Consider the following 42,178-nt stretch of genomic DNA (forward strand, 5'->3'; position numbering starts at 1 on the left):
TGTGTCATCGATTGCACACAAACGGAACACGATTCCACGGAAATCCTTGCACTACCAAACACCGTTGGAAGTATTTTTGAGTTACTTAGATGAAGCTGTTTTGTCTAGCTTAATTTGACAAATCAAAATATTAAACAATTGCTGCAAAGAGTTTTTCAGCTTCTAAATAGCCCATGTCAATGGCTTGTTGACGTAATTCATCTCTAAATTTCGGATGTGCAATTTTAATTAATGCTTCAGTGCGTTCGAAGACAGTTTTTCCTTTTAATTGAGCTGCTCCGTATTCAGTGACGATTGTATCAATATCATTTTTCGTTGTTGATACAGGCGATCCTGCGTGAAGAACTGGCACAATCGTTGAGATTGAATCATTCTTCGCTGTTGAGTAAAGGCAAATAATTCCTTTACCTGCTTGAGATAGGCGAACTCCTTTTGTAAAGTCCGCTTGTCCGCCGGTCGATGAATAGTAAGTATCTTGAACACGTTCAGAGTTACATTGTCCTAAGAAATCAACTTGAACTGTTGAATTAATCGCAACGAGATTGTCAATTTCACTAATTGTTGTAAAGCTATTCGTAACGTCACATGGTTGCATGTAAATATCTGGGTTATAGTTCATAAAGTCATATAGACGTTTTGATCCAATCGCAAATGTTGAAACTGTCTTCCCTTTTAACTGTGGTTTGTGTTGGTTACTGATGACGTTATTTTTATATAGGTCGACGGCTTTGTCAGGTAACATTTCTGTATGTAAACCTAAGTCTTTTTTCGTCATTAAATATTTCATAACGGCGTTTGGCATTGAACCAAAACCAATTTGTAAGGTTGCTTTATCTGGAACCATGTCGGCAATTATTTCACCGATGGCTAAGTCTTTGTCACTTAATTTTGGTTCAGGCAAGGTTGTTAAGTCACAATTATTTTCAATCAAGGCATCGACATCACTCACGTGAATGTGGTTTGAATCGCCATATGTGTAAGGCATGTTTTCATTTACTTCTAGAATGATTTTCTTCGCGTGTTTTAATAAAGGTCCAACATAAGAAACACTTGTCCCTAATGAGAAGTAACCCTCTTTATCCATCGGTGATACTGTTGCCATAATCACTGGCGCAGAGTCACGTTGTAATAGTAGTGATGGAATATCTGAGAAGTGATTTGGTAATAAATCTACTTTGTGTGTATTAAAATCTTTACGGTCAGCACCTGATAAGAAGATTGATACTTGTTTCAATTGCTCTTTCGGAAAAGCTAACGTCGGTGTACTTGGTAACATACGGTATAATGTGTTGTTTTCCAGTGTTGTTAATGAGCTTAAAGCTTCATGTAAGGCAGCCGGTTCACCGGGTGTAATTGGGTAAACAAGTGAATCATTGGCTTCGATTAATTTTACTGCTTCAAGAGCTGTCGTTAGCTTCTCGTTATATAGCGCTGTCATTTTATCAATCATTTAGTTAAACTCCTTCTCTCAGTATATTATTGTCCTTTAAATTTACTTGAGCGTTTCTCGATGAAGGCAGACATTCCTTCAGTTTGATCTTCTGTGGCAAAGCAGAGACCAAATACGTCTGCTTCTAAAGTCAAAGCGTGGTCTAATGGCATTTCTAAGCCTTTATCAATCACAACTTTAGCTTGTTGAACGGCAAAGGGGGCATTTTTTAAGATAGCTTGTGCCAGTGTTTCAGCTTCTGTAAGCAAGGCTTCGGGAGCAACGACTTTATTTACTAAGCCGATTTTTTCTGCTTCGTCTGCTTTAATGTTTTTACCAGTGAAGATTAATTCTTTCGCTTTAGCAACACCGACTAAGCGGCTTAATCTTTGTGTTCCACCAAAACCTGGAATAATTCCTAATGAAACTTCTGGTTGACCAATCTTCATTGTTTCTGAAACGATACGCATATCACAAGCTAAAGCGAGTTCACTCCCGCCACCTAAGGCGAAGCCGTTAACTGCCGCAATCGTTGGTTGCGGTAATTTGCTAAGTTTAGCAAAGACCGCATTCCCTAATTCTGAGAATTCTTTTCCTTCGATTGGATTTTTTTGGCTCATTTCTTTAATGTTAGCCCCTGCAACAAAGGCTTTTTCTCCAGCCCCTGTGACAATCAATACTTGGATAGCTTCATTCGATTCAATTTCAGTTAATGCTGTATTTAATTCTTGCAACACTTCACTGTCCAAGGCATTTAATGCTTTTGGTTGGTTAATCGTTAAATATCCGATACGGTCTTTTACTTCAATCATTAATTTGTTGTATGAATTCATTTAGACGCTCCTTTTATTTACTGTAGTCGTAGAAACCTTTACCTGTTTTACGGCCGAGTAAGCCTGCTTCAACGTGTTTAACTAATAGAGGTGCTGGGCGGTATTTAGAATCTTTAAAGCCTTCATATAACACTTCCATAATTGATAATGTCACATCTAAACCGATTAAATCTGCTAAGGCTAATGGGCCAATCAGGTGATTTGCGCCAGCTTTCATTGCATTATCAATCTCTTGGGCAGTTGAGATACCTTCACTTAATACAAAAATCGCTTCATTGATCATTGGGATTAAGATACGGTTTACGACAAAGCCTGGTGAGTCTTTTACTTCAACAATCGTTTTATTTAAGCTTTCACCTACAGCTTTAATCGCGTCAACTGTATCTGCATCCGTTGTTAGACCGATGTTGATTTCTAATAATTTCATTACGGGTACTGGATTGAAGAAGTGCATTCCCACGACTTTATTCGGGCGTTTTGTCACTGCCGCAATCTCTGTAATTGATAATGATGACGTGTTCGTTGCTAAAATAGTCTCTTCAGGGGCAATGTCATCTAATTGTCTGAAAATATTTAATTTCAATTCACGGTTCTCTGTCGCTGCTTCAACAACTAATTCAACTTCTTTAGCCTGTGCATAATCTGTTGATGGAATAATGTTAGCCATTGTATCATCAAGTTCTGCTTGAGTTAGACGTTCTTTGTCAACTTGGCGTTGTAATTGCGTTTGAATTTTCTCAATACCTCGAGTGACAAATTCTTCTTTAATATCATTTAAAAATACTTTATACCCAGCTTGAGCGAGTACTTGGGCAATTCCGCTTCCCATTTGTCCTGATCCGATGACCATTACTTGTTTAATTTTTTGCATCTTATCATTCTCCTATTTTTCTTTTGATAACCATGGTTGGGCAATTATTTTCTTTTGTGAGTCGGATGAGCCACCATAAATTCCAGTTATCTTTGCATCCCTAACATAGCGTTCGATGTCGTTATTTCTCATATATCCGTAACCACCAGTGATTTGTATCACGGTATCTGTTGTTTCTATCGCAACGTTTGATGACATTAATTTTGCCATAGCTACTTTGCTTGTATTATTTGCATTTGTTTCAACGACTTGTTTAATAAAGGCTTCTGTCGCTTGGATTAATGTTTCTAATTCTGCTAAACGGAACTGATTCATCTGTAAATCAATCAGTCGTTTACCAAATTGACGTTCATAACCTGTGAAAAGTAAGCCTTTCTCCATTGATCCTTGGGCAATTCCTAAAGCTTGGGCAGAGACCGCGAGTTTCATCTTATTCATTAGATTCTCGTTTTGCTCATTTCCAGCTAAAATACCACCTAAGACTTGGTCTTTTTCAATGTGAACGTCCGTCAATGTTAGCGTTGAAACCGGTAAAGCTTTCATTCCCATCTTCTCTATTGGTTCACTAATTTCAATCCCCGGTGTTTGGGCATTGACGATAAATAAACCATGACAGGTTTCGCCATTTTGTTTCATTGCTTTTGCTGCAATGATCAATGTTGAAGCAACACTTGCATTGGATACATTGGCTTTTACGCCGTTCAATGTCCAGCCACTTTCAGTCTCGATCGCTTCTGTCATCATTAATTCCGGATTACTTCCTTCAATTTCAGAGTATGCATACGCAATTAAATTTTCTCCAGAAAGTGCGGGATTTAAATGCTGCTTTTTCTGAGCTGAAGTACCAAACCGATGAATCGGCCAGACGCCGTAAGTTCCTTGAGTTAATAAAATACTTGCCAGTGCCGGAAATTGTTTAGAGACAATTTGAATTATTTTTATAAAGGTGTAAAAATCTTCTGTTTCCGAATCTTCAGAAAGTAATAGTCGAAAGATGTCACGCTTGAAGAAGTAATCTACATACTCTGTGGGATATTCTTCCGTCGCATCATAATGTTTCGTCACTTGGGTTAACTCATCATTCGTGTATTGGATAATTTCTTCAAATAAAGCATGAACCTCTTTCGACATAATACATTCTCCTTTTTCTATGGGCGTTTAACGATTAAAGCAATCCCTTGTCCACCACCAATACATAACGTAGCTAGACCTGTTTTAGAGTCACGTTTAACCATTTCGTTTAATAACGTTACCGTAATACGGGCACCACTTGCGCCAATTGGGTGTCCTAAAGCGATTGATCCACCATTGACGTTGACGATGTCTGTATCTAATTCTAATTCTTTAATCACACTTAAAGCTTGAGCTGCGAAAGCTTCGTTCGCTTCAATTAATTCAATTTCATCTAAGTTCATGTCTGCTTTAGCTAACACACGCCGCATTGCTGGAATTGGACCTGTCCCCATAATTTTTGGATCTACGCCGCCACTTGCGTAAGCGACGATTGAAGCTATTGGTGTTAAACCTAATGCTTCTGCTTTTTCTTTTGACATCAAAATAAGTATCGCTGCTCCGTCATTGATTCCAGATGAGTTACCTGCTGTAACAGATCCGTCTTTTGCGAAGGCTGGGCGTAATTTTCCTAATGAATCCATCGTTGAACCAAAGCGTGGGAATTCATCAGTATCAACCATCACTGGGTCACCTTTACGTTGTGGAACGGCAATTGGAACGATTTCTTCTTTGAAACGTCCAGCTTTGATTGCTGCTTCTGCACGGTTTTGACTTGATACGGCTAACTCGTCTTCCATTTCACGAGTTAATCCGAATTTTTCTGCGACATTCTCAGCTGTCACACCCATATGGATATCATCAAAAGCGTCTATTAAACCATCTTTTAAGATAGTATCAACGATTTGTCCGTCTCCCATACGTTTACCCCAACGTTGGTCATTTAATACGTATGGGGCTTGACTCATACTTTCTGTTCCACCCGCAATAACAACTTCATTGTCTCCGGCTAGGATTGATTGTGCTGCTAAGGCAACAGTTTTAAGTCCAGATCCACACACTTTGTTCACTGTAAATGCAGGAACTTCTTTTGGAATACCTGATTTAATAGCGATTTGGCGCGCAACGTTTTGTCCTAATCCTCCACTAAGTACATTTCCTAAGATGACTTCGTTAATCTCTTGAGGGTCTAAGTTGATGTCTTTAATACTTTCTTTCACTACTTGTGTTGCTAAATCAACAGCTGAAACATTTTTGAATACTCCCCCAAAGCTTCCGATTGGCGAACGACGTGCTGATACAATTACTACTTCTGTCAATTTACTTCCTCCATTTTATATGTGTCTTGGTTACATTTGTTAAGCGTTTACAAATATTATTCTATAGCTTGAGTCGGAAAATTTCTAACACTATAAAATTATCAACTCTATAAGCTGAACTTATATATCGTTTGGATGGTTGATTCATGACCATTTTGGGTGATGGAAATTGTTGAGATATTGTAGTTTTCATAAAATTTTTGTATAGAAAATGTGGGATGGAGGTCTGTAGTTTGAGGTCATATAGTGTCACTTTTCGAGGATGTTCAATCACAAAAAAATAGCATCAGCAAGATCATCTCACCAACACTATCTTAAAATTAATTATTGTTCGTTTAACTCCATCTCATTAATCGACTGGTTGATAGAAGAAGTCGAGCATATTTTCAAGCAGGATTTTTTCAACGTCGCTATAAGTTTTTTTCTTATATCGACATAATAAAACGTTAAATGGTACGAAATCATGGAAATGCTTCACCGCAAATTCATCGCTACTCAAGAAGCGATCTACTGGCTTTGGTAGGATGGTTACGATTTCATTATTACGCGTCGCTTCGATTAAATAATCCCATGAAGCAGACGTAAATATGACATCATTTGGCACACCCGCTTCAGTTAATTTATTTTTAATTAGAAAATACGTTGTAAACGTATCATTAAACGTCGCTAAACTATAAGGCTTCAATTGAGACCAGTTCAACAAATCATCAGAAGCTAAAGGATGGTTCACATCCATAAAGGCTGTCATTTCATTAATGTCAATCACATGTTGTTCGAAACCTTTCAGGTCTAAGTTCGTCGGTTCAATTAAAAATGCGAAATCAAGATCGTTATTAATCAACATATGTCTTAGGTCATTACAGCCACCTTCGGTAACTTCAATGCGGATGTCTGGATGTTCTAACACAAAGTTTGGTAAATACGTTGATAAGTAAACTCGTAATATTAAAGATGGAACGCCTAGTCGAATGGTTCCTTTTTGTTTAGAAGCCTCTCTTCTCACTAGCTCTTCCATCTCTATACTTTTTTGCGTAATATCTTGAGCATAGCGATATATCTTTTCTCCACTTTCAGTGAGTTCATCTAATCGTCCATTTTTTCTTTTAAATAGTTCGACTTCTTCTTTTTCAAAATTTGTAATGAATTGGCTCAAAGCTGATTGACTAATGTGAATTTTCTTTGCAGCTAATGATAAATTGCAACCACATTCGACAATATTTATGAAATAATTCATTTGATTTATATCCATTCTCATAAAATTTCAAACTCCTTTTTGCTTACATAATATAGGTTACTTCTTTTTTAATCGCTTGTAAACGCTTATTTTTTAATAAGTCATAAGTTGGGCTAATACGATGTTTAATTATTAGTAATTAGTAATTCTCGCAAAATGGTTATACTATAGTCTTGTAAGCGTTTATATACAAATTAATTTAACCAAAAAAGGAGCAATTTTTATGACAACAAAAGCAGATATCGTAAAGGAATTATATCCAGAAGATTTATATGGATATGCAGAGAAATTAACTGATGGCGAAATTGAAGTATTACAAGAAGTTCGTGAAGCTTTAGAAACTCACGTGCGTCCAGTCATCGCTGAGTACTGGGAGAAAGCTGATTTTCCATTTGAAGCATTTAAAAAAGTTAGTGATGTTGGAATTATAAATAATCCTAAGTTATATGTTGACCGTGAAGGAAAACGTAAACCAAGCGAATTATATACAGCTTTCTTATACTTAGAATTAGCCCGTTTCGATGCATCCATCGCTACTTTCTACACTGTTCACGGTGGATTATGCTACAACACGATTTTAATTGGTGGAGATGACCGTCAAATCGAAGAATTCGCACCAAAATTAGCTTCATTTGAATGGCAAGGATGCTTTGGCTTAACTGAACCAGATCACGGTTCTGATATTGCAGGTGGCTTGGCTACAACGGCTCGTCGTGAGGGAGACAACTGGATTCTTAACGGAGAAAAACGTTGGATTGGTGGCGCGGATACTGCGGATGTTATTCCTATTTTCGCTCGTGACGTTGAAGATAACCGCATCAAATGTTTCATCGTTCGTAAAGGTGCCGAAGGTTATGATGCTAACCCAATTCCACATAAAGGGTCTTTACGCGCTATCCGTAACGCACACATTAAATTAGAAGACGTTGTTGTGCCTGAAACAGACCGCTTAGCTAACATTAACGGCTTTGGTGATGTTGCGAAAATCTTAGTCTTCACTCGTGCAGATGTGTCTCATATCGCGATGGGTGTGACAGCAGGTGCTTTCATTTCAGCATTAAAATACGTCAAAGAACGCGACCAATTCGGAAGAAAATTAGGTGGTTTCCAATTAGTTCAAGAAAAATTAGCCCGTATGCAAGCAAACGTTGTAGCAAACATTGGCTACTCAGTGCGCTTAGCTGAATTACAAGAAACAGAACGTCCATTAATGTTAAATTCGTCTCTAGCAAAAATGCACAACTCACTGACAATGCGTGAAACTGTCGCAATGGCTCGTGAAGTTTGTGGTGGTAATGGTATTACCTTAGAATCTGAAGTGATGCGTTTCTTCACAGATGCAGAAGCTATCTACACTTACGAAGGAACTCATGAAGTGAATGCTTTAATCGTTGGCCGTGAGTTAACAGGTTTAGGTGCATTTACATAAAATTAAAAAAATCTGGGGTAAATATGAATAATAAAATATTCCGTTTAGAAGATTTAAAGATTGGAGACAAAATAGATTGTGGCTCTTATCAAATAAGTCGAGAGGAAATCATTGATTTTGCACAAAAATATGATCCTCAGTTTTATCACATTAATGAAGATAAAGCGAAGAAATACCAGTTTAAAGATTTAATTACAAGTGGTTGGCACACAGCATCTATTGCTATGGGGCTAGTAGTTCGATCATTTAACATCGAGCACGGTATGATTGGTGCGATGGTCAACCTATCTTGGCCAAATCCAACTCGACCAGATGATATTCTATACGTTAAAACTGAGATTCTGGATATCAAACCGTCTAAATCAAAACCATATCAAGCAGTCGTAGAAGTAAACTGGATTGTAAAAAATCAAAAAGATGACATTCTTCTTAAAACAAATTCGACAATACTTATGTTCTATGAAAACCCCACAAACCATTCGAAAAATCCTTAAGCAAAAAGTCCTAGAAGAGATCACTCTTTTCTAGGACTTTTTCTTTAGTTAATAATTTGGTAGGCGTTTGTATAAAGCATATTTGGTCAGACCACGTCTTGGATAATCGGTCATTGAACCTGATAATGTGTAACCTAATTTCTGATAGAAATCTAAGGCTTGGTAACTCAAGGTTGATAAGGAAACGGTATGTACTCCAATGGATTCAGCATACTGCTCCATTTCCTTTAATAAACCTGATCCAATTTGTTGGCCACGATACGCTTTCTCTACTGCTAATGCATTCACATGTGCTGTCTCAAATTGCTTCGTAAAGGCGATGCCTCCAGCAAAGCCAAATTTATTTTCGGCTTCAATCGCATACAATTTAGTTTCTAAATCCTCAAATTCTGGATAAGTTTCTAATGTATGTGCGTCGATTAAGGCATCTATTTTCACAAGAGAAACCTCAGGTATTTGCGCTTGAGTGTATCTCATCGTCATTGTTTAATTCACGCTCCAGTTAAAGTGTGCTCGTCGTTCAATTATTTGCCTTCAGCGTATTTTGTAATGAGTTCAATATAAATATCCACAAAGTTAAAATAAGCTTCCTTACTCACGTATTCATCGAGTTGATGGGCAGAACTTGTCTGACCTGGTCCAAAGACAACAAAGTGGAAGTCTTCGCCTTTATCAATCAGTAAATTCGACGCGTCTGTGACACCAGTCGTTGGTCCAACCAGTAGGTCTGTACCTAGTTTATCTTCCCCAATTTCTTTTGATAATGTCGCTAAAAGATTATCACCTGTCGTAATAATTGGTGGTAAATCTAGTAACATCTCAAGAGAAAGTTCTGCTCCTGTCCCTTCATACTCTGCCAATACTTGATTGAAAATATCTCGCATTTGTTCGTTATCAAATTCTGTCACCGTTCTCGCATTGAAGTAAGCTTCGGCTTTGTCCGGTACTGAGTTAATTTGTGAGCCACCGTTGAACAATGTATTAGTTAAGACCGCTCTTTTTAGAAGATCTGCTAAATCTTTATTTCCTTCGGTGTCATCTTTAGACCCACCAAAATTTTCAATGACGGGAGTAAAATCAAAGCTTGAGAAATCAGTCTCTTGATTCACACTCTCAAATGTTCCAATGACGTGTTCAACAAAGCCCATTAATGGTTCAATCGCATTCTTACCAACTTTTGGCATGGAACTGTGAGCCGATTTCCCGCGAGAAGTTACTTTAAAGTTCATTGATCCTTTGTTGGCAATGTTTATGACATCACCTGTTGGTTCAGCAATAATCATTGCTTCAACGTCATCCATGTAGCCATTTTCACGTAAATATTTTGACCCGAGTTGCGTACTTTCCTCACCCGCAGTCACTAATAAGCGAAGCGTTCCTTGAGGTAAGGCTTCGGCTTCTTTGATTTCAATCATCGCAATGACAAGTGCTGCTAATCCTGCTTTCATATCCGCAGTCCCGCGTCCATATAGTTTATCGTCTTCTTCAGTTAAGACAAAGGGATCATATTTCCAATCAGCAGCGTCCCCTTCTGACACTACATCCATATGACCTGAAATTCCAATCAGGGGGCTACTGCTTCCGAATTCAGCCACTAAATTGGCGCGTCCTTCATCGACTTCAATCACTTCTGCTTCAATCTGATGTTTATTTAAGACGTCTTTTAAATAAGTTGCAACTTCGATTTCATTTCCATTAACTGATTTAATCGCAACTAAATCTTTTAATAGTGATATCTTATCTTCATTTGAAAAAATACTCATACATTCCACTCCTTAATATTTTCCTTAATTAGCGTACTGTGCGCGAGGTCCCCCAATGAATTTTGGTCGAGTTCTTAAAGCTGTGACATGGGCTGAGCCTAATCCCTTAATGCTTGGGCGCACGGGTACTTGGACATGTTTAACATGCATCCCAATTGCCGTATCTCCAATATCTAAACCAGCTTGTGCAACAATATGTTCAACGACAACTGGATCCGTAAAGTATTTAAAGGCTGCCACCGAGGCTGCACCTCCAGCATTTAAAGCTGGTACAACAAACACTTCGTCTAAGTCAGCTTGCTTTGCAAAGGCGCGTTCAACAACAAGCGCTCTGTTCAAATGCTCGCATCCTTGAACGGCTAAATTAATTTGATGCTGGTCTAAATACTCTTTCAGTGTTGAGACAATGAGTTCGCCGACTTCTTGACTGGAATTTTTCCCAATCATGCCTCCAACAACTTCACTTGTACTACACCCTAAAACAAAAGTATTCCCTGCTTGTAATTGGGCTGCCTCTAGTACATCTTCTACAATTTGAATTAAATCATTCGTTAACTTATCAGTGTTCATTTAATTACCTTCTTTTGCTGGATTAAAACTTGTTTTCTTAAGACCTTTTAACATGGCGATCGTGACTAAACTTCCAAAAACTGTCTGAACAAGATTCCCTGGAATTGACGCCATCGCTGCTGGCCAAGTATATAGTAACATGGTTGCTAAGAAGTAGCCGACAATCATGCTCGCACTTCCAAGTACTAAGCTCATACTTAGTTTAAAGGAACTTGTTAATTTTTGATATAAATATCCAACTAACAATCCTTGAATACCATGGATGATGATTGAGAATAAAGCCCATTGAGGTGCACCAGTTAATATATCAATAAGTCCACCACTCAATGCCCCAACCCAAAAGCCACCTGCGGGACCAAGTAAGACTGCACTTAAATATATACCCGCCTCACATAATGTAACAAATCCGTTCATTGCTGGAACCGGAATAATCACTAATAGGGAAATAGCAGTCGTTAAAGCAGTTAACAACGCGATTTTAACTAAATTATTTGTTTTAAACATTCCCATTCACCTCACTTTGTATTCTATTATTATAATACAAATTTGACCCTTTTTATACGCTTATTAGAAATTAATTAGAAACAGTCGCTTTCATTGTTCGACTGATTGTATTATTTTGTTTTGATATTTTGGAGTGGTAAAATAAAGAAAACATTAGGAGTGTATATTGTGAAAAACATTATCCCATCATTATGGTTCTCAGATAACAATTGTGAAGAAGCGCTTAATTATTATGTTTCTATTTTTCCTAATTCAGAAGTCACGTCCATCGAATATTATCCGGATGAGTCTTTAAATGAACATTTTAAAGGCATGGCTGGCAAAGTTATTAATGCTGAATTTGTATTGAATGGCCAGAAATTTATTGGTCTAGATGGCGGTCCGTATTTCCGATTTAACGAAGCAATTTCATTTACGATTGCTTGCGAAGATCAGGAGGAGATTGACTACTACTGGTCAAAAATATCTCACGTTCCAGAAAGTGAGCAATGTGGTTGGGTTAAGGATGCGTACGGTCTTTCTTGGCAAATTATCCCGAGTCACTTAAATGAATTGCAACAAACTGACGCTCAAATTTAAACCTAGATGAATACGAAGAAAATTATTATAAGCAACTTGGAAGCAGCAGTTTTGGAAAACTAAATTTTATCACTGGAGGTAACTATGCAACATCATTTAACTATTCAAGAAGCTATTTTTACTTTATCAAATTTTAATAAACAAATTGACCAACTTACTTACCGTTTCCGCTCAAATTTCTTTGGACCGGTGAAAGTGGACGGTAAGCCAATTGCCCATGATGATAAAGCTAAATCGAATGAAGAAGAATTGGTAAAATACAAACAAATGATTACCGACATAAGCGCTTTGCGTCACGCCATTGCACAGGCAAATAATGAACTTATTGTAGAAAATCATAGTGTCACTTATCAGCTCGAATGGGTTCGTCAAACGCGTTTACTATTGACGCAACTTGAGAATTTAATTCAGCGCCAAGAAACACGCGTTGAGACGGGTGTTGGCGTGGTCGAATATAGTGCTTATAATGAGTCATCGATTCGCGAAGACATTGACCGACTTACGAAAGAAGTTAATAAAATTTCTTCTTTAATCGATCAATCGAATGCAAACTCTATGATTTCAATTGATTTACTCACTGAGATTTAACACTTTTGGTAGAGTCTTTGTGTACTTAAAACTAGATTGAACGGTTGCGACTGACGATTAATTTAATATTACGATTAAAGTTTAACGATTAAAAACCACTGCAGCTGATAAATATAAAGACTCGATGGATTGTTTACGCAATCAAAAACTTTTTGCCGGCAGAAGTTTTGCCTTTACACGCTGGTTTATTTCTATTTTTTCAAAAGTAAAGAGGTGAAACGATGAAAAAAGTCATATTTCATGCTCACGAATTAGAGGATTGGTCAAAAGTTATTGCTAGTGCTAGAAATGCCTTAGCTGATTTAGTTAACGTTGATATAGTTATTCTTGGAAACGGACCTGCCGTTCAAATTGTTAGTCACCCTGATATTGCTTCGAAAGCTGAGCCTTTGTTAGAAAAAGGTGTTACTTTCGAGTTATGCGGACATGCTTTGGCTGCACAAGAATTAACACAAGAACAAGCAGAAGCTATTCACTTTACATACGTCCCAAGTGGCGTGGTTGAACTGATTGCCCGCCAAGAAGACGGCTATGCATATATACGCGCATAAATAACAGCCCACCCTATTCAGTATTGATACTGAGTGAGGTGGGCTGGTTTTTTGGGATTGGTTGTTGGATTCGTGTCCCTGAGATTTTTTCAGGGACACGAATTCACCCACTTTACAAATTATAAAACCTAACCTCTCCTAAATATATGAAACGAACTTAATAAAACGTTTAGTACTGGGATTCCGTACTCTAAAATATAACTCATGATACGGTAAAATCGAGTATAAATTTTCATTAGCATTTTTCATTATAAACGGACACTGCATACAAAATATACAATGGTAAATTGAATAAGACTAAGTTATATAATACAAGCATAACTAAAGCCACTGTCCATTGATTATCAGCTGAAATTAAGATCGTTAAATAGCCAATGTATGGCAAAGCGCTTGTGAGCTCTGCCAAACAAGACATTACGCCAACTTCAAATAATTGAACGGCTGACAAATTCTTTGGCGTAGGTTCTACTTCCCCATCTTTAATCTCTGCTTTTTTATTTCTCTCTGAAAAATAGTGGTAAACACAGTAAATAATTAACATCACACCTATGATAATCAGTGTGAGCGGGAATAGAAACGGGTAATTTGTCTGCACCGATTCAAAAACATTTCGGATAATTTGCGCCAGACCGAAGTAAAATAACAGCCCAAAAATAAAGTTAGTTAAACCAATTCCAAAAATATAAGTCAAGATTGAATGCTTACTTTTCGCGGTAGATTGTAATACAAACTGTTGTGAAATAGCAATTGGATTTAAACTTTCAACCAATCCAGCACCAATCGTAACACCTAATAATGATAAAAACATATTCCTTCCTCCTTAAAAATAAAAAAAGATAGACATCCAATTTTGTACACGTTGGCCTACGTACAAAAATGAATGTCTATCCGGCGATATTTTTATATTATTTTATTTCACTCTACTTTAGCACATCAATTCCTTAAGTCAAATATTTTTCGTCTTCAACGCTACTATAATCATGATTGATGACCATATTTCCATTTAGATTCTGGCACAACGGTTCGCATAAAATTGATTATAGCTACGCCAGAAGTCTACAAATTTACTTAATTCGACTTCATTAATTCATCCACATACGCAACCACATCTGGTTGTTTTGTTTCAATCTCTTTAATTTTTTCAGCAAATTGTGGTAAATGTTCCTTGTGCGCGTAAAGTAATTCATCCAACACACGTTTGGCCGTATTTCCAGCTGGTACTAAAGGATTGATCGTAAAGGCATGTAAAGCCGCACCGTAGTTTCCTTCAACAGCTGCACGAATGACTGTCTCTTCCATTCCTTTCATCAGCTGTAACATCCCTCTAGCTGCTGGCATAGAGCTTCCCCAGTTGTAAGGCATAGCTCCGTGAGATGTAATTTCCGCCGACACTTCAATAATTGAATTATATGGTAAATCAGCAATCGCACCTTTGTTCTGCGTTGAAACAACCATTTGAGTGCGTTTATCATTGTAGATTGAGGCGATCACTTCACAAGCCGCGTCACTATAATATGTTCCCCCACGTTGCGTTAACTCATCCGGTTTGTAATCTAGTTTAGGATTTTTATACAGTTCGAACAAGCTTCTTTCTGTTTCTTTCACTACTTGCGCACGCGTTTCCCCATTTTTAAATTCTTCAATCGAGTGCTCTAACATAATATCTTCAGAATAGTAGTAATGGTGATAACCGCAAGGTAGTAGTCCCAAGTCTTGAATTTGATCGACATTATAACCTGCGTCGTGAATATTTTTTAGTGCGCTATCAGGTGCGTCCTCATCCTCTTTGTATAACAAATCGATGACTTCTTTTGTGCGCTCATTCCCAGCTTTATCCCAAACCCGGTGCCAATGAAAATGATTAATCCCAGCAAATTGAAAATTTAATTCTGCTTGTTCCACATTTAATTTCTCAGAAACATCCATACAGTGAGTAATCGGGACATTACATAAACCAATCGTGCGTTCCCAACCGAATTCATTGATCGCTGCTTCCGTTACCATCCCAGCTGGATTGGTGAAGTTGATTAACCAAGCATTTGGGCATTGTTGTCGCATATCTTCAATAATTGAACCAATCACAGGAATTGTACGCATCGCCTTAAGCATCCCACCGGCTCCATTTGTTTCTTGTCCTAAAATACCGTGTGACAATGGAATCCGTTCATCTTTCACACGCGCATCCAGTAGCCCTACACGAAATTGTGTCGTCACAAAGTCTGCATCTTTTAAGGCATTGAAACGGTCTAAAGTTAATGTCACTTTCCAGTCTAATCCGGCCGCTTTAATCATTCGCTTAGCCATTTCGCCAACGATATTCAGTTTTTCCTGCCCCGCCTCGATATCCTCCAGTACGATTTCTTCGATTGGCAATTCATCTTTTCGTTTAATATAACCTTCAATGAGTTCAGGCGTATAGCTTGATCCGCCACCGATTGTTACAATTTTAATCCCTTTAGCCATAAAAAATATAGCCTCCTCTATTTGTTTGTAAGGTTAGCTTAACCCTGCAAGTAAACCTTTACAACAGCGTGAGGTCAAGTAGTATGCCTCGTCACAAATCAATGGTCTTTTCACATTTTCCTTGTGTAAGGCTGACACAAAATATACTAAATGTTGTGAAAATCACTCAATTCCTATATGATTAAATAAAATGAAGTTAGGAGACTATCATGCTAATTATCGAACAAATGAAGTCTGAACATTTTTCTGATGCCGAACAAACCTTAGTCGACTACATGACCGAAAACCCACAGTCACTGGAAAATATGACCACTACTGCCCTAGCTCAAATAACTCATACAAATCCAACGAGCCTAATTCGAGTAGCGAAAAAGCTCGGCTTTAAAGGTTGGACTGATCTAAAAGAAGCTTTTTTAAAGGAATGGCACTATTTAAATAGTAATTATAATTCCATTGATGCAAACCTCCCATTTGAAAAGCAAGATAACTTACTTTCTATAGCCAATAAGCTAGCCTCCCTTGAGCACAATACGATTCAAGATACGCTGTCCTTATTAGATTATCAGAATTTAATGCAGGCTCAAGAAAAATTATTCAAAGCCAAAGAAATTAAGATTTTCGGAAGTCATACAAATGCGATGATTTCTCAGGATTTTGTCACTAAAATGCGCCGAATTAATCGGAATGTTTCAATTGCTTCTACATTTCATTACATTGATTACGAAGCCTATCATTCAACAGAAGACACGTGCGCCATCGTCATTTCCTATACGGGCGAGAATGATGTCATGTTAAAATGCATTGACATGTTGCGTGAACGCGGCTCATCCATTATTAGTCTGACAAGTATTGGTGACAATACGATTTCTAAACTGAGTGACGTTACCTTGCATATTACAACACGGGAAAAGCTCTATTCAAAGATAGCGAATTTCACTTCTAATACGTCAATTATTTACTTATTAAATTTACTCTATGCGGTAGTGTTTACTCACGATTATGACGCCAATTTAGAACATATTATTGAAGTCGGACAAATTTTTGATTCGCGTCGCATTAGTTCTGACATTATGCGCGAAAATAAAACTCAGTAACTGATCCGAATTTGTCGGTCGTTACTGAGCTTTTTTAATTTAATATTTTCTGAGCTAATAAAAGACAGCCGGTAATTCCAGCATTATCTTCTAAGCCAGGTGTTTGAACGTACTCGGCCATCGGTGGTAAAGCTAAGTAGCCGGCCATTAATTCTTCTAATTTTGCTTGAATCATAGGTAGTAGATGGGCTTGCTTCATTACGCCACCACCTAAGATAATTCGCTCCGGTGATAAGACTAGTGAATAATTCATCAAGGCTTGAGCTAAATAATAAGCCGTGAACTCCCATGCTTTATGGTCTTTAGGTAAATCAATCCCTTTTTTACCAAATCGCTTCTCGATAGCAGATCCACTTGCGAGTCCCTCTAAACAATCACCGTGATAAGGACATGAGCCTTCTCCAGTATCTTCTGGATGTCTTTGAACTTTGATGTGCCCCATTTCCGGATGAGAATACCCATTGAAGATGTCGCCATTAATGACCGCGCCCCCTCCAACTCCTGTTCCAATCGTTAAATACAAACTGTTTGGAATATCTCTGCTAGCTCCTAATTTGTACTCGCCATAAGCTGCCGCATTCACATCGGTCGTCCAGTAAATGGGTTTACCAAACGCTTTTTTCAAATAGCCTACAAAATCAAATTGGTTCCAACCTGGTTTAGGTGTAGACGTAATGTAACCATATGTTTCTGAATCTGGATTGACGTCAATCGGACCAAAAGACCCAATCCCAAAGCTGTCGACGTCGTATTTTCCAAAAAAATCTACTACGGCTTCCATGGTTTCTTCCGGAACCGTTGTGGGAATCGACACTCGTTCAATAATATTTAATGCGTTATCTGAAACAGCGCAGACAAATTTAGTGCCACCTGCTTCAATTGCTCCTAGTAATGTCATATTTAATCACTCCTATTTGAATTAATAAACTGGGTTTGATGCGATTAAGGTTAAGTTATTCCCTTTTATTTGGATTTCGGTTGCTGAAGCTGGCGTTACAAAAGAATCGCCTTTAGTTAGTGGGTAGGTTTTTCCATTCACAATGAGTTCCCCACTTCCTTCAATCACCGTTGCTAAATAAACAGCGTTAGAGACAGGAATTTCTAAGTCGCCTGTCGCATCCCATTTAAAGACTTTAAAGTAATCATTCGTTAGAAAATGCGTAATAGCGCCACCCTCTTGTTGGCTCACATCTGCCACTTGTTCAGGGTCTTGATGAGGAATCAGCGACACATCAATAGATTGTTGGATATGTAAATTACGTTGCTTCCCTTGATTGTCAGTACGATCGTAGTCATACACGCGGTAAGTGGTGTCTGAACTTTGTTGCGTTTCTAATATCATGACACCCCCACCAATGGCGTGAATCGTTCCATGTGGCACATAATAAAATTCGCCCGGCGTCACTGGCACTCGGCGCAGTAACTCGTCCCAGCGCCCTTCTTCAACCAATTGCTGGAACTCTTCTTTGGACTCCGCATTATGTCCATAAACGATTTGCGCACCAGGCTCAGCATCGATAATATACCAACACTCCGTCTTACCTAATTCACCTTCGTGCTCTTTTCCGTAAATATCATCTGGATGCACTTGAACAGATAAGTCTTCTTTCGCGTCAAGTATCTTTACTAATAATGGAAAGACATCATCATTTAATTCGCCAAAGAACTCACGGTGCTCTTCGTAAAATTGATCAAAGGCCATACCTTTAAATTCATCCGGCGATTCAATGGTCGAAACGCCATTTGGATGCGCACTAATTGACCAGGCTTCACCAATACGGTCGCTTGGTAAATCGAAGTTAAACTCGCTTTCTAACTTATTGCCACCCCAAATTTTCTCTTGTAAAACTGGTTTTAAAAAAATTGGCTCCACTAAAACAGCTCCATTCTCATTAATTATATTTGGATTTCGAACACGCTCTCATCTGCTAATATTATCATAATAGTTGTTGAGTTGAAAATATTTACTGGATAAGATGATTAATTAATTTCCGCTTTGCTGGCGGAAGCAGGTCTTGGGATTTAGGTCTGGCTCAAGTCAAATAGCAATTTCATTTAGCTTGAGTTCGGGCAACTAAAGACAAACCGCAACTTCATTTGGCTTGAGTTCGGCTATCTAAAGACAAACCACTACTTCATTTGGCTTGAGTTCGGGCAACTAAAGACAAACCGCAACTTCATTTGGCTTGAGTTCCGCTATCTAAAGACAAACCACTACTTCATTTGGCTTGAGTTCACACAACTCAGGACAAACCGCAACTCCATTTGGCTTGAGTTCGGCTATCTAAAGACAAACCACTACTCCATTTGGCTTGAGTTCGGGCAACTAAAGACAAACCACTACTCCATTTGGCTTGAGTTCGGCTATCTAAAGACAAACCACAACTTCATTTGGCTTGAGTTCAGCTATCTAAAGACAAACCGCAACTCCATTTGGCTTGAGTTGCATTTTCAAAAAAAGAGAGCCATAATTTTCTCAAATTACGGTTCTCTATGTAATCTCTAATTCATCTCTACAATTGTTCGACCAACGTGTGAGCCTTCTTTTAAGGCGATAATTGTTTCAGAAACGTCATCTAGTTTAATTGTTTTCGTGTTTAAATTATCAACAACATTCCATGAATCCGCCAAGTTGTTCCAGATTGTTTCGCGTTCTTCTTGAGAAGCGTTGACTGAGTTGATCCCTAGTAAGTTAATGCCTCTGAGAATTAATGGCAAGACAGTTGTTTCTAATTTTACTCCCGCTGCATTTCCGCATAAACTCATGCTTCCCTTTTCTTGAATTTGCGAGATGAGAGTTGCGGCAACATCGCCTCCGACGGTGTCTAAGACGTAGTCGTATTTTTGAGAAGCAAGGGCTTTTTTCTCGCCAATATCATCTGCCCATAAGATTTGATGCGCGCCAATATCTTTAACAACTTTTTCCTGATAGTCTTTACGGATCATTGCTGTAACGTTTTGGTAGCCGGCTTTGACTAGGATGGCTAAGGCTATACTCCCTACGCCACCGGAAGCACCAGTGACTAAAATTCGTTGATCCAATTTCGGATCCATACCATGCTGTTCAAGTGCTCGAACAGATTGGGCTGCTGTGAAACCAGCTGTCCCATAAGTCATAGCATCTTTTAAAGTTAGATTTTCTGGCACCGGAATGATCCATTCAGAAGGCACTTGAGCGTATTGGGCTAGGCCACCCGTGTGATTCACACCTAAATCGTATCCTGTAATGAGTACTTCTTGTCCAACTTCAAATGATTCATCTGTCGTTTTAACAATTTCTCCACTTAAGTCAATCCCTGGAATCATTGGGTAGCGACGAATCACGCCACCCTTTGCTTGAGTAGCTAACATATCTTTATAATTCAGTGATGAATAGTGAACTTTGATTAAAACTGAACCTTCGTCTAAATTTTCTTGCTTTATTGATTCAACTTCATAACTTACGTCGTCGTTTTCTTTTCGTACAACGAGTGCTTTAAATAAATCCAATTTCATTCTCCTTTTATTCGGTGACTATTATTTTTTCTTGAGCAATATCACGAATTTGATAGAATAACTCTCTCACGTCTTTATCCTCAACCTGATCAGCAAAGTCTGTTAATAAGTCGTAATTCACATGCGCATCAGTCACTTCACCAAACTCATCTTGAATGGCTTCAGCTGCTTTTTTATACGGTTTAGTTTTTTTGGATGTTATATTTTTATAGTATTTTGCTGCATAGCGATTTTTCTTAGCATCTTTTCGAATATCATGAACCGTTTCATAATCTTCGAGATCCACTTCTTCATACGCTTTTTGCAATTTATCATTCTTTTTCTCTAAGCGTTTAGCAACATATTTATCCCAATCAAAATCTTTTTCCAACTCTAATTCTTCAAGCGTTTCTTTAGTGGTTGTTAACGCGTCTTTGACTAGTTCAACATTCGTCACGTTAAATGTGCGACGCATTTCTTTCCGCCGTTCTTTGCCTAATAAATTAAACGCATCATAAAAATACTCACTTAAATCTGGTTGTTCTAAAGCAACTTCTTCAGTAAATTCAGTCAATACATCGAGTTCGCGAATAGGTCCAAATACTTGCGCTGCTTCGCGAAGCGGCGCATTCATTGAATCATACGTCTCTTCACCGATAATCGGTTTGATAAAGTTCAATAAACCACGCAATTCTCTTATGCTCACTCGCAAATCATGTGTTATATCGCTATCAAAAGGATTATTAGAATAATCCACGTACCGCGCTTCAATGATACTCCGTCGCTCCAGCAAAATATTTTTTACTTTTTTGTCATTCGATTCACCTCTCTCTATTTTTTTAAAATTGTTTTTCGATATCTTAAGTATAGCACTTACATCCGCAGAGCTAAAACAATATACTGTGCACAGGTGTTGTGTGGATATGTTGATAAAATGAAAAGTTATTTGCATATTATCAACATGTGCATAAGTATTTTGATTAAAAAAAGTCCGCTTGTGCCACATAGTTATACACAAACGAACTTTAGTAATTAAATTTCTTCAAAAATGACCGCAGAACGGCCTTTCTCATCCATATCACTGACTTTAATAATTGTTAAACCTTTTTTATTCGCGTAATCGGCAATTTCTTGGTACAGCTTTGTCACTTGTGTTTTAAACACGCCACCACTTGCATCAAAATCTTCTACAATATATTTCTTTGCCATCATTTGCCTCCTCAGTTTATTTGTTAATGTTATTTTAGCATAAATGCTGTGGTATAATCTTTTATCACGCTTTTCTGAGAAAGTATTTTAAATCAATTCTTACTTTCTTGGCATAATCTTGTCACAATTAAATATCATCCTTAAGACTGATATCCGAATCAATCCTTGGCGTTATAATGTATATAGTCAAGAAAGGGTGTGTATTAATGAAAGCAAATAAAACTTCAAAAACAACTTTAGGTAAATTTGTCAAAGCCTTATTCAAAAAAGAAACACCTCTATATATTAAAGGTATGGTCGGTGTCGCCCTAGCCTATACGATCTTCCCCGTGGATGTCCTGCCAGATATCTTTGGTCCCTTAGGTTTTGTTGACGACGCGGCAGTAATTGGTGTCTTAACTACGGTTGCGATGACTTTACTTGATAATTTCTATGAGAAACAAACTGGAGTGTCGAAAGTCGACCCTCAACAAAATATTAAATATGCAGAAGTTGTGAATGACTAAATTCAATTATAATAAAAACGAGTATCGCTTGCTGTTTGCATGACAGTGGCTATACTCGTTTTTTATTATTTAATTTTCCAAACTAAGATGGACTATATATGTTGTAAGGTTCTATTCTTAACCTTTATATAAAAACTTAGTGGCGTAAATACAAGTACTAAAATAATTCGTACGTATTTTTCAATCATTTCGTTAATCATCGAAAGTGCATTTAATGCAGACATTATGGCGATACCAATTGTAAAAAAAACACCGATTAAAATACCTGTTCCAAGCAATCAAGTTAAATGTGGTATATAAACACCAACATTATCTTCACCCGCTACGATGGTGATGAAGAATGTATGGGTTTGAATTTTATTAAATCGTTCAATGACCATTTCAAACTCCAGTGATATGAATTAAAACCGCTCTCGGTAAATCGGCATCGACATACAACGCGGTCCACCTCGCCCACGGACTAATTCACTTCCTTGGATTTTATGTAATTTAATTCCTGCTTCTTCAAGCAAGGCATTTGTAACTGGATTACGGTCGTAAACAATTAACTCGCCTGGTGCAATCGCCAAAGTATTGGCCCCGTCATTCCACTGCTCACGCGCCGCAGCTACTGGGTCATCATCCCCGCAACGAATAAGTGTTACTTTCTCAATGTTGAGAGCTGCTTCTAATATCCCTTCTAATGGGTCCGTTTCCTCTTCAATTTTTACTTCGCCGTCTTGACTCGTTATCGTATACACTTTTAATTGGTCTTCTATTTCAGGATGAATCGTGAATTTATCGTAATCAACCATCGTAAAAACTGTATCTAAATGCATGAACTTTCGGTTACTTCCAATGAGAAAAGCCAGCACTTGGCTGTAATCTGTATCTTCAAAGACATTTTTTGCAAGCTTCTCAATAGAACGCGCGTCCGTTCTCTGCGAAATCCCAATCGCTAAGACATCCTCAGATAGCACTAAGATATCTCCACCTTCAATATAAGTCGATTCATCTCGGAAATAATACAAAGGGACGGAGTTATCTTTGACAACTGGATGATATTGGAAGATATACTTTCCATATATTGTTTCTCGTTTGCGCGTCTCAGAATACATATGATTCAAAGAAATTCCTTGCCCGATTGTCGCGAAAGGGTCCCGAGTAAAGTATAAACTCGGCATCGGATTAATTAACAAAGGATAATCTCTATCCAAAGTATCAATCAAAGTTGTACCTTCTTCAACCTTGACTTCATCTTTTCTAAATCCTGTCATTGTCTTGAGTATCAGCTCATAAGAATCTTCAATCGCTGTCAGCTTTTCTTTAACAGCATGGTAATGAGCACCCGGTTCTAAGCCTGATTCACTCAACCATTCCTCAATAAATTCTTCTCTCACATTCTCGTTGTCAATAGCTTCTGCAGCTAATTTCTCTAAGTAAAGTACTTCGACGCCATTCTCTTTTAATACTTGAGCAAATGCATCATGTTCTTTTTGCGCCGCCTCCAAATAAGGTATGTCATCAAATAGTAACGCTTCAAGATTAGCTGGAATTAAATTTTCTAATTCAATACTTGGGCGATGTAATATTACTCGTTTCAACCGACCAATTTCTGAATACACTTGAATTGGCATGCTTGTCTTATCAGTCATCGTCTCTTCCTCTCTTAATGCTATATCGCTATCTTACCAGTTTGATGAAAGAGAGAGAAATGATTACACTATCACTTAAATTAAAATCAATTCCACGATAAAAACAAGCATACAACTTGTGACTGCCACTTGAATTAAATTAGCGCCTCGCCAAGACATTAAAATGGCACCAACTAATGCTGCCAGTCCAGATAGAGGTGTCTGCGTCACTTGTAAAATAGCTGGGAAAGTCATAACTGATAAAGTAACATATGGAACATAATACAAAAACGACCGAATAAATGAGTGTTTAATTTGCCCTCTAGCTAAAGTCATTGGAATGACTCGCATCATATACAGTACTGCTCCACTGAGGAGTAGATAAAAATACACGCTATTCATCATGGATCACCTCATCTTCAATCGGATATCTAATTGCTGCAACACTTGCGATAATTACTGTCAAAACGATCGTCACGATTCCAGACGAAAAACGTTCCACAAGACCAATAACATCAGCAGTAAAACTCGCTACATAAGAAACAACAACGAAAAAAGCAATCGTCCGATTCACTTTTACTGAAGGAATAACCGCAGCAATGAACATCCCATACAAAGCCACACTTAACGCACTCACAATACTCAACGGGAGTATATTTCCAGCGATGACACCAATAAAATTCCCAATCGCCCACCATAATAGTGATGTCATCGTTCCATAGTAGTAGTAAGATTGAACGAATTTATTATCCGCTATTGATAGTCCGAATAACTCATCAGTAATACCTAAACTAATTAAGAAGCGGTGTCTCATTGGGATATCTGGATGAACACGTTGGCTCAATGCTAAACTCATTAAAATGTATCGAGCATTCACAACAAGCGTGACTAATACCACTTCCACAAAAGGTGCATTCGACTCAAACAAGCTATACACAGCATATTGCCCAGCCGATGCATTTAGTAATAAAGCACTTAAAAATCCTTGTAATGGAGTAAGGCCAATTGCCTCGGACTATGATTGCGAAGAATTCTAGGACTCGTTCAGAATGATAAGATTAGTGTGAAGTGACCCGCATACAGAAATTAGTTTGTCCCGAATACACCAATCTATTTTTCTAAAATAAAAGAAGCCAGACAATTAGTCTTGGCTCCCAACAGCTCTTATTAATATGCAATAATACCGCTGACTGCTAATACTGCTTTACTTACCAATGATTCTAAATCAGCTTTTTCATCCAACGTATGCGCGCCAGACCCAATAATCCCCATACTACATAAGGTCGGCACTCCAGCTACAACCCCAAGTGATGCATCACTCACGCCTTCACTTTTATTTTTTATTAAATCTCCATAACCACAATCAGATCCAATTCTTATAAAATGATCTGCAAGTTGTGCGACTGCCGGTGTAAATTCCATCGCGTCTAGATAAGATTCTATCTCGTAACGTGCAGTTGTGTCTTGAATGTGTGAATTACCGACTGCTTCTTCAAGGTCTCTGATTATTTCATCTTTGGTTGTTTGATTAGAAAAACGCGCAGCGATATTGGCTTTAGCGTGAGCGGGAATTGTATTGGTACTCACGCCACCTTCAATCAGCCCGCAGTTAATCAGTTTGCCGCGTTGGATATCAGTTTTAGATTCCAACTCAATTATTTTATAGGCTAATTCAACGATAGCACTTCGTCCGGTAGCAGTACCGCCCCCTGAGTGGGCACCGATCCCCTCCACTTCTATCGTGACCATCGCTCCACCTTTTCGACTTACTCCGATATGTTCGCGCTCTGTAGCGGGTTCAAAATTCAACATCATGCTTGCACCAGTCAACTCTTCTAACATGACCTCACGCGTATTTGAATTGCGGTGCAATGTTTCCTCGTCTCCTATAAACAACATCTTGATTGGATGTTTCTTATAACCTAGATGAATTAATGCTTTCAATGTATAAAGGGCAATTACTAATCCACCTTTCATATCCGCAATGCCAGCACCTTTAGCAAAGCGGTCGTCCACCATTCGAAAACCATGCTCACTTAAAACCCCTGGTTGAAATACCGTATCCATGTGTCCACTTAATACAATTGGTGCGTCGTTTTCAACATCTTCAGGTGTATAAATACTGACAATCGTACTACCAGCATACTCCATCTCAACCGTGCGAGACACTAGCCCAAGTTGATCAAATTCTTGCTTAAAAATTTCTATAATGGCGTCAACACCTTCAGGTTGATCCGGCCCACTTTCAATATTAACGAGTTGTTTAAGCAGCGACACCATCTCTTCATGCTGCGCTGTCAAATAGTCTGTAATTTGTTTGTATAGTGTTTTCATTGAACTGCTCCTATTCTACATAAACATCTTTAAGCTGAATCACACCAATCGTATCCATCTCCATATTATGTACGTTACCTCCAACGACAAATGCATTTGTATAAAAATACAAAGGAACAATAGGCATGGCATCAACAAAAAGCGCTTCTGCTTCTAATAATAAGTCTTCTCGTTTTTCTAAATCGGTTTCTACTCTTGCTTTTTCGACTAGTTGTTGATAATTCTCATCTTCCCAGCCGGTATGATTACGTCCATTGTTTGTCGAATAATATTGCTCTAAAAATGATGCGATATCAGAATATTCATAACCTTCTCCGCGTCGACCTAATTGGTAATTCAATTCACTCATATTAGATAAATGAACTTGAAATTCTGTCGTCTCTATCTCAACGTTGATACCTAACTCTTCTTTCCATCCAGCTTGAACAAATTGTGCGACCGCTGAATGTTCTTCGCTGACATTGGTTGACATCGAAAGTTGTAATTCACTTGGTTCACTTAAACCTAACTCTTCTAATCCTTTTTCTAGATGATTACGCGCTTGATCATAGTCAGCATCCTCAATATATGCTACATCTTGAGTCGCGTTTGTTGCGGTCGGCCCAACAATTCGCAATGCTGCTGTTTGATTTGCTTTTGTCACATTAGCAATTAGCCCTTGTCGGTCCACGGCCAAGGCGAGCGCTTTTCGAATATTAACATTCGATAAATGAGGGTCATTTGTATTCATTGCATAATTATAAAAAGCTGCCATATCTGACATGTTTAAATCACCTGATTCTTTATGTATATCAATCATCTCAGGTGAAATCGTATGGAAAGGCATCCCTAAGTAATCTAAGTCACCGTTTAAATACATCGTATTAGCCGTCGCCATAGATTCCACGACTTGAACATATACCTTATCAAGTCGAACCGTATCACTGTCCCAGTAATTTGGATTCTTCTCAATCGTGTAATCACTTTGATGATTCCATTCACTTAGCATGAAAGGTCCATTATTGATAAATAATTCGCTAGCATTTTGAGCCCACTCTGGATGCTGGGATACAATCTGTTCTGGAATCGGGTATAGCTCTGGTAATCTACCCGTAAGCTCTAAAAACTGTGGCATTGTTTCAGTTAATGTCACTTCCAGCGTTAGGTTATCCACTGCCACGACTTGAACCTCTTCAACTGCCCCTTCACCTTGATGATAAGCTTCTGCTCCTTCGATGATATAAAGTTCACCTGCACCAGGTGAGGCAAGCTCGGGATTCAAAACCCTTTTCCATCCATATTCAAAGTCACTAGCAGTTAAAGGTGTCCCATCACTCCAGTTGGATTCTCTCAGATGAAACGTATAAGTTAATTGATCTTGACTGACATCCCAACTCTGAGCAACACCTTGTTCTACATCCCCTTCGATTGTCGGACGTGTCAGCCCATCAAAGATATTCGCAATTAATGCGACTGAATTTTTATCCGTTGCTAATCCCGGATCAACTACGGGTTCATTCGCTGTTGCTAAGTTCAATATCTGTTCCGATTCTGTTGCAGTCGTCTCCGTCGAAGTAGCAACCGAGAAAACAAGACCAATGAGCACTAATAGACTCACTCCATAAGCAATTTTACGTTTCATCTTTCCACCCTCTATTATTATTATTCAATTCCAAAGAAAAACCCGCCTAGAAAAAAATCTAAGCGGGTTCTCTAAAATAGATAATAATAGACTATTATCCTATAAACTCGCATAGATTTTTAAATCTATGCGAGCATGACGAATCAAGCTTCACACAGATGGAGTTGTACTCCACCAGAAGCTTACTGTAAATGGATTCAATTGTAATTGTGTTAAAGAATTCATTTGGATTCGTCCTTTCGTTGGTTATTGTTGATTATAATATACCACATTTATTTTAATTAACAAGATATATACTCATTTGATTTCAATATAATAACGCCGATACAATCAATACAGCAATCAGTGCAAGTAAATGTCCACCGTTTATAATAATAAATTGGTGTTTAAATCCGCGTCTAATTGATAAACCTGTTAAGTTATTGAACGTAATTGTTACACCAGATTGTGGTACTGCCGTTAATGTCGCTGATGCTATAACAGCAACTCGGTGAATAAGTTCAGGACTGATTCCCATTTCTAAGTAATTAGGCGCAAAACTTTCCATTACAATACCTAACGCACCAGAAGATGATCCCGTTATACCTGCGAGTAATGATGATGCGACAGCTAAGCCGATAATAGGATTACCGGGTATAGCCATAATCATATCTTGGATAATAGCAAATCCTGAGGCACTCGTTAATACGGAACCGAAAGCCACCGAACTCGATGTAGAGAAGGCTGGCATAACTGATCCGGCCGCACCATTACTAAGCACAGTATTTTGAGATTCAATGTACTTATTATATAACACTGCACTTAAGATAATAGCTACTGTTAATGCAATTAAGATAATATGTGGTACTTTACTAAAGATTAATATAATCGCAATTAAACTAATAATTGGCGTTAAACTCAACATAACACTTGGTAAATTACCTTCATTCACTTCAGCTTCTTCAGGCAAATCAGCTTGCTTACTATCTCCTAAGTAACTGTAAAATGTTTCGTTTTTTCGAATGCTTTTATTTAGCTCAAATTTCATATAACCAAGTCCAAACAAAATCATCACGATAGTTGCTACGATACTCAAGAGAGGAGCAGATGTTAATGTTGTTCCTAAAGCAGTCGTAGGGACGGCGTTTTGAACAGATGGTGCTCCAGGTAACATTGACATAGTAAATGTCGCCATACCGAAGAATAATGGAATCGGGAATAGTTCCCAGTTAATATCCATTCGTTTGAATATCGGTCTAGCTAATGGTACAAGCGCGAACATCACCACATACAAACTAATTCCACCATAGGTTAATATAGCAGCAATCGATGATAGCGCTACCATTACTGCGTATTTATTTTTAAGCCCAACTTTGCTTAAAATAAAATTAGCAATGGAGATCGTTGCATTACTCTTCTCCATATACTGGGCTAATATCGCCCCCAACAAGAAGATAGCAAAGTTATTAATTAAGAAGCCAGCTAACCCAGCCATATAAGATTGTTCTGGTCCTATTAGACTAGCAAAAATATCCATCCGATTCGTTAAAATAACGATTAATGTGGCAAGTGGAGCCGCAATAACAATATGTAAACCTCTAACAGCCATCACAATAATAGCTATAATTGCAACTACAATACCTAAAATTCCTAGGGTTTCCATCAGAAACCTCCTTATTTAGTTTTCAAAACAAGCAGGGATTGAAGAGTCATATCTATATCAACCCCTATTTGTTCTAATTAAAATTAAACGCATCATTTTACCTTCATATTCTATGAATTGCTTAAACTTTCTGTCCTTCAACTGCTTCTAGAATCATCTTAGTAATTTTAGGTTTGTCGATTTTACCAACTGAATTTCTCGGAAATTCATTGAATTCTAAGTAAAACTTTGGAACCTTATGAATGGCTAATCGATCTTTGCAGTATTCACCTAGAACAGCTTCTACATCTATACCCGGTTCATTGAGTATGACAGCTGCAGCTACAGATTCTCCCCATTTTTTATTTGGGTAGCCTACAACAACAACATCATGAATTGACTGATGGCGAACAACCACTTCTTCTACTTCAGATGGATAGACATTTTCGCCTCCAGAAATAATCATTTCTTTCTTACGACCAACAATAGAATAGTTACCTTCTCCATCCACTTTCGCAAAGTCACCGGTTCTAACATAATTATTAAAAAATGCCTCTTTGGTAGCTTCTTCATTATTCCAATAACCACTGAACGTATGATTCCCTGCAATAAGTAACTCACCAATTTCACCCGGAGCTACCTCTTCATTTGCTTCATCAACGAGTAAAATATCACTAAACATAATGGGATTTCCAACAGATCCTCTTCTTGTAGAAGCTTCTGCTGGTGCTATCCAAAAATTATTTGGTCCAGCTTCTGTTAAACCATATGAATCAATCAAAGGTAAATCGGCATTATTAAAAGCATCATAGACATCACTTGACATCGGTGCGCCTCCAGATACAAATAAATCAACTGATGTCATCTCAGAGATATCTATTTCTTGTGTATTCATTAAATCATAGTACATTGTTGGAACCATGAAAATTTTCGTTGGTTGATATTCTTTCACTAACTCAAAAGTGAGTGTTGCTTCAAATGTCGGCTGAATAATAAGCTCACCTCCAGCCATTAACAGCGGTGTAACCAAGCTAAATAATCCGGCTGTATGGAACATAGGCGTGATTGTTATCGTTCGATCATCTTTCGTTATTCCCCAACTTGGTAAAGAATTCAATGCATTGCTAATCATAGCTCGGTGACTAATCATAGCCCCTTTCGGCTGCCCCGTTGAACCACTCGTATAGATAATAACAGCAGGATTTTCTTGCTGAACAGGATAGTTTTCAAATTGTTTTACTTCATCATTATTTACAATGATATCGTATTTAATACTATCCACGTCAATGAGTCTAAAATGTTCAGTTTGATAATAAAATGGATATCTAAAGTCGGATTCATATGCTAGAATCACTGGTTGATTATCATTAAGTATAGACATTAATTCATTTTCTTTTAATCGCCAATTTATAGGCGTAAATATCGCGCCTAGTTTAGTACAAGCAAAGAGAAAATCTAGATGACTTATACTGTTTTGAGCAATGAGAACTACCCGATCACCGTATCCTACATCTTGTTGTCTTAAATACACAGCTAAGTTAACCGCTCTTTGATTTAACTGTTCATAACTCCATTTTCTATTAAATTTCGGATCCACAACAGCATTGCGGTTTGGTGTTAAATTTGCTCTTCCAGCTAACCAATCAATTTTCATTGCAACGAATCCTCCTTATTTTATTTTTTATACATCTATTTAAACTGACTGAAATCTGCGCGTTTTCCAGCAATCGTTGCTTTTAAGCCTACTAAAGCTTCTTCAGATTTAAATATGTCAGATAAGCGTGATAATTCATAATCGATACCATCATCAATGGATAATTTAGTTTGCTCATCAATAATATGTTTAATTTCTTTAACTGAATTTGGTCCTTTATAACCAATCGTTTTCGCAGTCTTTTGTGCAAACTCTTCAGATACACCATCAGCAGCTTCACCTGCTAATGTTTTTTCAATATTTTCATCCGAAAAGGCTGTTAGTATTTCTTGGTAATCTGTAGGTATTTCACGATCAGCGTACTTATCAAATTGTCCTGCTTCAACTAAATCGCTAATCGCTTGGTTGATTTCAGCTGGCTTCACTAAACTAGATACAATTCCTAATTTATGAGCTTGCTGAGCTGTAATACCGCGTCCTGTTAATACATAGTATTTAGTTAATTCTTTACCTAAATGTTTATTGAATCGTAACATTCCACCATAACCTGGATAAATTCCTAAACCACTCTCTGGGAATCCGAATGAACCTTTATCTGTTGCGATAATAGCTTGGGTAGATAATGCTAATTCAGAGCCCCCACCTAGTGATAAACCATCTAAAATTGTAATCGTTAATTTGTCAGATGTTTCCATACGACGGAACAATTTGTGTCCTTTTGCTGTAAATTCAACAATATCTTCAACTTTATCATTCACTGCTCCGTCAAGGAAGAACTTCAAGTCGGCTCCAGCTACAAATGCTTTCCCTGCACCACGGAATACTATCGCTTTGACGGTATCATCTGCTTCAGCTTTATTAAATGTGTCTTCTAATTGTCCAACAACTGTAGGGTTCAAAGCGTTCATCGCTTCAGGTCGATTAATTGTAATCGTTGCAATCCCATCAGCCACTTTATAATCGATAAAATTGAAGTCGAATGGCTCATCCAATTCTGCTTGCTTACTTAATATTCCAGCTACTGGGAAACCAGGTCTAGAATCGCTTAATTTTTTTACAATATCGTAAATGTACTTAACACCGTATTTATTTGCTAATTGGAATGGACCTGTCTTCCATCTAAGTCCAACAACAGCTCCACGGTCCGTATCTTCAATCGAAGCGATCCCTTCATCAACTAATGCCGTTGCTGCACCAATCGATGTTGCTAATAAGCGTTCTGCAATGATATCGAATTTAGATTCATCCACTTCACCATCTTCCACATCCCAGAACTCATTCGCTTCTACTTGGTCAGCTAATGTTTTTGGTGGAGCATAGAATTCACTAATTTCTGCAGCTAAAGTATTAGCAGAATGATACGCAATTGGAATACCAGAAGCATTCATTAAAGTGAATGGTCCCATACTAATTTTGAAGGTCTTCTCGGCTGCTTTATCAATCGTTGCTTTGTTAGCAACACCTTCTTCATATAAACGCACACTTTCAGTTAACCAGGGGACGAAGAAGCGGTTAACCGCAAAACCTGGTGAATCTTTAACGATGATTGATGTTTTATTATGTAAATCCGCAAACTTGTTCGCAATCGCTACAGTTTCTTCACTAGTTCCATCATGCGAAATAATTTCTAACAAACGATTTTTTGCCGGATGGAAGAAATAGTGCATCCCAATAAAACGGTCGGGGCGATTCGTTATTTTAGCTAAGTCTCGGACATAAAAACTTGATGTATTTGAACTTAAGATTGCTTCTGGCTTACAAACTTCATCTAATTGTTTCAATACAGCAGTCTTAACGTCCATATCTTCAAATACTGCTTCAACAACAAAATCAACATCTTTTAAATCCTTATAATCTGTTGTCAGTGTAATTAAATTTAATGTCTTTTCTACATAAGCTTCATTAAATACGCCACGTTCAATTCCTTCATGCAGCATATCTTTAATCTTTTGAAGTCCATTTTCTACTTGCTCTTGAGTTACATCCACTAATGTTACTGGGATACCTTCTTGAGCTATTTTTTGAGCAATGCCTGATCCCATTGTTCCGGCACCAATAATCGCAGCTGTAAATTTCTCAGTCATATTCTCACTCCTATAATTTTGCCTCGCTATTTATTTTTAAAATATATAGTTTGACCCTCTATTCGAAAGCCAAACTAATATAGCGCTTGATTATTTCTTGTAGTTTCCATTCTCTAATAACAATGCAATACCTTGTCCTCCACCAATACATGCAGATGCGATAGCATAGCGAATTTCTGGACGGTTTTTAAATTCATATAATAACGATGTAATAATACGTGCACCAGACATACCTAATGGGTGTCCTAATGCTACTGCACCACCATGTGGATTAAAGTTATTCTTGTAGAAGTCTGAATCTTCTTCAATGCCTAATTCAATTAGACATCCAATTGTTTGAGCAGCAAATGCTTCGTTAATTTCTAAAACATCAATATCTTTTTGTAGATCAAGACCTTGACGTTCTAACAAGTCATTAATCGCATAAACTGGTCCTAACCCCATAAATTCAGGTTCACATCCTGAGATTTGGTAATCTACAACGCGAGCCATAACTTCTAGACCCTTCTCTTTTGCAACTGTTTGTGTTGTAAAGATTTCGAAGGCTGCACCGTCATTTAATCCTGATGCATTTCCTGCTGTTACAACGCCCTCTTTTTCAAAAGCTGGTCTTAGCTTAGCTAAACTTTCCATACTTGTACCTGGACGAGGGTGACCATCTGTTTCTACAGTTGTAACTTTCCCACGACGACCTGGTACATCAACTGGAACGATTTCCTGAGCGAAGCGCCCATCTTCTAAAGCTTTAGCTGCTTTACGTTGAGACTCAACGGCGAATTCATCTGAACGTTCACGTGTAATTGAATACTTACGCGCTACGTTCTCAGCAGTGTTACCCATATGCCCAACTCCAGAATCTTTACCAGATGCAGAACGGTGTCCTTCTAAGTTAGCATCAATAAGAGTTTGATCTCCCATTTTAAATCCATCGTACCGAACTGATTCTGGTAAGTAGAATGGAGCTCGAGATAAAGATTCTGCTCCTCCAGCGGCAACCATCGTTTTGTTCGATAATAATAATTCTTGTACTGCAGAAACGGCAGATTGAATACCTGATCCACAAATTCGATTAATTGTCATCCCTGTCATGGCTTTAGATAAGCCGGCGTTGATTCCGATAATATTCCCCAAGTTATTCGTTGTTTGTGACCCTGTAACGTGTCCAACAATAACCTCTTGAATATCTTCTTTAGCTACATTAGCACGCTTAATTGCTTCTTCTAATGCGATAACTCCTAAGTCTTCAACTGGAACTGTTTTTAAGTCTCCTAAATATGCTCCTACAGGTGTACGCGCTGCTCCAACGATTACAATTTCTTCTTGTTTTTGCTTTAACATGTTTTTCTCCCTTTCCTAGTACAATGATTCGATTATTTTTTAAGAAAAGCCTTGTATAACGAACATATACAAGGCTTTAAATGTCAGTCTTAATGGCTTAAATAAATGCCCCGATACCTGTGTAGTAACGTCCAATGATTAATGAATTCACTTCATGTGTTCCTTCATATGTATACATACCTTCAATATCAGCGAAGAATCTTGGAATATCATATTTAAGTAATAAGCCATTTCCTCCAGCAACTTCTCTAGCTAATGCTGCTGTTTCTCTTGCTCTTAATCCATTATGTAACTTAGCCATTGATGACGCTTCTTCTTTATAGATACCTTCTTCTTGTTGCTCAGCTAAACGGTAAGCAAAGGCTAATGTTGCTTGTGCGTTCATTGCCATACGAGCTAATTTCTCTTGAATTAATTGGAAACTAGCAATTGGTTTTCCAAATTGTTCACGTTCACGTGTATATTTTAATGCAGCTTCAAATGCTCCTGCTGTTGCTCCAGCTAGTAACCATGCTACGTCTGAGCGTGTATTACGAAGGATTTTAGCAACGTCTTTCCATGAGTTAATCTTTTGAGCACGTTGAGACTCAGGTATTTTTACATCTTTCATAATAATCTCCGCATTTGGCATCGAACGGAAAAATGCTTTCTCTGGTGTAACAAAGGTCTCTACTCCTTCTGTTTCTCGTGGAATATAGAACATTTTAACTTGACCATCTTCAGTATCACGTGCAAATATTGCTAACATATCAGCAATTGATGCGCCTCCAACCCACTTTTTGTGACCGTTTAGTGTCCACGTATCACCGTCACGTGTTGCAGTTGTTGCCATTCCTCCAGCTACGTCTGATCCGTGATCTGGCTCTGTCATACATAATGCTCCCCAGTTATCAAAAGAGCGGACACCTGGCATTAATTCTGCTACCTGTTCTTCACTACCACCTAAACGAACACATTCATGGTATAATCCACCATTTTGTGTATAGAACGTTCCTAAAACTGGGTCAGTTTTTGCAATGGTATACGAACGGAATCCACGGAATAATTGAGAAATATAACCATCTTCGCGGCCTTCTAATAGACGAGGATCGTCCATTAAATTTAAGTCTAAAATTTTCTGTACTTCTTCTAATGGGAACGTCGCATCATGCCAATGCTTTGCTAATACAGGGTGTAAGTCATTTTTTAATACTTCTTCTAATTCAGCTAAAACTTCTTTTTCACCCTCTGTTAATTTTGATGAATAGTTATATAAATCTGAATAAAAAAACTTTTCTTCTTGAAAATCCTTATCTGCTCTTGACTCTTTAACCATTATTAGTCCTCCTAAAATATTTTTTGTGCTTTGTATTTTTTTGAATGTGTATTATGTGTTCAAACCATTTTGTTTAATAATTTCTCCTAAACCGCCCCAAGTTTCTTGGAAAATATCAGGGTTCATCTCTTTTAAGTCTTCTGAAATTAATGGCTCGAATTCCATATAATCTAAGATATCTTCTTGAACATCCACACCTGGTGCGTGTTCAATTAGTCTGATTCTTCCTTCATGTAAGTCAAAGACTGCTCGCTCTGTCACATATAGAAGTTTCTGACCATTCTCTGTGGCATACTTACCTGAGAAACTGACTTGTTCAACGTTACTCACAAATTTTGGTCCTTTACCTTGATCATCAATGACTAATTTACCATTCTCAATATGTGCTTTACCGCCGATAGTAAATGTTCCAACGAAAACTAAATGATGCGTATTTTGAGAAATGTTAATGAAACCACCTGGGCCAGGTACTTTAGGTCCAAATTTTGTTACGTTATTATTTCCTTCTGCATCAATCTCACCAATACCTAAAACTGATAAATCCAGACCGTTACCATCATAGAAATCAAACTGGTTTGCCATTGGTATTGATGCTTCAGCGTTGCGTGAACCCCCGAAGTCCAAGCCACTATTTGGCTTACCACCCCATAATCCCATCTCTAAAGTAACTGTATACTCATCTGCTACTCCCTCTTCAGATGCTACAGAGGCGACCATATCTGGTGTTCCAATACCTAGGTTGATTAATGAATCCGGTGACAATTCCATTGCTGCACGACGTCCAATGATTTTACGTGTCGTTAATGGCAATGGTTTTTCTGATCCTAGAGGAACCTTGATATCGTTTGAAAACTCTGGGTTAAAATGCGTACCCATTGTTTGATAGTGGTATTCTGGTTCGGATTCAACGATATAATCAATTAATCCACCTGGAACTAAAATTTCTTTAGCATGAAGCTGCCCGTTATCAACAACTTTTTTTACTTGAGCAATTACGATTCCGCCCTTTTTCTTGGTAGCCATTGCTAATTCAAGTTGCTCTAACTTACATGTTTCGTCTTGTACGTTTAAGTTCCCATTTTCATCTGCGTATGTACCGCGGATAAATGCAACGTCGATATCAAAATCGGGGTATTTCAGCCACTCTTCACCATCAAATTCAACTAATCGAACGAGCTCTTCAGTCGTCTTTGGTGTTGATTTAGCACCTTCTAAACGCGGATCCACGAATGTCTTTAATCCAACTTTTGTTAAGAAAGGTTTCCCACCAGCGATTGATCTATATAATTGAGTGAATACTCCTTGAGGGAATAAGTATGCTTCAAGTTTATTGTCTACAATTGCTTTTACTGTGTTTGGAGATGATCCAACATGTCCTGCAATGATACGTTTTAATAAACCATCTGCTAATAGGTGGTCTGCACCTCTTCCAGGTGTATTATTACCAATTCCACATGACCACATGAATGTAATGTCTTTTGGATGTTGTTCCTTTTCGTAACGTTCTTTCACTCCGACTAATAATTGTTCTGGTAATCCTCCTAGCCCAAAAGTCGCAGTAGCCAGTAAGTCGCCGTCATTCACTAATTCTGCGACCTCTAAATAAGAAATCACTTTACTTTTTTTTGCCATTTAAATTCTCCTTTAATGTTTTATTACTTTAAACATTTTTTTTGAACTTGATTCGATTTAAATTATTCGTAGTCGTAGAATCCTTTACCAGCTTTCTTACCATTACGCCCTGCACGCATCATGTTTTTCATTAATAAAGGTGGAGCCCAACGGTTGTCAGCAAACTCTTTTTGGAAGTACTCCATCACAAAGTATCCGATATCTACACCTGCATAATCTTGTAACTCAAATGCACCCATTGGATGGTTTAATCCGTAACGCATTGCTTTATCAATATCTTCTTTTGATGCAATACCTTCTTCTAAGACTTTAATCGCTTCAATAAATTGTGGAATCATGATACGATTCACAATAAATCCGGGTACGTCTTTTTTCACTTCTACAACTTCTTTTTTAGCACTTTCAGCTACTTGGCGTAACGTTTCGACTGTTTCATCTGATGTCTCTAATCCACGAATAACTTCAACTAACTTCATAATTTGTGCTGGATTAAAGAAGTGCATTCCTGCAACACGTGATGGATTTTTAACTACTGAAGCAATCTCAGTAATTGACATTGATGAAGTATTTGTTGCTAATACAACATCTTCACGAACAATCTCATCCAACTCTTTAAATACTTGTTGTTTGATATCCATATCTTCAATAACAACCTCAATAACTAAATCAACATCTTTCATATCTTGTAGTGAAGTTGTTGCTGTAATTCGATTTAGAACTTCTTGCTTACCTTCTTCTGTTAACTTACCTCGCTTAATACTGTTATCCATGAATTTGCTAATTCGATCTAAACCAGTTTGTACGTACTCTTCTTTTATATCTCTTAAGATTACTTTATAGCCATTAGTAGCCATCACAATCGCAATTCCTGATCCCATTGCTCCTGCTCCAACCACTCCAATTGTTTTAATATTTGCCATTTTACTTCCGCCTTTCATATCGGTTATCTTATTTATACTCATATAATACCTTTAACTGAAAGCGGTATCATTGTAGGTTATGCGGAAAAAATTTTGATTTTTGAACACTTTGTAGGAAAGCGTTTTCAAAACGGTCAAAGAGATACAAAAAAGCTTCGCTATTAAAGCAAAGCTTATTCTATAATCATCTTATTTAAAAATATCATTTCCATGAAGTTCATATAATTTATATGCTAAGACAAGATTAAATCGTTCATCGAAATTATCAAGTTCAAGATCTAAAATTCCTTGAATCTTTTCTAGGCGGTAATTTAACGAACTCCTATGAATGTATAATTCACTAGCTGTCGCACTCACATTACCATTATTCGCTAAAAAGACTTTCAATGTGTCGAACAAATCAACTTGTTGATTATCTGATAATTCATATAACTTTTTTAGATAATTATTAACAAACAACTTAGACGCTGGATTCTCCTTGACCCAATTAAGTATTGTGTAAGATCCCATTTGGTCAAAAAAAGCATATGGTTGTTCAAATTCAGATTTTAGTAAAATATTCGTCACTTGTTGGGCTTTTTGATAATTTTCATAATATTGACTTGGTATTTCAGCAACCCCACCGATTCCAATGACAAAGTCTATCGCATATCCATTTTCTTCTATAGAACGCTTCAAGTAATTGTATTGATTCTCCCAGTAGTTTTTCGAAATTACTTTAGTTACGGGCGTAAAAATCACTAATTGATCCTCGATAACTGCTGTAATGACCTTACTATTATAATTTGTAATCAATACACGCATAAGATCAATATGTTTATTGGTTTTTGCCTTTTCTTCAATGATATTCTGAGCTGAATACTCTGGTAAGCTTATTCTTAAGATTGAAATTCTATGAGGCATATACAAATCCCAGTTAAATAAATTGGCATATTCTAAAATGTCCTGTACATCCTCAATAGATTTGTACAACAAACGCTCTACAAATGATCCTTTTATTTGTTCTTGAGCATTGATTGCAATTTTTTGTTTTGTAAATTGTAAAGAATATACGTTTTTAATCATATTAATAGTCAAGGCTAGGAGTTCCATGTCAAAATTATCTGGCAAAGCAATTCCAATATAAGCATGTATTTCTTTACCATCAGATATTGGCATACCATCAAAAATATAATCTTCATTAATAACAAAATCAAACGTCACTTGTTTTAATGTGCGATTCTTTCTAGCGTACATTCCAGCTTCTTTAACTTCTTGCTTTGAAAATACATCATCATCGTGTAAGTAAAAATCTATCACATTGAAAAAGCGATCATATAAGATGATACTACTATTAAGTAGTTCCCCTAACTTCTCATTCATTTCTGTAAAGCCATCTGATTTTATTGTAAATTTCATCATTTCTTGTTGAACCTTAAGCATATTCTCTAATGCTTTCTTCTGTTCTTTCTCTTTATTAATCAGTTGCATATTTTCATAGTTAACTGAAAAGTAATTTCCAAATATTTCTAATTGATCTAAATCATAGCCAGTATAGATGTGCTCTGAGTCTTTCTCAGCATATAAAACGCCAATTAATTCCATATCTACGGTTAAAGGAACCGTTATTGAATGGTGACCCACTCGCTCTACGTTTGGAAAGTATGTATTCAATAAATTATCTTCGGTTAATTCGATAATACTATCTTTCTTTACATATCTATAAGTTGCTGGTTGCATAATTAAACTGTTCTTTTCTTCATTAAAGAGATAAATAGCTACAGAATTTGACTGTGATTCCCTTCCACTAAATCCTGTAACAATCGATACAAGTTCATCCACTGTTGTATCATGATCCTTTTGATTAGCTATTAGGTGCATATCAAACATTGATTTTCTTTTATGTTTGTTTCGATTAATCAAATCTAATACAATCGCTACATACTCACCTAATTCATCAAAATGACTTCGCATCTCATCATATAGTATCGTATCTTCTTGGTATCCTACAATAACGAGACCGTGAGCTATATCTTCATCTGAGATTGGCATTGTAAACCACGTTGAAAAATTGTTGTCGTCAAAATAATTTCTTAATACCGAGTCGTGTGCTAATAAATCATTTTCTTTTGTCATACTTCCTTCTAATAATAATGGATTAATATCTTTAGCTGGAAATGGAAATAATACATCGCGCTTAGAAGATTCTTCTCCACTCGAGTTCATTACTAATTGATCTCCTTCGATTATTCCAATTGCGACAACATCGCAATTGAAAACATTCAAGAATGAATCCGTTATATACTTTAATACTTCTTCTCGTGTATCAATTTTCAACATCTTTCGACTTAACTTGCTCAAGTGAACTGTTAATGAGTCTATAAAATTGCTTTTATCTTGCTCAATCACTTCATGTTCTCCCATTCATACTTCCTCCTAGAAACCGCTATCATTTCATTCAACTTTATTGTAGCATATTCAATAATGGTTTAGGTTATTTCTTTTCCACCCTCAACTTCACGTCATTTTTCGCATAAAAAAATACCTTCCTAATCTATAAGAGGTATCTTTCTGCACGTGACAGGGATATTTAGCTTACTTATTAAATATCTTTGGCCCTTTACGCATGTTTTTTATATTGTTTTTTGGCTCGGCCATTTTTTTAGATCTTCCGCCACCAACCTGTTTCTTTTTAATAATCTCTAACATTTTCTCTTTTGAATTCATTCTTCCACCGCCTTCATCTTTTCTTCTACACACTCTGTTTATATTAAGGGTTTATAGTTTGTTGTTCCATTCGCAGAACTCATCTCGTGACGCCACTGACCTCTGTCTATTTTCACAATGATTCATTTTACCTGATAAATTGTCAAGTAACAACTTTTTATTTAAACGGAATACAGTCTCATCAATTTTTCAATATCTAATTTACCTGGGTCGCTCATATCAACGAAATAAGGTAGCTGCCATTCCTGTGTTTTTGTCGCTTGATTGCTAGTCGGTATATCCCAACTAGGGTAAACTCTTAATGCCATTTTTCCTTTTGTAGAGCTTGAAATGAGGATGCTTTGTCTGAAAAGCTCTTCTTTTGGTAAAATGAATTGGCCAAATTCATTTTCACTTTTAAATACCGTAACAACTAATAAATCAGGTGCCGCCGAGTATTTATATGGTTGGTTTTTATCATTATCATCTTTTTCCCAAATGGCAACAAATTGCCCTATTTTTGTTGGTGTAATATTTGCGACTCTAAAACGGACTGATGTTGATGATACTTTAAAGACACCTGCTCCGTACTTAGCATTTTGTTTCTCTTCTTGGATTGATGAAATAACTATGCCGTTTGGTTTATATATTCTTTCATTCATATATGATAATGCTGTGTAAAAATCTTTCATTGACACACTTCCTTTACCTCGTTCAGCAGTGATGGTCTATTCTGCTTAAACTATTTTGATGCGAATTAATATTACAGACAATAACTTCTATCAGCGATTAAGACACGATTACTAACTTCTTACACGATAAGTTATCTATGATTTCTCCCACCTATAATAAATAAACGATAATAAGTGTCCATTCATTTTAAATTCATCTTTGGCTGTTTCAATATATTGAAATTCATTTTTCTCTAAGATTTTTCGGGATGCTATGTTAATTGTAGTTGTCTTCGCTGATATCTGTCTGATGCCTAACTGATTGGTGGTATCTAATAGTATCCTCAACGCCTTGTTAGCAATTCCTTTTCCAGTATATGCTTTCCCCACTCTATAGCCGACATGACCACGCCTCTTTGGTTGTTCGATATCCACTAAATTCATTCTTCCAAGAACTACACCTTCTTGATTCATAATTAAATAAAAATAAGATAAACCTTGATCTTGTTCGTCGATTAAAGCTTTGTTTCTTTGTATAAATGTTCTAAGTTATAATAATCATCCCCACGGCTCGGAACCATTTCTTCAAAATAACCTCTGTTTTCAAGTTCAAATTTAAATAGTTTTTCAAAATGTTTCTCTCCTCTGTTGTCAAATCAAATGCAACACTATTGTTATTCAAAAGACATACCCCATTAGACTTTTAGGTATAGGGTTTCCCCCATGGGGGAAATGTCGCTTTTCGATTCTTTTATAACTCAAGTCTTTA

General features: G+C 37.3%; 40 protein-coding genes and 1 pseudogene. 8 read left to right on the forward strand and 33 right to left on the reverse strand.

The annotated features are described in order from the left end of the window. A pseudogene (locus FEZ33_RS06435) lies at positions 1 to 118 on the forward strand (IS30 family transposase); the annotation flags it as partial. A gap of 12 nt (positions 119 to 130) precedes the next feature. On the opposite strand, the gene FEZ33_RS06440 reads toward FEZ33_RS06435, so the two are convergent. From FEZ33_RS06440 to FEZ33_RS06465, 6 genes are all read right to left on the reverse strand, one after another. After that, complete coding sequence (locus FEZ33_RS06440; RefSeq protein ID WP_212746674.1) at positions 131 to 1,450, reverse strand: acetyl-CoA hydrolase/transferase family protein; 1,320 nt, start codon at positions 1,448 to 1,450, stop codon at positions 131 to 133. 26 nt (positions 1,451 to 1,476) lie between these two features. After that, positions 1,477 to 2,262 (reverse strand): enoyl-CoA hydratase-related protein, encoded by a 786-nt coding sequence (locus FEZ33_RS06445; protein WP_138404583.1) that lies wholly within the window; start codon positions 2,260 to 2,262, stop codon positions 1,477 to 1,479. A gap of 13 nt (positions 2,263 to 2,275) precedes the next feature. Then, on the reverse strand, positions 2,276 to 3,133 hold the full coding sequence (locus FEZ33_RS06450; protein WP_235888786.1) for a 3-hydroxybutyryl-CoA dehydrogenase: 858 nt from the start codon (positions 3,131 to 3,133) through the stop codon (positions 2,276 to 2,278). Positions 3,134 to 3,145: 12 nt separating this feature from the next. Further along, positions 3,146 to 4,264 (reverse strand): acyl-CoA dehydrogenase family protein, encoded by a 1,119-nt coding sequence (locus tag FEZ33_RS06455; protein WP_138404584.1) that lies wholly within the window; start codon positions 4,262 to 4,264, stop codon positions 3,146 to 3,148. 17 nt (positions 4,265 to 4,281) lie between these two features. Continuing rightward, a complete protein-coding gene (locus FEZ33_RS06460) occupies positions 4,282 to 5,463 on the reverse strand; it encodes an acetyl-CoA C-acetyltransferase (protein ID WP_138404585.1) in 1,182 nt (393 codons plus the stop codon). A 349-nt stretch (positions 5,464 to 5,812) separates the two neighbouring features. Further along, complete coding sequence (locus FEZ33_RS06465) at positions 5,813 to 6,712, reverse strand: LysR family transcriptional regulator (RefSeq protein WP_138404618.1); 900 nt, start codon at positions 6,710 to 6,712, stop codon at positions 5,813 to 5,815. A gap of 208 nt (positions 6,713 to 6,920) precedes the next feature. On the opposite strand from FEZ33_RS06465, the gene fadE reads away from it, so the two are divergent. Together fadE and FEZ33_RS06475 are read left to right on the forward strand one after the other, a co-directional pair. Next, positions 6,921 to 8,126 carry an acyl-CoA dehydrogenase FadE gene (gene fadE / locus FEZ33_RS06470; RefSeq protein ID WP_138404586.1) on the forward strand — a complete coding sequence of 402 codons (1,206 nt, stop codon included), beginning with the start codon at positions 6,921 to 6,923 and terminating at the stop codon, positions 8,124 to 8,126. Between the two features lie 23 nt (positions 8,127 to 8,149). After that, on the forward strand, positions 8,150 to 8,620 hold the full coding sequence (locus FEZ33_RS06475) for a MaoC/PaaZ C-terminal domain-containing protein (protein WP_138404587.1): 471 nt from the start codon (positions 8,150 to 8,152) through the stop codon (positions 8,618 to 8,620). 48 nt (positions 8,621 to 8,668) lie between these two features. Here the strand turns inward: FEZ33_RS06475 and FEZ33_RS06480 are convergent, their stop codons facing one another. The 4 genes from FEZ33_RS06480 to FEZ33_RS06495 are packed head-to-tail and all read right to left on the reverse strand — an operon-like array spanning position 8,669 to position 11,457. Further along, positions 8,669 to 9,103 (reverse strand): GNAT family N-acetyltransferase, encoded by a 435-nt coding sequence (locus FEZ33_RS06480; RefSeq protein ID WP_138404588.1) that lies wholly within the window; start codon positions 9,101 to 9,103, stop codon positions 8,669 to 8,671. Positions 9,104 to 9,144: 41 nt separating this feature from the next. Continuing rightward, positions 9,145 to 10,383: an ArgE/DapE family deacylase gene (locus tag FEZ33_RS06485; protein ID WP_138404589.1), complete on the reverse strand. Its 1,239-nt coding sequence runs from the start codon at positions 10,381 to 10,383 to the stop codon at positions 9,145 to 9,147. A 24-nt stretch (positions 10,384 to 10,407) separates the two neighbouring features. Continuing rightward, entirely contained in the window at positions 10,408 to 10,953 is a 546-nt protein-coding gene (locus FEZ33_RS06490) for a TIGR01440 family protein (protein WP_138404590.1), read from the reverse strand. Next, a complete protein-coding gene (locus FEZ33_RS06495; RefSeq protein ID WP_138404591.1) occupies positions 10,954 to 11,457 on the reverse strand; it encodes an ECF transporter S component in 504 nt (167 codons plus the stop codon). A 168-nt stretch (positions 11,458 to 11,625) separates the two neighbouring features. Between FEZ33_RS06495 and FEZ33_RS06500 the strand changes: the two genes are divergently transcribed. The 3 genes from FEZ33_RS06500 to FEZ33_RS06510 all read left to right on the forward strand — a co-directional run bounded on the left by FEZ33_RS06500 (position 11,626) and on the right by FEZ33_RS06510 (position 13,175). Continuing rightward, positions 11,626 to 12,036: a VOC family protein gene (locus FEZ33_RS06500; RefSeq protein WP_235888787.1), complete on the forward strand. Its 411-nt coding sequence runs from the start codon at positions 11,626 to 11,628 to the stop codon at positions 12,034 to 12,036. A gap of 84 nt (positions 12,037 to 12,120) precedes the next feature. Continuing rightward, complete coding sequence (locus FEZ33_RS06505) at positions 12,121 to 12,624, forward strand: hypothetical protein (protein ID WP_138404592.1); 504 nt, start codon at positions 12,121 to 12,123, stop codon at positions 12,622 to 12,624. A gap of 221 nt (positions 12,625 to 12,845) precedes the next feature. Continuing rightward, entirely contained in the window at positions 12,846 to 13,175 is a 330-nt protein-coding gene (locus tag FEZ33_RS06510; RefSeq protein WP_138404593.1) for a DsrE family protein, read from the forward strand. Positions 13,176 to 13,410: 235 nt separating this feature from the next. Here the strand turns inward: FEZ33_RS06510 and FEZ33_RS06515 are convergent, their stop codons facing one another. Beyond that, entirely contained in the window at positions 13,411 to 13,983 is a 573-nt protein-coding gene (locus FEZ33_RS06515) for a GAP family protein (protein ID WP_138404594.1), read from the reverse strand. 260 nt (positions 13,984 to 14,243) lie between these two features. Then, a complete protein-coding gene (locus FEZ33_RS06520) occupies positions 14,244 to 15,638 on the reverse strand; it encodes a 6-phospho-beta-glucosidase (RefSeq protein WP_138404595.1) in 1,395 nt (464 codons plus the stop codon). Positions 15,639 to 15,847: 209 nt separating this feature from the next. Between FEZ33_RS06520 and FEZ33_RS06525 the strand changes: the two genes are divergently transcribed. Beyond that, complete coding sequence (locus FEZ33_RS06525) at positions 15,848 to 16,732, forward strand: MurR/RpiR family transcriptional regulator (protein WP_138404596.1); 885 nt, start codon at positions 15,848 to 15,850, stop codon at positions 16,730 to 16,732. Positions 16,733 to 16,766: 34 nt separating this feature from the next. Here the strand turns inward: FEZ33_RS06525 and FEZ33_RS06530 are convergent, their stop codons facing one another. The 5 genes from FEZ33_RS06530 to FEZ33_RS12430 form a co-directional block, all read right to left on the reverse strand. Beyond that, positions 16,767 to 17,630, reverse strand: a complete 864-nt coding sequence (locus FEZ33_RS06530) for an ROK family protein (RefSeq protein WP_138404597.1) — start codon at positions 17,628 to 17,630, stop codon at positions 16,767 to 16,769. Between the two features lie 21 nt (positions 17,631 to 17,651). Further along, complete coding sequence (manA, locus tag FEZ33_RS06535; protein ID WP_138404598.1) at positions 17,652 to 18,605, reverse strand: mannose-6-phosphate isomerase, class I; 954 nt, start codon at positions 18,603 to 18,605, stop codon at positions 17,652 to 17,654. Positions 18,606 to 19,234: 629 nt separating this feature from the next. Then, positions 19,235 to 20,227, reverse strand: a complete 993-nt coding sequence (locus tag FEZ33_RS06540; protein ID WP_328590774.1) for a YhdH/YhfP family quinone oxidoreductase — start codon at positions 20,225 to 20,227, stop codon at positions 19,235 to 19,237. 7 nt (positions 20,228 to 20,234) lie between these two features. Further along, positions 20,235 to 20,963, reverse strand: a complete 729-nt coding sequence (locus FEZ33_RS06545; RefSeq protein ID WP_268951508.1) for a CHAD domain-containing protein — start codon at positions 20,961 to 20,963, stop codon at positions 20,235 to 20,237. 275 nt (positions 20,964 to 21,238) lie between these two features. Next, complete coding sequence (locus FEZ33_RS12430; RefSeq protein WP_171031309.1) at positions 21,239 to 21,415, reverse strand: hypothetical protein; 177 nt, start codon at positions 21,413 to 21,415, stop codon at positions 21,239 to 21,241. A 206-nt stretch (positions 21,416 to 21,621) separates the two neighbouring features. On the opposite strand from FEZ33_RS12430, the gene FEZ33_RS06550 reads away from it, so the two are divergent. Further along, complete coding sequence (locus FEZ33_RS06550; protein ID WP_138404601.1) at positions 21,622 to 21,921, forward strand: YkvA family protein; 300 nt, start codon at positions 21,622 to 21,624, stop codon at positions 21,919 to 21,921. Positions 21,922 to 22,322: 401 nt separating this feature from the next. On the opposite strand, the gene arcA is transcribed toward FEZ33_RS06550, so the two are convergent. From arcA to FEZ33_RS06625, 16 genes are all read right to left on the reverse strand, one after another. Then, the gene (arcA, locus tag FEZ33_RS06555; RefSeq protein ID WP_138404602.1) at positions 22,323 to 23,555 is read right to left on the reverse strand and encodes an arginine deiminase; all 1,233 of its coding nucleotides are present in this window, start codon (positions 23,553 to 23,555) and stop codon (positions 22,323 to 22,325) included. 75 nt (positions 23,556 to 23,630) lie between these two features. Next, entirely contained in the window at positions 23,631 to 23,939 is a 309-nt protein-coding gene (locus FEZ33_RS06560; RefSeq protein ID WP_171031310.1) for an AzlD domain-containing protein, read from the reverse strand. Then, positions 23,929 to 24,540, reverse strand: a complete 612-nt coding sequence (locus FEZ33_RS06565) for an AzlC family ABC transporter permease (RefSeq protein ID WP_138404604.1) — start codon at positions 24,538 to 24,540, stop codon at positions 23,929 to 23,931. Before FEZ33_RS06565 ends, FEZ33_RS06560 begins: the two co-directional genes overlap by 11 nt. Positions 24,541 to 24,701: 161 nt before the next feature. Then, positions 24,702 to 25,868: a M20/M25/M40 family metallo-hydrolase gene (locus FEZ33_RS06570; protein ID WP_138404605.1), complete on the reverse strand. Its 1,167-nt coding sequence runs from the start codon at positions 25,866 to 25,868 to the stop codon at positions 24,702 to 24,704. A 10-nt stretch (positions 25,869 to 25,878) separates the two neighbouring features. Beyond that, on the reverse strand, positions 25,879 to 27,489 hold the full coding sequence (locus FEZ33_RS06575) for a peptide ABC transporter substrate-binding protein (protein WP_138404606.1): 1,611 nt from the start codon (positions 27,487 to 27,489) through the stop codon (positions 25,879 to 25,881). Positions 27,490 to 27,796: 307 nt separating this feature from the next. Continuing rightward, entirely contained in the window at positions 27,797 to 29,131 is a 1,335-nt protein-coding gene (locus tag FEZ33_RS06580; RefSeq protein WP_138404607.1) for a GntP family permease, read from the reverse strand. Between the two features lie 121 nt (positions 29,132 to 29,252). After that, positions 29,253 to 30,764, reverse strand: a complete 1,512-nt coding sequence (locus FEZ33_RS06585) for a class I adenylate-forming enzyme family protein (RefSeq protein WP_138404608.1) — start codon at positions 30,762 to 30,764, stop codon at positions 29,253 to 29,255. A 35-nt stretch (positions 30,765 to 30,799) separates the two neighbouring features. Next, positions 30,800 to 32,848 (reverse strand): 3-hydroxyacyl-CoA dehydrogenase/enoyl-CoA hydratase family protein, encoded by a 2,049-nt coding sequence (locus tag FEZ33_RS06590; RefSeq protein ID WP_138404609.1) that lies wholly within the window; start codon positions 32,846 to 32,848, stop codon positions 30,800 to 30,802. Between the two features lie 90 nt (positions 32,849 to 32,938). Further along, positions 32,939 to 34,186, reverse strand: coding sequence for a thiolase family protein (locus FEZ33_RS06595; RefSeq protein ID WP_138404610.1), 1,248 nt, complete (start codon positions 34,184 to 34,186; stop codon positions 32,939 to 32,941). A gap of 97 nt (positions 34,187 to 34,283) precedes the next feature. Next, the gene (locus FEZ33_RS06600; RefSeq protein ID WP_138404611.1) at positions 34,284 to 35,501 is read right to left on the reverse strand and encodes an acyl-CoA dehydrogenase family protein; all 1,218 of its coding nucleotides are present in this window, start codon (positions 35,499 to 35,501) and stop codon (positions 34,284 to 34,286) included. Between the two features lie 51 nt (positions 35,502 to 35,552). Further along, a complete protein-coding gene (locus tag FEZ33_RS06605) occupies positions 35,553 to 37,133 on the reverse strand; it encodes an acyl CoA:acetate/3-ketoacid CoA transferase (protein ID WP_138404612.1) in 1,581 nt (526 codons plus the stop codon). 62 nt (positions 37,134 to 37,195) lie between these two features. Continuing rightward, on the reverse strand, positions 37,196 to 38,053 hold the full coding sequence (locus FEZ33_RS06610; RefSeq protein ID WP_138404613.1) for a 3-hydroxyacyl-CoA dehydrogenase family protein: 858 nt from the start codon (positions 38,051 to 38,053) through the stop codon (positions 37,196 to 37,198). 189 nt (positions 38,054 to 38,242) lie between these two features. Further along, complete coding sequence (locus tag FEZ33_RS06615; protein WP_138404614.1) at positions 38,243 to 40,456, reverse strand: helix-turn-helix domain-containing protein; 2,214 nt, start codon at positions 40,454 to 40,456, stop codon at positions 38,243 to 38,245. Between the two features lie 171 nt (positions 40,457 to 40,627). Beyond that, on the reverse strand, positions 40,628 to 40,759 hold the full coding sequence (locus FEZ33_RS12870; RefSeq protein WP_268951509.1) for a hypothetical protein: 132 nt from the start codon (positions 40,757 to 40,759) through the stop codon (positions 40,628 to 40,630). 161 nt (positions 40,760 to 40,920) lie between these two features. After that, on the reverse strand, positions 40,921 to 41,430 hold the full coding sequence (locus tag FEZ33_RS06620) for a MepB family protein (RefSeq protein ID WP_138404615.1): 510 nt from the start codon (positions 41,428 to 41,430) through the stop codon (positions 40,921 to 40,923). Between the two features lie 135 nt (positions 41,431 to 41,565). Further along, positions 41,566 to 41,946 carry a GNAT family N-acetyltransferase gene (locus FEZ33_RS06625; RefSeq protein ID WP_328590775.1) on the reverse strand — a complete coding sequence of 127 codons (381 nt, stop codon included), beginning with the start codon at positions 41,944 to 41,946 and terminating at the stop codon, positions 41,566 to 41,568. Positions 41,947 to 42,178: the final 232 nt, after the last annotated feature.

It is taken from the genome of Ruoffia tabacinasalis (genome assembly GCF_005864045.1).
GTDB lineage: Bacteria > Bacillota > Bacilli > Lactobacillales > Aerococcaceae > Ruoffia > Ruoffia tabacinasalis.

Coding starts and splice junctions, on each gene's coding strand:
- FEZ33_RS06440 (WP_212746674.1), bottom strand. CDS start 1,450: ATGATTGATAAAATGACAGCGCTATATAACGAGAAGCTAACGACAGCT.
- FEZ33_RS06445 (WP_138404583.1), bottom strand. CDS start 2,262: ATGAATTCATACAACAAATTAATGATTGAAGTAAAAGACCGTATCGGA.
- FEZ33_RS06450 (WP_235888786.1), bottom strand. CDS start 3,133: ATGCAAAAAATTAAACAAGTAATGGTCATCGGATCAGGACAAATGGGA.
- FEZ33_RS06455 (WP_138404584.1), bottom strand. CDS start 4,264: ATGTCGAAAGAGGTTCATGCTTTATTTGAAGAAATTATCCAATACACG.
- FEZ33_RS06465 (WP_138404618.1), bottom strand. CDS start 6,712: ATGGATATAAATCAAATGAATTATTTCATAAATATTGTCGAATGTGGT.
- fadE (WP_138404586.1), top strand. CDS start 6,921: ATGACAACAAAAGCAGATATCGTAAAGGAATTATATCCAGAAGATTTA.
- FEZ33_RS06475 (WP_138404587.1), top strand. CDS start 8,150: ATGAATAATAAAATATTCCGTTTAGAAGATTTAAAGATTGGAGACAAA.
- FEZ33_RS06480 (WP_138404588.1), bottom strand. CDS start 9,103: ATGACGATGAGATACACTCAAGCGCAAATACCTGAGGTTTCTCTTGTG.
- FEZ33_RS06485 (WP_138404589.1), bottom strand. CDS start 10,383: ATGAGTATTTTTTCAAATGAAGATAAGATATCACTATTAAAAGATTTA.
- FEZ33_RS06490 (WP_138404590.1), bottom strand. CDS start 10,953: ATGAACACTGATAAGTTAACGAATGATTTAATTCAAATTGTAGAAGAT.
- FEZ33_RS06495 (WP_138404591.1), bottom strand. CDS start 11,457: ATGTTTAAAACAAATAATTTAGTTAAAATCGCGTTGTTAACTGCTTTA.
- FEZ33_RS06505 (WP_138404592.1), top strand. CDS start 12,121: ATGCAACATCATTTAACTATTCAAGAAGCTATTTTTACTTTATCAAAT.
- FEZ33_RS06510 (WP_138404593.1), top strand. CDS start 12,846: ATGAAAAAAGTCATATTTCATGCTCACGAATTAGAGGATTGGTCAAAA.
- FEZ33_RS06515 (WP_138404594.1), bottom strand. CDS start 13,983: ATGTTTTTATCATTATTAGGTGTTACGATTGGTGCTGGATTGGTTGAA.
- FEZ33_RS06520 (WP_138404595.1), bottom strand. CDS start 15,638: ATGGCTAAAGGGATTAAAATTGTAACAATCGGTGGCGGATCAAGCTAT.
- FEZ33_RS06525 (WP_138404596.1), top strand. CDS start 15,848: ATGCTAATTATCGAACAAATGAAGTCTGAACATTTTTCTGATGCCGAA.
- FEZ33_RS06530 (WP_138404597.1), bottom strand. CDS start 17,630: ATGACATTACTAGGAGCAATTGAAGCAGGTGGCACTAAATTTGTCTGC.
- FEZ33_RS06540 (WP_328590774.1), bottom strand. CDS start 20,227: ATGAAATTGGATTTATTTAAAGCACTCGTTGTACGAAAAGAAAACGAC.
- FEZ33_RS12430 (WP_171031309.1), bottom strand. CDS start 21,415: ATGGCAAAGAAATATATTGTAGAAGATTTTGATGCAAGTGGTGGCGTG.
- FEZ33_RS06550 (WP_138404601.1), top strand. CDS start 21,622: ATGAAAGCAAATAAAACTTCAAAAACAACTTTAGGTAAATTTGTCAAA.
- arcA (WP_138404602.1), bottom strand. CDS start 23,555: ATGACTGATAAGACAAGCATGCCAATTCAAGTGTATTCAGAAATTGGT.
- FEZ33_RS06560 (WP_171031310.1), bottom strand. CDS start 23,939: ATGATGAATAGCGTGTATTTTTATCTACTCCTCAGTGGAGCAGTACTG.
- FEZ33_RS06570 (WP_138404605.1), bottom strand. CDS start 25,868: ATGAAAACACTATACAAACAAATTACAGACTATTTGACAGCGCAGCAT.
- FEZ33_RS06575 (WP_138404606.1), bottom strand. CDS start 27,489: ATGAAACGTAAAATTGCTTATGGAGTGAGTCTATTAGTGCTCATTGGT.
- FEZ33_RS06580 (WP_138404607.1), bottom strand. CDS start 29,131: ATGGAAACCCTAGGAATTTTAGGTATTGTAGTTGCAATTATAGCTATT.
- FEZ33_RS06585 (WP_138404608.1), bottom strand. CDS start 30,764: ATGAAAATTGATTGGTTAGCTGGAAGAGCAAATTTAACACCAAACCGC.
- FEZ33_RS06590 (WP_138404609.1), bottom strand. CDS start 32,848: ATGACTGAGAAATTTACAGCTGCGATTATTGGTGCCGGAACAATGGGA.
- FEZ33_RS06595 (WP_138404610.1), bottom strand. CDS start 34,186: ATGTTAAAGCAAAAACAAGAAGAAATTGTAATCGTTGGAGCAGCGCGT.
- FEZ33_RS06600 (WP_138404611.1), bottom strand. CDS start 35,501: ATGGTTAAAGAGTCAAGAGCAGATAAGGATTTTCAAGAAGAAAAGTTT.
- FEZ33_RS06605 (WP_138404612.1), bottom strand. CDS start 37,133: ATGGCAAAAAAAAGTAAAGTGATTTCTTATTTAGAGGTCGCAGAATTA.
- FEZ33_RS06610 (WP_138404613.1), bottom strand. CDS start 38,053: ATGGCAAATATTAAAACAATTGGAGTGGTTGGAGCAGGAGCAATGGGA.
- FEZ33_RS06615 (WP_138404614.1), bottom strand. CDS start 40,456: ATGGGAGAACATGAAGTGATTGAGCAAGATAAAAGCAATTTTATAGAC.
- FEZ33_RS12870 (WP_268951509.1), bottom strand. CDS start 40,759: ATGAATTCAAAAGAGAAAATGTTAGAGATTATTAAAAAGAAACAGGTT.
- FEZ33_RS06620 (WP_138404615.1), bottom strand. CDS start 41,430: ATGAAAGATTTTTACACAGCATTATCATATATGAATGAAAGAATATAT.